Origin of the sequence: Rhizobium sp. BG4 (assembly GCF_016864575.1) — a bacterium.
Taxonomy (GTDB): Bacteria; Pseudomonadota; Alphaproteobacteria; order Rhizobiales; family Rhizobiaceae; genus Rhizobium.
Map to the genome: position 1 here is coordinate 672001 of NZ_CP044125.1, position 55483 is coordinate 727483.

The following is a 55483-nucleotide window of genomic DNA, read 5'->3' on the forward strand; positions in this document are numbered from 1 at the left end:
GGCCCCAATACTTGAAGCGCGCGGCCATTCCAACTGGCAAAGCCGGAATGACGAAGATTTGAGGCGTTTCGCCGCAATATTCGCTGCGGCTTACGACACACGACATTCAGTGCAGGCTAAGCCGAAAATGGTGATTTTCCACGACCCGGAGCGAGCGCAGCGTACTAAAGGTACGTGAGCACCGGAAGCGTGGAGAAGCGCAATTTACAGCCCGGCATGGGCTGAATACCGATTGGCTAGCCAAGCGGCGACCAGCTGCCATCATCGTTGCGACAGGCCGAACCGCGCGCCACGGTCTCCTTGCCGTCGACGGTCAGCGTGTGCGTGTACTGGCGGCAGTTCTGCGAGCCGACCTGATAGGGCGCCGCGGCGATAACCTTGCCGCTGACATTGCGTCCACTCCAGACGACCGGCTGGCCAACGGCGGCCCCTTCCAGCGCCCGGTATTCGGCTTCGAGCGCGCGCTGCTTGTCGCTGTCGCTGAGTTCGATGCCGGTACGGCCGACGATGCCGCCCTGAAGCGCGGTGATGAACTGTGCCGAGGCCGAAGGCTTGCGGGAGAAAACGCCGGTCGAGCTGGCGCTCTTCGTCGTCGTGCAGCCGCTCAGGGCAACGGCAACGAAAAGCGAGGAAACGATCATGGCATTCGCGCGTGATATCATTCGGTCGAACCAGCAGAAAGAAACAAATCAATGCCGGCAGATGCGCACAGGCACTTGTCGGCTTTAAGGCAAAGCATGCTATGCAAATGCCTATGTCTTTGTGACATCAAGCAATTGGTCACGCAACATCCTTTGTGAGACCGGGCAAAATTAGCTTTGCTTTGAGCCCGCCGGCAGCACCGCGGGAAAGCTCCAGGCGGCCCTGATATTCATTGGCGATCTCGGTGACGATCGAAAGACCGAGCCCGGTTCCGGGCTTGCTTTCGTCCAGACGCTTGCCGCGCTTCAGCGCTTCCTTGATCTGATCGGGCTCCAGCCCCGGCCCATCGTCCTCGACGATGAGCTCGACCCAATGCCGGCGGCCGCTGGTCTCGGCACCCTTCACGTCCTCGGCGGCTTCCGATGCGCTCACCTTCACCTTGTGAACGGCAAAGCGCGCCGCATTCTCCAGGAGGTTGCCGACCGTCTCCTCGAGATCCTGCTGCTCCATGGCAACGGCCAGATGCGGCTGCGTGACGGAAAGCTCGAATTCCTTGTCGACGTTCAGGCGGCGCATGACGCGCACCAGCCGTTCCAGCGCCGGTTCCGCATCGGTGCGGGCAAGCACGGATTCGCGCTGCGCGGCAATGCGGGCGCGGTTGAGATAGGATTGCACCTGCCCCTGCATCGCTTCCGCCTGGTTCCTGACGAGCTCACCATGCGAACGCTCCAGCACCCGCGCCTCGTTCAAGAGCACGGCAATCGGCGTCTTCAGCGAATGCGCCAGATTACCGACCTGCATGCGGGCGCGCTCGACGATGCGGCGGTTGCTGTCGATCAGCGCATTGACCTCATTGGCCAGCGGCAGGATCTCGCGCGGGAAATCGCCCTTCAGCTGCTCGCTCTCGCCGGCGCGAATGCGCTCCAGCGCAGCACGCGCCTTGTCGAGCGGCTTCAGGCCGAAGAGAATGGCGAGCGCATTGACGATCAGACTGCCGACACCGAAGCCGGCGAGCGCCAGATAGAGACTGTGGGAAAAGTTGCTGACGTCGGATTCGACGACCTCGACATTGCCGGTGACGCGAACGCGCGCCGCGCGGCCGTCGGTATCGAGCACCACCTCGGTCTCGGCCACCTGCACCCGGTTCCCGCTGGCATCCGTCACCTGGTAGTAGCGTTCGTAATTCTTGTCGAAGGGCGCTTCGAGAACGGAGGGAACGGGAATGGTCGCCGAGCCCAGCGAGGGCGAGACCAGCGGCGCCGTCGTATAGGTCCCGAGCGGCTCCACCACCCAGTACCAGCCGGTGCGCGGCTGCGCGAAACGCAGGTCGCCGAGCTGCGGGCTGCCGGCCAGCGCGCCCTGGTCGCCGATGGTGACGGAATTGATGACGTTATAGAGCTGAGCGCGCAACAGGTCCTGGAACCCACGCTCGGCGCTGCGGCGATAGAGCGTCGAGATCAACAGGCCGATCACCACAAGCGCCACCGTCGACCATACGGTCGTCAGCAGTAGAACGCGTGCGGTGAGCGATTTTATTCGCATCAGGCCGGCGCTTGAATGCGGTATCCGAGACCGCGCACCGTTTCGATCAGATCGACGCCCATCTTCTTGCGCAGGCGTCCGACGAAGACTTCGATCGTATTGGAATCACGGTCGAAATCCTGGTCGTACATATGCTCGACAAGCTCCGAGCGCGAGACGACCTCGCCCATGTGGTGCATGAGATAGGAAAGCAGCCGGTATTCGTGCGAGGTGAGCTTCAGCGCCACGCCGTTGACGACAGCCTTGGAGGTCTTGGTATCGAGCCTGACAGGACCGCAGACGATCTCGGAGGATGAATGACCGGCAGCTCGGCGGATCAGCGCGCGGATGCGGGCGAGCACTTCTTCGACATGGAACGGCTTGGTCACATAGTCGTCGGCGCCGGCATCGATGCCCGCTACCTTGTCGCTCCAGCGGTCGCGTGCCGTCAGGATCAGAACCGGCATGCCGCGACCCGCCCCGCGCCACTTTTCGAGCACGGTCACGCCGTCCATCTCAGGGAGGCCGATGTCGAGGATGATCGCGTCATAGGGTTCGGTATCGCCGAGGAAGTGTCCTTCCTCGCCGTCGAAGGCCTGATCGACGACATAGCCGGCTTCCTTCAGCGTATCGCTCAGCTGACGGTTCAGATTGACGTCGTCTTCGACTACCAGAATGCGCATCGGTCCGCTTTCACCTTGTTTCAGTCAGTGCTTTATAGGCCGATTCCGCCTACATCGGAACCTTGACGGTTACCTTGCGGGGGCGTTGGCCATTGCCCTGAACGAGCACGGTGATGATGCATGAATCGCCCGAAGGCTGCACGGAAAGAAGCTGGCCGCCCGTCTGCTCGACGACCTGCTGCGCGGCGGCGCTGCAATCGCCAGCGACGCGCACCACAAGCGTGCGCGAGTCGTCCGGTGAGGGCGCCGATACAGCCAGCCCTGCGGCCAAGGCTACGACGCTCAGAGGAGAGGCCATGTGCAATGCTTCCAACGTAATTCCAACCTGGGCCGACTATGTACTCACGTGACCTGAATGGCAAATGAATGCACTGTAATGACGGTGGTTTAGAACAATTCTCGACTGTATTGCCGCAACGATATTCACAGCCAAAAGACGAGGCGGCAGAAGCTCTTGATATCGCTGCCGCCGCCCTCCCGAAATGCTCGATCAGCGGATCGCCGTGCTCGCCGTCAGCCGTCCATAGACGGCCAGAAGCCCGCCGATCGCGCCGGCGATATTGACGAGAGAATCGACGATCTGGCTCTGGTCGCCGGCGTCGATATCGATGCCCGCCGCGTGCAGAACGGAAGCGCCGATCGCAATCAGCGCACCCCAGATCGTCTTCGAATGATACCAGTCTTTCAAATCACCCATGACCATTCCTTTCGTTGAAAGTCACATCGTCATCGTTGCGACTGCGGGAATGCCGAGCGGCAGCCGCTGCCCCATCTGCCTCACCCGTATCGTCAGCGCGCTCTGCACACTGCCGAAGTCGGCAAGCTCGTCTGTCAGCGGATAGGTCCATCGCGGCACGCCGATCTCCACCTGCCGCCGCACCACACCATCAGCCATCACCTCGATCCGGTAGCGCTCGGAGGGTTCGTCGAGCGGAATATCGGCCGCGATCCAGTTGTCGGCATCGACCCGTCCGCGCCGAACCCACGAAAACGTCACCGCCCCCGCCTCGCCCCGCGCCGCCCTCAGATGAACCGGCGAAAGCGGTGTCTCCGCCCGCACCCCGCCCTCGAAGGCGAACGGACCCGCCTTGCCGCTCACACCGGCCGCCTCGGCGATCCAATTGAGCCGCAACCCCATCTCATCGGCCGTGAGGCCGAGCGGCACAACGGCATCGTCGAGCATCACCACGGACGTCTCTGAAACGGCACCCGCCGCCATCGCATCGTCGGTTCCCGCCAGCGCCCGCAGCAATCCGCCAAGCCGCCAGCGCCCGGCGCCGATCTCCTCGGCCTGCCGGAACCCGATCACCTCCCAGCCGCCGTCGGACGAAGCCACCGCGATCAGGTTGTCACCATTCAGCACCGAGACTGCCGCCGCCGAGGACAGTGCACCGAACGGCAGCTCGATCTCCAGCACCTGCGACCAGTCGAACCGCCCCCGCACACCCGCCGTCAGCGGCCCGGTAAGCGTCCCGATCCGCGCCGGGCGCTCGACCAGCGCCCGCCCGCGATACCCCTCCTCGCTCACCGAGGAGGACAGCCCGATCATCCGCCAGGGCCTGGCAAAAACCGCCGCCCGCGCAAAACTCGCCGCCTCGCCCGCCGCAAAGCGCGGCAGATCCATCAACTCCACCAGCGGTGCAAACAGGCTGGAAGGATCGCCGGCGCCATTCTTGCCGCCGGTCTCGCCTGGCGGCGCGGCACCCGCCGATGGCGCGAACTCGCGCGCCTCGACCTGCCTCACCGCACCGTCCTCGATCGAGCCGATCAGGAAGCGCCCCTCTGGCCCATCCGCGAAGGTCACGACATCCCCCGGCTGGAAACCGAGCTCGCCCGGCGCCAGCGAAAAGCGCACCGAGCGCCTGCCGATCCGGTTGTCGCGCAGCAGTGCTTCGGCCGCATTCAGCGCCGTCTCCTCGGCCAGCACCGCCGAAAGATCGCTCTTCAGCACCCGGCTCGTCGCCGATTGCGCCCGGTGCGATCGCACACCCGCCTGTTCGTAACTGAGATCGGGATTGTAGAAGGTGATGACGGCCTCGGCCGCATGGTCGCTGTCGTGCCCGCGCGTCTCCTGCCACAGCGGCCGGTCCTCGATATCGGCCAGCACCGCAACCTCCGTCGCCGGCAAGCTCGCCCGGCCGCGCGAGCGGAACCGCAGCAAGCCGCCGTCTTCCACCGCATCGATCTGGAAGGCCTCCAGCAGCGGCTCTATCAGCCCGCGCGCCGTTGTGATGTCGCCCTGAACATAGCCCGTCAGGTCGCCGGACACTTCCGAAACGTCGAAATCCTCGAAGCCGTGATCGTGAAGCACCGCCGCAATCACATCCGCCAGCGTCCCCGCCCCCAGCCTTCCATTCAGCCAGTGGCCCGTTCGCCAGTTCCCGCCATCGCTCCAGACGCCGCCATCCAGCGGAAAGGCCGGATAGGGCCGCGCATCCCACGACCAGACGAAGATACGGCCTGGATCGACCATGGCATCGGGCGCCTCATCACCCTGCCACCAGAGATGATGGGCCTCCAGAAACCGCCGCTGCATCGTGTCGGAGCGCATGCGGTTGGAGAAATACGGAACCGCGCTCTCGGCCGATTTCGGATCGGCAAACACATTCGGCTGATTGCCGCCCTTGTCGATTGCCGCGCAGCCGAGCTCGGTGAACCACACCGGCTTCATCCGCGCCTGCCAGGCCGTCGCATCAGCCTTCTCGACGCCACCGATCCGCTCGCAATGCCGGTTCGCCCACCAGCCCTCGATGTCCTTGTAGCGATAGACCCAATGCTTGCCCGCAAGCCCGTCGCTGATGGGCGCCCGCGTCCGGCTCGACCGCTCCGCATCGTCGGCATAGTACCATTCGAAGCCCTCGCCAGCGGTGATACCGGCGATCAGCCCATCGCGATCATCCGCCGTCCGCATACCCTCCGGGTTCGCCTGCGCCAGATCGGCATCCCGCCAGTCGGAGAGCGGCATGTAGTTGTCGATCCCCACGGCATCGATGGCGCTCGATGCCCAGAGCAGATCGAGATTGAAATAGACGTCGCCGCTGCCGTCGTCCGGCCGGTAGCCGAAATACTCGCTCCAGTCGGCCGCATAGGTCAGCTTCGCCTGCGGCAGCAACGCTTTCACATCCGTCGCCAGAGCCGTCAGCGCCGTGACAAACGGAAAAGCCCCTGCCTCATCGCGCACCTGAGTCAGCCCGCGCATCTCGGAGCCGATAATGAAACCCGAGACGCCGCCCGCGGCCTTCGCCAGCTGCGCATAATGCAGGATGAAGCGCCGGTAGCTCTCCTCGCTGCCATTATAGCTCACTCGCTGGCCGGAAATGCTGAAATGCCCCGCCTGCGCCGCCCCGCGAAAAACCTGGATCTGCGCCCGCGCCGCCGCCGTCCGGTCCACCGATCCCGGCTCTCCGATCGCCGGATGGCAGGTCACCCGCCCGCGCCAGGGATAGGCCGCCTGCCCTGTCCCGCCATAGGGATCGGGCAGCGCATTCCCCTCGGCAATATCCATCATCACGAAAGGATAGAGATAGACCTCCAGCCCCCTCGCCTTCAGATCGGCAATCGCCGAAACGACGCTCGCATCATCCGGCGTACCGCCATAGGCCGGCCCGCCGTCGCGGCGACTGACGAGATACGCCTCGTTGCGCGATACACCGGAGACAGACCACGGGCTGCTTTCGCCATTCCTCGCGCTAACCTCGACACCCGGAACGATCCGGCAATTGCCGGCCCTGAGGTCGGTGCCAAACCAGGAGACGACAAGCGCCACACGGTCCAGCTTCGGGCAGACCGCCATCAGCTCGTCGATCGAGACGTCCCAATCCGTCAGCCCCTGCAGGCTGTTGCGGTTAACCACCCGGGCGCTCCCAGCCCCCGTCTTCTCCGATACCGCCACCGTCCGGTAGCCATGCTCTGTCGCACCGGGAATGATGCACACCGCCCGCACCTGCTCCTCCAGCGCGCCGATGGCCCGCACCACCTCGAACTGCAGCAGCGGAATGCGATTGCCGTAGTTGTCGAGTGGCAGCCGCTCGAAGACGGCATAGGCAAGCCCGCGATAGGCCGGCGCCATGCCCGCCCCCTGCTTCGCCTCGATCAGCGGATCGGGCAGCTGCGTCGCATCACCCCTGTAAACCCGCATCTCGATCTTCGTCAGATCGAGCTCCTTGCCATCCGCCCAGACGCGCCTGACACAGGCGATCGGCCCCTCGCAGAGCCCGACGGCGAAATTCGCGAAATAGCGGAAACTCTCGACCGTCGGCCCGGAGGAAGACTTGCCGCCGGTGCGCTCGCGCGTCACCTCCTCCTCGAAGCGCGTCGCCCAGATCATCGTCCCGCCGATCCGCGCCGCGCCATAGACGCGGTTGATCGACGTGCCCTCATCGGCACCCGGAATGCGTGCCGTCGAAAGCCGCGAGCCGCGCACCGTCTGCCCGCCGCCGATCAGCGCCCGGTCGAGCGCATTGCCCGCCAGCGCGCCCGCCGCCCGGCCGATAATCGCGCCGACCGGCCCGAGAACGCTGCCCAGCGCAGCACCCGCCGCCTGCAAAAGGAGAGTGGCCATAAAAACCTCGCAGCGAGCCACCAGCGCCGTTCACACGGCACTTGATTTTTCCCGCAATGATTGTGTTAGATTGCTGCAGTCGTGAGCAGAAGCAGAAGCGCCGAGACCAGCCGGTGCACTGGGGAGGATAGGCCTCTCCGGCCTCGGCAAGGGCCTTGCTCTCGATCAAGGAGGTGATGCGATGTGGTTCTTGCCACTCAGTATCACGCTTAGTGCGAGGAAGACCCGGACGGGCTGGTCTATAGCCATCCGGGTCCAATTCGTAACATAAGCAAACGGTGGGCGGAGCTGTAACTCCGCTCACCACTCCCGAAACATACCCTCAGATGCCCCGATTTTCAAGCACGGCCACAACCTCAGGGAACCGGAATACCGCCGTTACCCGCCGCCGCCAGCTCGGCACCAAGGCGGAGCGGATCACCGCCGCCTGCTCATAGGCATGGATGAAACTTTTCTCTCCGGCAAAGATGCCCGCATGCTTGGCCGCCACATCCGGCCGCCAGCGAAACAGCATCAGATCGCCTGGCAGCATCGCCTCGACGGACAATGGCTCCCCGAAATGCCTGAGGGCGGCGTCGAGCAAGCGATCCTGCCCACTGCGTTCGGCCCAGTCCCGCGCATAGGGCGGCGGCATTTCCGGCTCAATGCCGTAGAGCTCCCGCCAGATGCCGCGGATCAGCCCCAGGCAATCGCAGCCGATCCCCCTGGCCGAAGCCTGGTGCCGGTAGGGCGTGCCGATCCAGCCTTCGGCCGCGGCGAGCACCCTTTCGTGGATAGCAGTCATCTGAACAGCGCGCCTCCGTCATGGATGCTTTCGCCATCCGCATAGGTGTAGGCAAAGTCGGCGCCCGGCATATGCGGGAAGCCGCGGAAATTCTGCTGGTTGGAGAATTTCGTCCGGCAGGTGGCAAAGGCCTTGTCGCAACCGGCTGTCATCCGCACGGCATCGCCCACGTCGGGCGCCCGAGCCAACGGAAGCCACAGCGTCACCTCGACATCCGCACCGGCTGAAGAATGCGCCTCGATATCCAGCCGGTCTCCAGCAGTTGGCCCGCCGAGAAATTCAAGGCTGCCATAGCGAAACAGCCCGTCGGCAAAAGGCTCCAGTCCCGACACCACAATCCGCGTCGCATCGATCACCCCGGCCACGATCCCCTGCCGCCGGAATGCGCCCTGCCCCCGATCGACGCCGCATCGCGCATCCCCCAACGCCGCATCGCAGCGGCGGCCATAGAGGCGCCCCTGCGGCTGGTTCAGCCGGTGGGCGAAGCTGCGCAGCTCGGCGCGAAATTCGCCCTCGCTGCGCGTCACCTCGCCGATCTCCTGTACCTTCAACAGCAGATGCTGCTCGGGTGCCGCCCAGTTGACCAGGAACACCTCGACCCGCGCCCCATCATAGAGCCCGCGCTGCAGATCGGTCTCGCGGATCGCCTCGCTCGAAAAGCCCCCCATCACCTCGCTGGTCGCCGCAGGCAGACCGGCGCCCTCCTCCGTGCCGCTCGCGGAAAAGCCGCTCGCCGCCAGAAAGTCCGTCCCGGCAAAGGCGAGATCGCCATCATGCTCGGTAAAGCCCAGCACCACCCCATCGCGGCGGGTCACCCGCCAGGCATGGCACGTCGTCGTCGCATCGCCTTTCAGATGCGCCGCAAACCCGGCCTCGATCTCTCTCATGGCAGGATCTCCATCAGCGGAATGGCCGGGATGCGCCCGGCATTGAAAGCCGTCAGGTTGACGTCGATCCGCCCGGTCGCGAAGCGCACGGGAACATCGAACTCAAAACCCGCCGTCACACTCGCCCCCGCGGCCGCACATGCCCGGACGCGAAGCTGACGACGCCGGTAGCCACATCGCAGGAAAAAGTCCCAGCTGCTTTCGTCACACCATCGACCGCGACCACCACCGTCCCGGCCACCGGCTTGGCGATGACGCGCGTACTGCTCCCGCCCGCGTCCCCATAGGTCTTCGCCAACTGAAAATCCGCCTTCGCCCCATCCCCAATCCCGAGCGCCTGATCAAGCGCCGTCACCGGCTGGTCCGGCCGCCCGGAACGGCAGTCGAGCGGATCGCGGAAACGGAAGCCGTAAAGCTCGCCGCCGCGCGCCTCGAAGAATTCCAGCACCTCGTAGAGATCGCCGATCGAGCGGATGCCCGAGCCCGCATCGTAAGCGCGCCTGGCATTGCGCCAGCGGCTGTTGCGGCTCTCGCGCCCGTTGGAAAGATTGACGATATCGGTCCGCCGCACCGGCCCGCCGCTCGTCGACAGCGCCAGCCGCAGCGGAAACCGCACCTCATGGAAACCGGCCATCTCAGCCTCACAGGTTGCGCTGGCCGCGCATCGCCGTGCGCGCCAGCATCGCCGAAATCTGCGCCTCGCTCTTCTGAAAGCTCTGCGCATCCGTCGCCGTGACGTTGAAAACGATCTGCGGCCCGCCACCGTTGCCGGAAGCCGCTACCCCAAGCGCCCCATCCGGCCCGCGCTTCAGCGGCAGGATCGCCTCGCTGCCCGCCTCGCCCATCAGCCCGATATTGCCGCCCATCGGAAAATAGCTCGGCGCCGAAACCACACCGCCATCGGCAAAGGGCAGAACCTTGCCGATCCCACCCGCGATCCCCGACATCGCCCCGCCGATCAGCCCCTCGAGCGGCTTCATCCCCGCCGAAAGCGCGATATCGGCCAGACGGTTGCCAAGCGAGCGCAACACGTCATCAAGCCCCTTGCCGCCGCTGACGGCGCTCCTCAAAGCGCCGCTCAGCGCCGACCCGAAGGAGCGCGACCGTCCCTCCAGATCCTCCAGCGCCCGGCGCAGTTCATCGGCCTGCCCCGCCATCTCGGCGAGCCCGGTGTCATCGTCTTCCATCGATGTCTCCTGAATGTGTGGGCCGTCAGCCCTTGTCCGGCATTGCCGAAAGCGCCAGCCGCAGGATCTCTCCCATCCTGACATGGCTGACGCCCGGACCGACCCTGAGCGCCGTCGCCGACCGGTGGACGACGACGAGATCGAGATCCGGCAGCACGATCAGATACTGGCCGCCCCAGCCGCTGGCGTAAAACATCGGCACATGCACGGCCATGGCATCGTCAGGCGCATTCGCCTGCGTGATCCACCACAGCAGGCCGTAAGCCCGCCCCTCGCCAACCGCCGAATGCGGGCGCACGCTGTCGCGCACCCAGCTCTGCGGCACCAGCTGCGTTGCGCCCCAGCGTCCGTGCCTGAGATAGAGAAGCCCGACCCGCGCCAGATCGCGCGCCGACAGCTGGATCTTGTAGACCGGATGCATGGATTCCGGCCCATGCTGAAACCAGCCGTCGCCGGCAACGCAATCCTGCATCCTGAGCGGCCGGGCCACGCGCGACGCCAGCGCATCCAGCACGGTCTCGCCGGTCGCCCGCTCGACGATCGTGCCAAGCACGTTGAAATCCCAGTTGTTGTAGAACCAGTGTTCCCCCGGCGGATGGCTGCCCCTGTCAGGCCTGCCATTCGCCGTATCGTAAACCGACGGCAGATAGACGCCGGAGCGCGCCCGCAGCAGATCCATCACCGTCGCGCTGCGCTCGCCTGCCGTGAGCGGCGTCATGTCGTCGATGTTGAAATCGGCCAGCGTCTGCAGCGGATCGATCCGCCCCGCGGCGATCAGCATGCCGTAGAGCACATTGACCAGGCTCTTGCGCACCGAAGCGATGCTCGACTTCAAGGCGATATCGCCCCAGCGGTAGATCATGCGTCCGCCCTGGACGATCATGAACGCGCTGCTCTCGCCCTTTTCCAGTTCGGCGGAAAGCGTCGCCAGCCGCGCCTCGGTCCAGCCGAACAGCGAAGCCGGCCGCTCGTCCCAGTCACCGAAGGGAAGACGACCATTCCCTTCGCAAACATGTTGTCCGACTGCGCCATCGCCGCTCCGAATCCCGGTGCCGAGCATAGCACGGGCAGAGATCACCTCACCCATCCGGAAACCGCGCCATCATCTCGCTCAGCCCCGCTCGCGACAGAACCGGTGCGCGCGGCGCCAGCCCGCCGGCGGCGGCATGCAGCTCCACCGGCGTCATCGCCCAGAATGTCTCGGGAGGAAGCCGCAGCAGGCAGAGGCCGGTATGCAGCGCTCCGGTCCATGGGAACGGGCCGGGGCGCCCGGCCCCTATGCCTGCTGCGGCTCCAGAGGGCGGAGGGAGGTCTTTTCCGCCCCTGAAGGGTCCGCGAATGTCGCCATCAGGAGGTCGCCGACGATACCGGCGAAACCGGCAATGCCGCCCTCGACGCTGGCTTCGGCGACATCCTGGTCCGAATAGAGATTGCCGCCGCCGCGCAGCCCGGCGCCGATGATGCGGATCATGTCGCCCGCCTTCAGCCGCCCGGCCGAAAAGCGCCCGGCAAGATCGGTCAGGTCATCGGCGGCAAATGCGGTCTCGAGCTCGGCCAGCGCCCCGAGCGTCAGGCACAGAATGCGCCTTTCGCCATCGACGACCGCCTCGATCTCGCCGCGCCTGCGGTTCGCCCTCGCCCCCGCGCCGCCCATCAGAGCGCCCCGAAGCTGAGTTCATCGAAGCTAAGCGCACCGGCCGATTCCAGCGCCAGCTCGAACGTCACCTCGCCGTCATGCTCGCCGGAATATTCCAGCGCCGTCACCTGGAAGGGACCGCTCACCGTGCCGAAATCCGGCACCGCGATCAGCCAGCTGAGGATCGCCCCGTTGAAGAACGCCGCTCTCACCAGCCCGTCCGAAGCCGCATCCTTGAAGATGCCCGCCCCCGAAACCGAAGCCCGCTGCACGCCTGCGCCGCCCAGCAACTCCCGCCAGCGCCCGGCGCTCTCCGCATCGGTGATATCCACCGTCTCCGCATTGAAGGCGAGCCGCTTCGACCTGAGCCCCGCCACCGTCTCGAACGCCGCCCCGTTATGGACCTTCAACAGCAGATCCTTACCCTTCTGCGCCACCATGTTTTTGCCCTCCTGAAACCCCGACCGCCACTCAATCCACCCTCATTCCTGTGCCCGTCACAGGAATCCAGCCGCCGCGCGTCTGCGCGGCGAGAGGAGTCCTTGTCCCTAAGTGATCGCGGGGCGCCTCACCCGGAGCCCCCTCATCCGCCCTTCGGGCACCTTCTCCCGAGGGGAGAAGGGAAGACCGGAGCCCACCGCGAGTCCCCTTCTCCCCAGCGGGGAGAAGGTGGCGGCAGCCGGATGAGGGGGCCACGGGCGACACCTTCTCGATAGGGAGCGAAAGGACATGCAACCCCTAAACTCACGCCCCAGGCACCCACCTTCCCCCACCCCACCAAACCTGCTAAGCCACCCGCATTTCCAGCACCCAAAACACTTCCGGCACCAATGCCCAAACTCCCGCTCCGCTCGGCGCAGACGATCGCCGTCCTCGCCGTCACCCAGCTGATCGGCTGGGGCACGACCTTCGACATGCTCGGCGTCATGGGCCGCGTCATCGCGCCCGATCTTGATATCGCCAACGAGATCGCATTTGCCGGGCTCACCCTGATGATGGTCGTCAGCGCGCTTGCGGGTCCGGCAACCGGCCGCTGGCTGGCGCGCTATGGTGCTGCCCGCGTGCTCGCCGCCTCGTCGATCTGCTTTGCCATCGGCCTCCTGCTGCTCGCCGCCGCAAACGGCATCGTTCTCTATGCCGCCGCCTGGACCGTCATCGGCCTTGCCGGCGCGCTCGGGCTTTCGGCGCCCGCCTATACCGCCGTCGTCGAGCGCGAGGGCCTGAACGGCAAGCGCATCATCGCCATCCTCATGCTGTTCACCGGCCTGTCGGCCACGATCTTCTGGCCGATCCTGACGGAGCTGACGCATGCCTATGGCTGGCGCATCACCTTCGTCATTTCGGCCGCGCTCCATATTCTGATCTGCCTGCCGCTGCATCTCTTCGCGCTGCCGAAGCCCGCCGCCGAACACACGCAGGGTGCCGCCGCCGAGACGCCGCCGATCCATCTCACCGAAGAGCAGCGCCGCAAGGCCTTCCTGCTGCTCGCCATCTCCACGACGCTCTGCACCTTCATCAGCTTCGGCCTGTCGCCGTCGCTGATCGAGGTCTTCCATCAGGCCGGCGCCTCGCCGGCGCTCGCCCTGCAGCTCGGCTCGGCGCGCGGCATCATCGCGATTTCCGCCCGCGGGCTCGACATGCTCCTCGGCAAGCGCGGCAACCCGATCCTGACATCGATCACCGGCATCGCCCTGATGGCCGCAAGCTTCCTGCTGATGCTACTGGCGCCGGGCTCCACACCCGTCCTCGTCGCCTTCATCCTGATGTACGGCTTCGGCACCGGCGTGCTGACCGTCGCCCGGGCGCTATTGCCGCTCACCTTCTTCTCGGCGAAGGAATACGGCCTGCAGTCGGCCCGCCTCTCGACCCCGCAGAACCTTGCGAACGCCGTCGCACCCGTAGTCTTCACCGCCACGCTCGATCGCGGCGGAACGGGGCTGACGATCGGCATCTGCCTCGTGCTCGCTGCCATCGCCCTCATCCTGATCTTCCGCCTTGCCGCCATGGTCAGGCAGGCTGAGCCGGTTCCGTCACTGCCCTGAAGCGCATCTCGGCCACATGCATCTTCGTCTTCGCCTCCCGCCGCGAGCGCGTCAGCCTGTGCTGCAGCGTCACCAGATGATGCCCGGCAATCGATAGCGCGACGCCATCGAGCAAGCCCGCAACGATCCCCGCGATCTCGCCCGCCACCCTGCGTCCGCCATCCTCGACACAGATCTCCAGCGAAAACAGGTGCTCCTCCCCAGCCTCGCCTGAAATCACCGCCCCGCTCGTCATCTCGCCGATGACGATGCACGGCATCTTCCTGCCCGCGATCAACCGGTCGCGCACCCCATCGGCGCCGATCAGCGCCAAAAGCCCGGCATCGCCGGAAAGCCGCGCATGAACAGCCGTCAAAAGCTCATTTGCCGCGCTCATCCGCAGCCTCCTTCCGCCGCTCCTCCAAAACCCGGGAAAGAAAGGCCGCGAGATCGCCAAGCGTCACCGCCAGAACCGCCGTCATCGACCCTCCTCCGCGCAGAGGCAGACGAGATAGCGCCCGCCCTCATCGGGATCCCGCAGGCTGCGGATCACGAAAACCCGCTCCCCCTTGCGCAGCCGCATGCCGCTCCTGATGTCGGTGCGAAACCGCACCCATACCCGGTGCGTCAGCGTGACGATCTCAGACCCCGCCTGCTCCTCACCGGTCTCACCGACTGGCTCGATCCGCGCCCAAAGCGAAGCTACCGCTTCGAACGAGACACTCGCCCCGCCCTGCCCATCCGCCAGCTCGACCGGCCGCTCCAGCACCAGCCGCGCGCTCAGCGCACCGGCATCGAGAACCACCGCCCGCATCAGAGCCGCCTCATCAGGAAGGGCGCAATCAGCCGGTCATAACCGTCAGGAATATCCGCCGGCTGATCGGCCGTTGCGACGGCACCGCGAAACCCAAACATCTGCGCCACATGCATCAGCATCGCCCGTTTCAGCACATCCGGCACCTCGGCCCCGCTCTCGCCGAACCCCGCCGAAAAATCGATCTCGATCCCGTTGATGGCGCGCGCCACACCCTCGCCCCGCTTCAACAGCAACCGCGCCGGCCGGGCCTGACGATCGAGCACATGCCCCTCCACCGGCCAGGAAACCTCCTCGCCAGCGGCATCGTAAAGCGTCACGCTTTCAATCGCTTGCACCGGCCCCCTGGCAATCTGAATCACCCCGTCTTCAGGAACTGAATCAAGATAAAGCCGCCATGTCTGCGTCATCAGGCAAAGCCCGCTCACCCGCTCCAGATGCTCCCGCGCCACCGAGATCAGCGAGGCAAGCAGCCCATCCTCCTCCCCTCCATCCAACCGCAAATGCGCCTTCACCTCCCCAAGCGTCAGCGCCTCCACCGAGGGCGGAGTGATCAATGCATAGGTCATCGGAAATTCCTTTTTGAAAGACGGTGGGTGGAGGTGGGAAACACAAGTCGGCATCCTCACCTGCAGCCCCCTCATCCGACCCTTCGGGCCACCTTCTCCCCGCTGGGGAGAAGGGAAGTCGGAGGGTACGGCAAAGTCCCTTCTCCCCTCGGGAGAAGGTGCCCGGCAGGGCGGATGAGGGGGCCACACCCACCAAGCCGAACCGACTATTCGCTATTCGCTACTCACTATTCGCTACAAACTACCCCCTACTCACCCACCTCAACTCACCCCAAACTTCACCACCTTGATCGCCTCGAAATTCTGCACCCCACCGCCGACCCTCTTGGTCGTGTAGAACAGCACGTACGGCTTCGCCGAATACGGATCCCGCAACACCCGCACCCCGGTGCGATCCACCACCAGATACCCCGCCCGGAAATCCCCGAAGGCGATCGACAGCGAACCGGCGGCAATATCCGGCATGTCCTCGGCCTCGGCGACCGGGAAGCCCATCAGCGTTGCCGCCTGGCCTGCCGCTGCCGGCGGCTGCCAGATGTAGCGGCCGTCGGCATCCTTCAGCTTGCGCACCGCCGCCTGCGTCTTCCGGTTCATGACGAAATTGGCGTTGCGGCGGTATCCGGCCTTCAGCGCGTAGATGGCGTCGACCAGCACGTCGGACGCGCCGCTCGCGGCAAAGGCGCCGGCCGCCCCGGTCGGGATATAGCCGAGATTGCCCCAGCTCCAGCTGCTTTCGGCCACCGCGCTATAGGCGAGGAACCCCTTCGGCTTGTTCGTCCCGTCGCCGGAGACGAAGGCCGTGCCCTCCTGCTCGGCAAAGACGGTATCGACCTCGCCCGAGATCCAGGCCTCGATATCGACGGCGGCATCGTCGAGCAGCGCCTGCGTCGCCGCCGGCATCGCATAGAGTTCCATGGTCGGAAAGGTCAGTTCGGCGAGCTGGGCATTGCCGGTCTGCGGCCGCGCCGCCGTCTCGGCCACCCAGCCGGAGGCCATGCCCGAGGTCGAGAACGGCTTCTTCAGCACCGCGCCGGACACCTGCCGCACGGTCGCCAGCGACCGGATCGGCGAGACGACGGAAAGACGCCGCCCGATCTCGGTATCCGTCTCCGGCGGCACCAGATAGCCGCCGTCGGCCCCTGTCCCCACCGACATCGCCTTCGCCTCGATCTCGCGCAGCCCCGCCTCATCGCCGCGGCGGATATAGTTTTCGAAGGCCGCCTTGTGCTCGGCGGTGTCAGGTCCGCCGGCGCCCGAACGCCCCAGCGGCGGACGCGCCTTCTTCAGCACCAGCTGGTCGAGCAGTTTCTTCTGCTCGTCCATGGCGCGGTTGATGCGGTCCATCTTGTCGCGCGTCACGACATCGTCGGAAAACTTCGCCTCGATCTCGCCGAGGCGCCGGTCGTTGGTCTCCTTGAAGGCCTCGAAGGCCTCCATGAAGTCGTCGAAGGCAGCCGTCATCGTCTCCGGCACCGCCTTGATCTCAGGTGCCGTCTTCGCAGTCATGTCGCTCATATGTCGATCCTATCTGAAGGTTTCGGTCAGCATCTGCCGCGCCGCCCGGCGCATGGCGCGGACGAGCTCGGTCTCCTTGTCGCGGAACCACCGCGCATTCTTGATGTTCTGCACGCGCGCGGACGGCAGCATCGGAAAGGTCACGACCGAGATCTCCCATAGATCCGCCTCGATGATCCGCCTGACGCCGCTCTTGGCGTCAGTCCGTGCCTTGACGGTCCGAAAGCCGATCGACAGCCCGTCCAGCGCCCCGCTCTTGATCAGCTGATGCACCTCGCGGGCCCGCGCCACGCCATCGGCCAGCACGCCCTCGACATAAAGCCCCCGCCCATCCTCGCGGATCGTCTTCCAGGCGCCGATCGGCTCGGAAGGGTCGTGCTGGAACAGCATCCTGACGCCCTCCGCCCCGCGCTCCGACAAGGACTTGCGAAACGCCCCGCGCTCCACCTGATCCTTGCCGAGATCGACCTCGCCGAAGACGCTCGCATAACCCGAAAACGTCCCGTCGCGCCTGACCCCGCGCAGCTCCAGATTGGCAAACTTGCGCGTCTCAGCGCCCATGAGCGATGCGGCCATGGTTGGTGCTCCTGATTGTGGATGTGAAATGTCTGGCGGGAGCGGTGGGCGAATAGCGAATAGCGAATAGCGAATAGAAGAGGCCCCCTAAGCACCCGCTCCAATCAAGTCACCCACCCAACTATTCGCTATTCGCCACTCGCTATTCGCTCTCTACTTCCACTGCCGCGCCACCCGCGCCAAAACCCCCAGCACCCACCAGGCGCAGAGGCTCGCTGCAGCCGAACCCGACAGCATGACTTCCGAAGCCGAGAGCCGGTCGGCAATCCCCAGCCGCTCCGCCAGCCAGATGCCCGTCGGCCCGCCAAAGATCAGCCCGCAGGAGAGCCCGGAGAAAAACCGGCTCGCCGCCTCGCGCCCGCTCTTCGGCAAGAGATAGATCAGCGACACCGCCGCCCCGGCCGAAGCCCCGAACGCCCGGCTGGCCCAGAGCCCGCCATCATTGGAAAAGTCAGCCATTGCCAGGCCTCCAGGGTAAAACGCCCGCCACGATGGCGAGACCAGCGCCCCGAAACAGACGCCCAAAGCCCGCCCGGCGCATCACGTGCATCCCGGCAGGCCCAAATTCCCCGAATTGTTTGAATCGCTTACGCCCGAGACTTCGAAGATTGAGTCAGGCGCTTGAGAGGGTGATTCAACGGCGCGCCTCAGCTGTCGCCAGGAACCTCGAAATCGTCGTCTTCGTCGAAGTCCATGTCCGGATCCTGTTGCCGTCCGTGACGGATGGAAACGATGATCACGCTGTCCTTCTCGATGATGTAGTCGATGTGATACGGGGCCGCGGTATACCGCCTGACGCCCGAAACAGCGGTAACGAGTGCACCCGCATGCGGATAGTCGCCAAGCATGGCTGCCGCCTTGCGGATCGAGGCGATCGCAGCACGCGCTGCGGGCTTGTTGAAGCGCGCAATATAGGATTGCTCGGATCGCAGGAAGAGGATCGCGCGAAGAGCAAAGTGAACTTTCATCAGGCGGCATCGTCCTTCGACAACCGCTCAAGCTCGCTGAAGACCGTATCCGCATCGACAATCCGCCCCGCCCGGACATCGTCCAGCCCGGCGGCGATATCGAGCACGTCCTTACCCTCCTGCTGCAAATAATATTTCAGCGCCCGCACGATCACCCAACTGCGCGTCCGCTCGGTCGCCTTGGCGATCGTCTCGATATCCCTGAGCATATCTTCAGGGAGGCGCAGCGCGATCGGGTCGGAAAGAACAGGCTTGGACATGGCACCATCTCCATTTTGTAATACGACGTATAACAAAATCGCCACCCAGCCTCAATCGCCTATGACAGCACCACGGTCCTGAACGTCAGCGAAGCCCGCCGCCCGCGCATCCGCTTCACACCATCGACGATGTCGGAAGCCCGCGCCGGTATCTCATGCGTCCACTCGTACCGCGCCGCTCCCTGCATCACCAACAGCGACCCGGGCTCCAGCGCCACGCTGCGCCGCGCCTCATTACCGCGATGCCGAAACACCATCTCGCAAGCCGAGAGCAAACTCAGCGACGCAATCACGCCGCCGAAGCACGGCTCGCAATCGACATGCGCACTGATCCCCTGCCCCGGCAGGTACTCATTGGCGATCACCTGATCCGGCAGCGCGCCGAAATGACCATCCTCCACCAGTCGCCGCGCCAGATCCCCAAGCCAGTCCGGCAACGGCCCCAGCCGCGCGTCATCAGGCACCGTGCGCGCCCGATAGTCATAGCGATACCCGAAATGCTGCACCCGCCGCTTCAGCGTCGTATCCCAATCGCCGGCATCGAGCGCCCGGCAAACCTCGTCAGCCGATTGCCCGGTCAGAAAGCCAGGCACATAGCTCAGCCCCTTAATCCCCTCGAAATCCACAGCGCCCCCCAGCCTGCAAAATCGCCATAGGCTTCACAGGCTGGCAGCCGTCGGTCAATACCCCACAGCCTCCCGCTTCTCCTCATCCGTCAGAAACGCCGCAGCCCCCACCCGCGCCCACAACTCCCCGCGCTCGGCCGAAAGACCGGCCACCTTGTCCAGATCCGGCTCCAGCCGCAGGCCGTCGCCATAGGCCCCGGCGAGCCAGGCCGAGAGCGAGGCCGCCGTCCGCGTCAGCATCGGCAGCACGGTGAGGCGGTAGAAGGCGCGGTTGGCCTCCTGATAATTCGCAAACGTGTTGTCGCCGGGAATGCCGAGCAGCATCGGCGGCACGCCGAAGGCGAGCGCGATGTCGCGGGCGGCGCCATTTCGCGCCTCGACGAAATCCATGTCCTTCGGCGAAAGCCCCATCGCCTTCCAGTCGAGGCCGCCCTCGAGCAACAGCGGCCGCCCGGCGCGCATCGGCCCGGAATAGCCGTCGTCGAGTTCCTGGCGCAGCCGCTCATATTGATCGGGCGAAAGATTGCCGCCCTCCTTCGGCTGATAGACCAGCGCGCCGGAGGGACGGGCGGAATTGTCAAGCAGCGCCTTGTTCCAGGTCGCCGCCGCATTCGAGAGATCAAGCGCCACCTGCGCCGCCGCCAGCGGCGGAAAACCGAGATGATCGTCGAGCGGATGAAAGAGTTTCAGGTGCAGCAGCGCCATCCCCTCGGCCTCCGCCGCAAAACGCCTCACCGAGCCGCCGGCTCTATAGTCATAAGCCTCCGGCCACCCGTCCCGCCCCTCGACGACGCTCACCCTATCGGGCCGCAGCAGATGCAGTTCGCGCAGCGCGGCGCCGACCATAAGCGGCTCGACGAAAGCATTGCCGGATAGCAGCAGATGCCCATAGAGCGCCTCGAAAAAGTCCGGCCCGCCCATCCGCAAGTTCGGCTGGCGCAGCAGCACGGCCGCCGGATGCTCCGGCTGCTCCCGCTCGCCCTCGTAGATCAGCCACGGCACGGCCGCCGCCGCTTCCGACACCAGCCTGACACAGCGATGCGCCACCGGGTTCTTCATGAACCCTTCGCGTGACAGCGCCGCATAAGACCGCCCCGTCCAGCTCGCCTGCCCCTGCGCCGCCAGCGACAACAAAGACCCCGCCGCCTTCTTCTCGGCCACGGCACTACGCCCCGCCCACGGCAGGAAAGACCGGATATTCATGATGATGTCCTTTGTTGAAAGGTCAGCGCGCCCGACGTTTCCCCTTCTCCCCGGCGGGGGTCCGAAGGACGGGTCGAGACAGGTGTCTCGACCCCGGTCAGATGCCCGTCAGGGCAGATGAGGGGGACGATGAGCGCAGCGAAACGTGCCTTGAGCGGCAAGCGAAAGGCCTTACCGCCCGGAGTAGAAGGGAAAGCGCGCCCTATGCCGCGATATCGATCGCCATTTCAGCCGTGATCTTTTCCCAGGGCACGGAGACGAGCCCCTTGCCGTCGCGCGCAATCAACCCGGCATCGATCAGTGCATGAACATCGGCGTGAACGCCGCGGTAATCCCGCCCCAGCGCCACCGCCAGCTGGCGGATCGAGCTTTCGCCGCTCTGCTTCAGCCTGCGCAGCAACTGCCAGCGATTGGCCGTCAGCACCTTGAGCAGCAGTTCCATGCTCTCGAACCCGATCGCCGCGGGGCGCTCGCGCAAATCCCCGGCATCAATCTCGCGCGCCACGTCCCGCGCCTGCGAAAAGAAATCGTCGAGGCCAGCGATATGCAGCTTCACTTCACTCATGCCCGGTCTCCCTTCTCACATCCGCCTGAAAATCGGCGATCAATTTGTCCATCGTCTCGAAGACATAGGGTTCCTCGCGGTCGCGATAATGCCGGTGGTCGCCTTTGCCCGCTTCATTGTCATAACCAACGATGCGCTCGCCGGGCCACCCGTAGAACAAAGAATATTTCAGCCCATGCGGCCGCTCGGCATTTGCCTGCGGCAATCGCCAGATCCTGATCTGCAAAATCATGCCGTCAGGCAGAAGCAGCTTTCGATCGTAGATCAATGTCGCAGGCGGCATATGCTCTTTATAGCATATGGCATCGAATGCATCAACGTCGCCTCAGGAGACCTATTAGCCGTCAACCGGCACCTTCACCGCCAGCCCGCTGTCGAAATCCGCCGCCACCCGCGTCTCGCGCAACGGCTTCACCGTCCGGGTCGAAAGCTCGTAATCCGGATGCGCCTTGTAGGCCGCCAGCGCCGCCTCGTCGGCGAACTCGCCGTAGACGATGAAGTCGACGGCATTGCCCCACTGGTCGGATTTGAGGTTTTCGCCGATTTCCAGCGTCAGCGCGTGCGGAATGCCCGTCAGCCGCGACAGGCCGTTGCGCACCGCCTCGCGATTTTCTTCCGGCGCGGTGAAGAAAACGATGTGGCGGATCACGCGGGCTCTCCCTAGCTTATCTCAAGTGCGCCGCGCGATAGCATGCGAAAGCCAGGCCATCAACCGCTGCCACAGCCCGCAGACGCCGTCGCGGCGCAAGACCGCATGGAAGGTCCGGCCGTAATCCGCGAGCTTTTCCGCCCTGTCGGTCCCGTTGACGATGCGCCTGGCGTTCACCCAGTCCGCCTTTTCGGCATTCAGGTGATCGGCCAGCTTGTGCGGCGCGAAGCTGCCTGAGATCATCCCCTCGACGAGAATGGTCACTGCCGTCTGCATTTCCATGGCGCGCGCCGGATCGGCCACCAGGTCGATCCCCGTCAGCCTGCTCATCGCCTCGTAATTGCGCTTGTGCGTCAGCTGCACCAAGCCGCGCCCCAGCCAGCTCTTGCCGTCCTCGTCGGGCAGCCAATAGACTGTCTTCACCCAGGAAAGCTTGCCCGCGGCATAGGCCCGGTCGAGGATCTCCACCGCCTTTTCGTCGCTCGCCGCCAGCGTCTCGCGCACCGGCTGCATCGTGTAGGCGGTCTCGTGAAAGGCGGTCGCCAGGATATAGGCGAGCCAGCGCGGATCGGCGCGGTCGTGATGCCGCTCCCAATAGTCGAGGATGGCATTGATGCCCTCCACCTGCTGTTGCTGCAGGCTGCCCTTGAAGAGCGTGCCGCGCACCTGATCGAAGAAGTATCGGCGGTCGATGTGGATAACCATGAAAATCGTCCCGGCCTTAATCGATTAAAATAATTTCAATCGTTTAAAGCGTTTAAGCCCCTGATTTACAGCATATTTAAGCTGTGTCATGCGTTTCCTATCGCCGCAGCGCCACAAGCTTTCAAAAGCCTTGGCCCAGCCGATTGGCCGTCAAGCCGGAGAGGAGACCGATGCAAACGACCGATACCCAACAGCAGCCCATCATTCCCCAGCACCTCGTCGACCAGATGGAAAACGAGTGGCGCCAGGTCCGCCCGGTTCGCGAAGCACCGCGCCCTGCAGAACCGCCGAAGCAGCGATAAACTGCCAAGGCGCAAAAGGCGAGCGGCGAACCGTCATATACCTCTCACCCGCGGCTCGCCGCCGCCATCAAGCACCAGTGCCGTCAGCGCCCAGACCAGCGCATCCAGCCGGTCCGGCGAGCGGCCGTTCGAGAGCCCGTCCGGGCCGAAATCGCACATCTGGTCCTCCAGCGCCGTGAAGCGCCCGGCATGGACCACCCGTCCCTGCTCGTAGAGCGCGGCCACCGGCTCGGCCCTTAGAAATTTCCCCCGCGTCGCCCTCACGCTCGAGACCGGCAGCGTCGCATCGATGCTCTTCAGCATGGCCGAAACCATGTCGCCGCCCTGGTTGATCTCGGCGATCACCCGGTCGGCGCCGAAACGCTGATAGGTGCGCACCACGGCCCCCGCCCAGCCAGCCGGGCTCAAGCCCTCGACCGAGCAATCCGCCAGCACCACCGCCCGCCCGGAAACCTCGATCCCCGCCACGACGATCCCGCAGCAGGATTGCGCGCCGGCCGCCGCCGGCGGATCGACCGCCACGACGATGCGCCTCAGGGCACCGGTCACCCGCGTCACCAGCGCCTCGATCTGGCCGCGCTTCCACAGCCCGTCCTCGCGATCCTCGATCAGCTCGCCATCGAGCTCCTGCCGCCCCAGCCGCGTGCCGCCATAGCGCGCCGAGAGCGCATCGATGAAACCCGGCGCCAGATTGGCGCGGTTGGCAAGCGTGCTGATCCGCACGACGCGGGTCCCCTCATCCGCGATCAGCGCCTTCAGCAACGGCACCGGCCGCGGAGTCGTCGTCACCAGCTGCTGCGGCGCAGCGCCGAGCCGCAGGCCGAATTGCAGCATGTCCCAGGTCTCCTGCCCATGCTTCCATTTCGCCAGCTCGTCGCACCAGGCCAGATGAAACTGCGGCCCGCGCAAACTCTCGGGATCTTCGGAGGAAAACACCTGCGCCACCGCGCCATTCGGCCAGACCAGCCTGCGGCGCGAAATCTCGAAGTCCGGCCGGTTGCGCCGCGCGATCCGGCAGATCCCGGAAATGCCGTCGATCATCACCTCACGCGCATCCCCCAGCGTCTCCGCCACCAGCGCGATCCTCAGATCCGAGCGCTGCCCGGCGCTCGCCAGACCATGCACCCATTCCGCCCCCGCCCGCGTCTTGCCGGACCCGCGCCCGCCGAGCAGCAGCCATGTCCGCCAATCGCCAACAGGCGCCATCTGCTCCAGCCGCCCGGCCAGCGCCCAATCCCTGAGCGCCGCGGGAAAGCCCTCCAGCAACGGCCCGCCGATCCGCTCCAGCCTCTCAAGCGCCGAAAGCCCCGGCTCAAGCCGCATCGGCCAGACCTCCGTTGGTGGGTGAGCGGGTGGAGTTGATTGGAAAGGAGCAGTAGCCGATGCAGGCTCCGAGCCTGAGACGCCGCCACCGGCAACGCCGTGAACAGGCAGTGCCTCCGCAGCAATCGCGGCCGGAACGTTCATAGTGCCAGATACGGCCACCGTAGAGCTGTCGTCTCCGGTGGACACGACGGACAAAGCTATGTCTGCCGGAAGCATTGCATCAGCCAAGCCGGCATCCGTCCTTTCTCTCCTCGCAGACTCTTCAGAACCTGTAGTCCCATCCGTCGCAATACGACGAGCCGCAGGCTCCGCTCTGCCACCCGCCGCCTCCAACTCATCCGCCCGGCCCGCACCGATCGCCTCCAGCCCCTGCCGCAATAGTCCCGCCGCCGACAGCGCCTGCGCCATCGCCGAGCGCACCTTCGCCGCCTCGCCCCGCCGCTTCTGGCGCGCCGATCGCGGCCGCATCGTCCGTCCCGGTGAAGGAAATCCCGTCACGTCCGCCCGCCTCCGTCTGCCAAGCCCTGATCCGCTCGTCGACGATCAGCGCCGCCTTCTCTTCGGCGCGCTGCTCAATGATCGCAAAGAGCTGCCCCTTGGCCGCGGCATAGCCTTCGGCCTGTTCGCGGCTTTCGATCTCCATCTCGCGGTCGCGGGCAAGCTGGCGCTGCAGCTGGTCGATCTTCTCGAGCGTGCGGACGATCAGCCCCATGGCATCGGCCGCCGCCTTCAGGTCCGCCCGCGCCAGCTTCTCCGCCGCCTCGTCACCGCTCAGCGCCGCAATCTCGGCACCCTTGCGCAGCTCGACGAAAGCCGCAAACTGCTCCCGCATCTCCGCCGTCATCTGGTTCAGCAACACCCGGAGCTCATCCCCCGGCAAGCCTTCCGACTTGGTCTCCAGCAGCAGCTCCCCGCCATAGACGGGCCGCTCCGGCCAGAAGCCGCAAAGCTCGGGTCTGAATTCACCAGTGCTCATGGAGGGTCCTTTTTCGGCAAGGTGCCGTAAAGTGCGAGGCTCAGGGCGTCAGTCGGCCGCCGAGCCCGGCCTCACCCTGCCCACCGGGGTCGAGCCGACGGTCTCGACCCGTCCTTCGGACCCCCGAGGGGAGAGGGGATGTTGGTGCCAGAGGCATCCGTAGTGTCCCTTCTCCCCAGTGGGGAGAAGGTGCCCGAAGGGCGGATGAGGGGGCCAAGACCACAGTTCTCCCTCATCCCTGTGCCCTTAGGGCTGCGCCCACGGGATGTCACAGGGATCCAGCCACGGCGCGTCCGCGCCGTGAATGACTCATGCCCTTAATAAGAAGGTATTCCGCACCCCAGGACTGGGGTGCACTGGATTCCCGTGACATCCCGTGGGCGCAGCCCTAAGGGCACAGGAATGAGGGAGCGTGATGTGGCTCTACCCGCCAAACGGCAACCGCTCAGCGCCACCAGCCGCAACTTTCCGACTATGCCATGACCCTACCAAACCACCGTCACGCCGTCAAGGATTATTTTCCTACAATCTGCAATTATCCTTCCCCGCACCATCCCGCACAAGCTTCATTCCATCATTCTAATATGTTGAAATTCAACTGAAATCCGCGATCTTAACCAATCCCCTGAACCCTTCCGCAACCACCCCTGCCCCAACACTCCTCACATCCAGGAACGGCAGGACATCATGAGCGGCATCCAGATCCGGCTTGCGGAAATCATCGAAGCGCTCAGCAAGGCGCTCGATCTAACGGAAGGGCAGCCGCCCGGCCATTGCATCCGCGCCTGCTATATCGGCACCCATATCGGCCGCGAGCTCGGCCTGCCGGATGGCGAGCTGCAGGATCTCTATTACACGCTGCTGCTGAAAGACCTCGGCTGCAGCAGCAATGCCGCCCGCATCTGCGAGATCTATCTGGCCGATGATCTCGCCTTCAAGCGCGATTTCAAGCTGGTCGATGGCAGCCTCGGCCAGGTGCTGCGCTTCGTCATCGGCCATACCGGCATGCAGGCCGGCCTTGCCGAGCGCTTTCGCGGCATTCTCAACATCCTGCAGAATGGCGGCGAGATCGTCACCGACCTGATCCAGACGCGCTGCCAGCGCGGCGCCGAGATCGCCCGGATGATGCGTTTTTCCGAAGCGGTGGCAAACGGCATTCTCGGCCTCGACGAACACTGGAATGGCGGCGGCCGGCCGATCGGCCTGTCGGGCACCGAAATCCCGCTGTTCTCGCGCATCGCGCTCCTGTCGCAGATCGCCGATATCTTTCAGGCGAGCGGCGGCCCCGAGGCGTCGAAGGCCGAGATCGCCAAGCGATCCGGCACATGGTTCGATCCCGATCTCACGGCTGCCTTTGCCCGCGTCGCCGCGCGCCCCGATTTCTGGGAAATCCTGCGTTCCGAAGCGCTGGAGGAGGTCGTTCTGAGCAGCGAGCCCGGCCAGCAGGCAATCATGGCCGATGACGACTACCTCGACGATATCGCCGCCGCCTTCGCCAAGGTGATCGACGCCAAGAGCCCCTATACATCGGGCCATAGCGATCGCGTCGCGCTGTTTACCGATCTGATCGCCGAGGAAATGGGCATCGATGCCGAGGGCCGCCGCTTCCTGAAGCGCGCCGCCCTCCTCCACGATATCGGCAAGCTCGGCGTCTCCAACTCAGTTCTCGACAAGCCCGGCAAGCTCGAAGGCGAGGAATGGGAGCAGATGAAGCGCCATTCGGAATTTTCCGAGCTCATCCTGTCGCGCATCCATGCCTTCTCCGAAGCCGCCGTCATTGGCGGCGCCCATCACGAAAGGCTTGATGGCAAAGGCTATCCGCGCGGCCTGACCGCCGAAGCCATCCCTATGGAGGTCCGCATCGTCTCGACCGCCGACGTCTTCGATGCGCTGACCGCCGACCGCCCCTACCGCGCCGCCATGCCGATCGCCAAGGCGCTCGCCATCCTCTGGGAGGGTGCGGGCCAAAGCCACGATCCGGTCTGCATCACCGCACTCGAACGCGCGCTCGACCGCACCGCCATCGAAAAGAAGGCGGCGGCGTAAAGCGCCCGGACGCGCCAAAACCGTCGTCGACATTTGTCCGCCACCCCATCCGTGCTATAATCCGCCATGGACCGGGAACAGCTTGCAGCCTTTGCGCTCTCACTGCCGGAAGCGGTCGAAAGCGCCCATATGGGCACACGTGATTTTCGCGTGCGCAGCAAAATCTTTCTGACCTTTCCGGACCAGGATTACTGCGTCGTCCGCCTCACCCCCGACCAGCAGAAACTCACCCTCGAAATCGCCCCGAAGGAAACCCTCCCCGTCCCCGGCGGCTGGGGCCTGCGCGGCTCCACCCGCCTCTATCACACGCTCGCCGAGGACACGCTGACCCGCGACCTCGTGCGCAAGGCCTGGCTGAATGTGGCGCCGAAGGGGTTGCATGGGCTTCTCGGAAGCTAGCGCTTGCTTATGCAGAAACGACCAATCAAACTTCGCCTAAACCGGCTCGGGAGTGATGAGATGAAAACTGTCGAACTGGATGATGCCAAACGTACCCTTGCCCAGCACGTCGAGGCAGCCCGCTCCGGCGACTTTGTGACAATCACTAGCGCGGGCAAGCCTCTTGCGGTTCTCGTCAGCGTAGAAGCCGTCACAGCGGCTTGCAGGCAGGAACGACCAAGCTTCTCCGCCTTTCTCAAGACTTTTCCCGGCGGCGATATCCCGCTCGAGCGTAATACATCCGGGTCCCGATAACGGGACTCGCTGTAGCTCAGCTACCTCCCTAGAAGTCCAAAGAGACCCGATGCAACAGCGGTATCTTGGCGGTTAAGCGGAGCGTGATGACCATTGCGGAGATCGGTCTCAATCGCGAACCGCTCCCATTCCCTTTCGGCGAGGAAGTGGAGATGAAGCTCGCTCCCTCCTAGCACGGTCGCCTGCCGAATTTTGTCGCTCTGGTGCTCGTTCATTCGCCTCGCTGTATTTGACGTCTGGCCTATATACAGCGGATGCGCGAGGCCATTTACGTCTCGCCGGACCATCAAATACACTGCAGGCAGATCAATGTGAGATGCCAACAAGGGATAAACAGTCGTTATCCACCATCGCCCAGAGGCGCCTTGCCAGTGGTGAAAGCAAGGCTTAGCAGCTGCCAAATAGTTGGCCTGCGGAGGAAGTCCTGCGATACCTGTTAACATGCCCTTACTCCTCAAAGGAATCAAAGCCCCCAAGTCAGATAATGGCAGAACATTTCAGAAACTCAATAGATGCCAATTCTCGCTCAAATATACCGTATATTGATTTTCGGCCACGACCCGCTGGAAATTGCCCTCACCGATACCCCACCGCATCCGCCTCCCTCCCCGTCTCCACCACCTCGTCCATATACCGCCAGCAATCCGGCCTCGACCCGTCCACATCGTCGAACCCATAGACCTTCGCCAGCCCGCCGCTCGAGAGCGACTGTCCGTTGAAACGCCGCATCTCCGCATCCCCCGCCAGCGCCGCCACGGCGCGGCCGACGAAGCGCGGCGTCTCCGAGATGACGAAATGCGCCGGGGCGATGGTGCTGTCGCGCCAGGTCGCCTCGGTCACCCCATAGATCTCCAGCATCATTTCCGAGCGCATCCAGCCGGGCGTCATGGAAACCGCCGTGCAGCCGTGCTTTTCCAGGTCCCTGCCATGCGCCCAGGCCATGCGGGTCACGCCGGTCTTGACGAGGTCGTAATACGGGTTCAGCCGGTAATGCGTGGCGTTATACTCGGCCGTGCCGTCGGTCATTTCGACAAGCAGCCCGCCCGGCCGTTCGATCAGCAGCGGCAGGGCGTAGCGGGCGGTGATGAAATGCGTGTCGATCGCCAGCCGCAGCATTTTCAGGCCGTTTTCCAGCGAATGTTCCCAGACAGGCTTTTCCCATTCGGTCAGGTGCTCGCCGCCCCAGATGTCGTTGACGAGAATATCGAGTCTACCCTCCTCGCCGCGGATGCGCGCCACCAGCGCCTCCACTTCATGGGGCACGAGATGATCGACTCTCAGCGCCACCGCCCGGCCGCCGGCCGCCTCGACCAATTCGGCGGTCTCCTCGATCGTCTCCGGCCGGTCGTATTCGGAGCGCTGGCCGCGCGTCGAGCGGCCCGTCACATAGACGGTCGCGCCTGCTGCCCCCAGCTCGATCGCGATCCCGCGTCCCGCGCCGCGCGTGCCGCCCGCCACCAGTGCCACCTTTCCCCTGAGCTCCGCTGTCATAATCCGATCCTCCACGCTAGAAGCATTTTCGGCCGCCTCGCGACGGGCCATTGAATATAAACGAACGTTCGTTCATAATCGATGCGAACGCAAGAGGAAATTTCATGCCGCGCACCCGCACCCTGCCGGACGAGCAGCTTCTGGAGATGGTTCTGGCCCTCATTCATGCCGAGGGGCCGGATGCCGCAAGCTTCGGCGCGGTGGCGAAGGTCAGCGGCCTCTCAGGCTCTACCCTCGTCCAGCGTTTCGGCACGAAATCCGCCATGCTGCGATCGGCGCTGCTCCATGCCTGGGACGCGTTGGACGCCCTGACTGCAAGACTTGCGACGGTCTGCGAAAAGACCCCCGAAGGCGCCGTCGCCCTTCTCACCGGCCTCTCGCAGGATTACGGCGAGGATGCAGCCGCCTATGCCCAGGGCCTCCTGGTTCTGCGCGAGGACTTCCGCGATCCGGTGCTCCGCGCGCGCGGCGCTGCCTGGGCGGATGCGCTGACCGCAGCCCTCACCGCCTGCCTCTCCGCCGTACGTGATCCAGCCATCTGCGCCCGCCTCATGCTCTCGCAATGGCAGGGCTCCCTCCTCTGGTGGGGCTTCACATCGGAAGGCCGTGTCGCCGATTACGTCGAGCGGGAATTGCAGCTGTTCCTCAAGGCGATCGCGGAACGCTGAAACGCGGCGACCTGCACAGTTTACGACGGGATTTACCGTTGCGTACTTCAATTTACGGCGCGACAGGAGGATGACTTCCGCCTTGTGGATGAAGCGGAGCTGTCAGTCATGTTCAAGCGCGTACTCGTTTCCGGTGCCCTCGCCCTCACACTGGCGTCTTCACCCCTTGCCACAGCGGACGAGATTTCGAAACAGGAAGCCTATCGCATCGCCAAGGACGCCTATGTCTATGCCTATCCTCTGGTGCTGACCTACCTGACCGCCGTGCAGACCACGAACTATGCCGAACCGACGGGCATCCCGACACAAGCGCCGTTCAATCAGTTCAGCCACGCGCGCGAGTTCACACCGGTGGATTTCAAAAGCGTCGTGCGGCCGAACATGGACACGCTCTATTCGCCGGCCGTGCTCGATCTGGGGCCTGAGCCGATGGTGCTGTCGGTTCCGGCAACGGACCGCTATTTCATGCTGCCGCTGATGAGCCTGTGGACGGATGTGTTCGCGGTTCCGGGAACCCGGACGACCGGGGCAAACACTGCCCGCGATTTCCTGCTGGTCAGCCCTTCCTGGCAGGGAACGGTTCCCAGCGGCCTGGAAATGATCCGCAGCCCCACGCGCTACACCGACATCGTCGGCAGGACAAAAGCCGATGGTCCGGCCGATTACGATGCCGTTCACAAGGTGCAGGCCGGATACAGGCTCGTGCCGCTCTCGGCCTGGGGCAAGGGCGAATACGTGCCGCCGAAAGGCAAGGTGGACCCGGCCATCGACATGAAGACGCCGGCACCGGTCCAGGTCGACCAGATGACAGCCGCCTCTTATCTCGGCCAGTTCTCCGATCTGCTGAAAGACAATCCGCCCGGCCCCTTCGACTATCCTATCATCCATCGCCTGGAACGCGTCGGCTTCAAGCCGGGGCAGCACTTCGATCTCGCTGCGCAATCGTCCCAGGTGCAGAAGGCTTTCGAGCGTGGAACGGCGGATGGCAAAGCCCTCGTGCTTTCGGAAGGAAAGAAGGCAGGTGGCGAAGGAAAGAACGTCAAGGGATGGGTCTACACCCTCCAAAGCGGTGCCTATGGCGTCGATTACCTCTATCGCGCGGCCATCGCGCAATGCTGCCTGGGGGAAAACCTGGCGCAGGATGCGGTCTATCCCTCGCTTGCGACCGACAGCGACGGCAAACCACTCGATGGCAGCGGCAAATACGTCCTTCATTTCGAGAAAGGGAAACTCCCGCCCGTCGACGGCTTCTGGTCCGTCACCGTCTACGACAAGGACGGCTACTTCATCCCGAACGCGATCAAGCGGCAGGCACTCGGCGACCGCAGCAACCTCGCCGTGAACACAGACGGCTCCGTGGATATCCTTATCCAGCCGGCATCGCCCGGGAAGCAAAGGGAGAGCAACTGGCTTCCGGTCGCGGCCGGCCAGCCCTTCAACCTGCTGATGCGCCTCTACTGGTCGCGTGACGAGGTCCTCGACGGCGATTGGGCTCCGCCGCCCGTCCGGAAGGCGATGTAACCTGCAAGCCCCAATTTATCTAAGGTCTCCCGCGAGTTCTTATCGTTTGTGGCCGCGGCGCGCTGAGCGCTATCCACGTCTCGCATGATGCGAAACGCAAAGGAGCCGCCGCCCATGAAACTGAGACACTGCCTCGCCGCCCTCGCCCTTTCCGCCAGCCCGCTTCACGCTGGCGAACTGACGGACAAGGCCTTCCAGCAGATCGCGGATGAGATCTTTCAGCCGGTCGTCAAGCAATACGATATCCCGGGCATCGCCATCGGCGTCTCGATCAAGGGCCAGGAATTCTTCTACACCCACGGCGAGGCATCGCGCGAGGCGAAGACGCCGGTGACCCCGGATACGATCTTCGAGCTAGGCTCGGTCAGCAAGGTCTTCAACGTGACGCTCGCAGCGCTTGCCGCCGAGCGCGGCCTGATCTCGCTCAAGGACCCCGCCTCGACCTATCTGCCGGAGCTGAAGGGCAGCGCCTTCGACGATATCACCCTCGTCAATCTCGCCACCCATACGTCCGGCGGCCTGCCGCTGCAGGTGCCCGACAGCGTCACCAATGATGCCGAACTGACGGCCTATCTGAAAAACTGGAAGCCGCCCTACAAGCCGGGCACGATGCGCTCCTATTCGAATGTCAGCATCGGCCTGCTCGGCCGCATCGCCGGCCAGCGCCTTGCCGGCAGCTACCGCGAGGCGGCGGAGAAACAGCTCTTCCCGGCGCTCGGCCTGAAGAGCACCTTCATCAGCGTGCCCGACGCCGAAAAGGACCGCTATGCCTTCGGCTATTCCAAGGACAACCGCCCGATCCGCGTCAATCCCGGCGTCCTCGACGACGAGGCCTATGGCGTCAAGACGACGATCCGCGACATGACGCATCTGATGGCGCTCAACCTTGATCAGCAGGGCCTGGCACCCGATCTCGCCGCCGCCATCCGCCAGACCCATACCGGCTATTTCACCACCGCACAGTACACGCAGGACATGGTCTGGGAGCAGTATCCCTGGCCGGTGAAGGCGAAGCAGTTGATGGACGGCAATTCCAGCAAGATGAGCCTGGAGAGCCAGCCGGTCAAAGCACTCAAGACGCCGCTTGCCCCGCAGAAATCCGTGCTGATGAACAAGACCGGCGCCACCGGCGGCTTCGGCGCCTATATCGTCCTAGCCCCCAAGTCAGGCATCGGTCTGACGGTGCTCGCCAATCGCAACTACCCGAACACGGCGCGCGCCGAAGCCGGGCTGAAGCTCATCGAAGCGCTGGAAAAATATACGAAGTAAGTCAGGCTGCGGCCGGTTTATTCCGGCCGCTCCTTCGCGTCGTTACCCACCGTCAGCGGCCAATCCACCACGTAATCCTCGAGCGCCTCCGGATCGATCTCCGTCTCGCTGATCGTCCGCCCGCGGGCGGAAATGCCGGCCTGGTGCACGGTCTCGGGGTCGCCTGAGACCAGCGGGTGCCACCAGTAGAGGTCCTCGCCCTCGTTGATCAGCCGGTAGCCGCAGGTCGGCGGCAGCCAGGCGATCTCAGGGACGTTTTCCTTGGTCAGCTGCACGCAATCGGGCACGAAATCCCAGCGCTTCTCGTAGTTGGAACAGCGACAGCTCTCGCCGTCGAGCAGCTTGCAGGCGACCGACGTGAAATAGATATCGCCCGAGTCCCATTCCTCGAGCTTGTTGAGGCAACAGAGCCCGCATCCGTCGCAGATGCTCTCCCATTCCTCTTTGGTCATCTCCGGCAGCGTCTTGCGCTTCCAGAAGGGCGTATCTTCCATCATTTCGTTTCTGCAACAGCCGTTCCGCAAATTCGCGTGAGGCCGGCTGCGTCTCTTGTTATCGTCGGGCAAATCAATCAAAGATTCAGCATGCTTCGTTTATCGAAGAGCGCAATGCCAAATCAGGCTGTTGCTCTGACGCCTGGGGGCCAGCCGTCAAGCGCGATCGGGCGGGAAGAACAACGTGCAGGATCCTGAAACTCCGGAAAAGCAGCCGAAGAAGAGCAAACATCTTCTGCTGAAGATCGATTCCTGGATCGATTCCACGGTCTGGAATGCCGGCTTCCGCTCTGCCGAAATCTGGGAAGACATCACCATCTTCTTCCGCCGCTTCCGCGTTCGCGGCTGGAAGCGCATCGTCTTCGAACTTGGCGGCGAAGGCCTGACGCTCGGCTCGGTCGGCGCCGTCTTGATGCTGGCGCTTGCCCAGCCTGCTTTCGAGGCGACCAAGGAAGACTGGCGCAATCGCGGCGATTTCGCCGTCACCTTCACCGACCGCTACGGCAATGTCATCGGCCATCGCGGCGTCATCCACCAGAACTCGGTGCCGATCGACGAGCTGCCCGACAGCCTGATCAAGTCGGTGCTCGCCACCGAAGACCGCCGCTTCTTCGACCATTTCGGCATCGATGTCATCGGCCTGTTCCGCGCGCTGGTCACCAATGCCCAGGCCGGCGAAGTCGTCCAGGGCGGCTCGACGCTGACGCAGCAGCTGGCAAAGAACCTGTTCCTTTCCAACGAACGCTCGATCGACCGAAAGATCACCGAAGCCTTCCTGGCGCTGTGGCTGGAGGCCAATCTTTCGAAGAAGGAAATCCTCTCCACCTATCTCGACCGCGCCTATATGGGCGGCGGCACGTTCGGGGCGGCGGCAGCCTCGCAGTTCTATTTCGGCAAGAGCATCACCGACGTCAATCTGGCCGAAAGCGCCATGCTTGCCGGTCTCTTCAAGGCGCCGGCGAAATATGCGCCGCATGTCAATCTTCCCGCCGCGCGTGCCCGCGCTAACGAGGTTCTCACCAATCTCGTGCAGAGCGGGCTGATGACCGAGGGCCAGGTGATCGCGGCGCGGCGCAATCCGGCGACCGCGATCGACCGCAACGAGCAGGAAGCCCCCGATTTCTTCCTCGACTGGGCCTTCGACGAAGTGCAGCGGCTCGCCTCGCGCTTCCACCAGCATTCGCTGGTCGTGCGCACCACCATCGACATGGGCATCCAGCAGGCGGCCGAGGATTCGGTCGAGACGTCGCTGCGCGAATATGGCGAGAGCTATCACGCCAAGCAGGGCGCGATGGTGATGATCGAAAACGGCGGCGCCGTGCGCGCCATGGTCGGCGGCCGGGATTACGGCGAAAGCCAGTTCAACCGCGCCACCAAGGCGCTGCGCCAGCCGGGCTCCTCCTTCAAGGTCTACACCTATTCGGTGGCCATGGAGAGCGGCATGACGCCGAAGACGACGATCATCGACGCGCCGATCTCCTGGGGCAACTGGAGCCCGCACAATTACGAAAACCGCTATGCCGGACGCGTGACGCTTGAGACGGCGATCGCCCAGTCGATCAACACCATTCCGGTGCGTCTCGCCAAGGAAAAGCTCGGCATCCAGCCGATCCGCGCCATGGCGAAAGCGATGGGCGTCGAATCGCCGGTGCGCGATGACGTGACGATCCCGATCGGCACATCTGAGGTCACCGTCCTCGACCAGGCGACGGCCTATGCCGTCTTCCCGGCCGGCGGCTACCAGTCCCGCCGCCACGGCATCACACAGATCCTCGATTACGACGGCGACGTGCTCTACGATTTCGACCGCGACGAGCCGCCGGCAAAGCGGGTGCTGTCGGAAAAGGCCGACGACGAGATGAACCAGATGCTGAGCCGCATCCCCTATGTCGGCACCGCCCGCAAGGCAGCACTCGACAACGGCATCGTCACCGCCGGCAAGACCGGCACGACGCAGGCCTATCGCGACGCCTGGTTCGTCGGCTTCACCGGCAATTACACGACCGCCGTCTGGTTCGGCAACGACGACTATACCTCGACCAACAACATGACCGGGGGATCGCTGCCCGCCATGACCTTCAAGCGCGCCATGGACTACGCCCACCAGGGCGTCGTGCTGCGCCCGATCCCCGGCATCGAAAACCCGCTGCCCTCCCCCAAGGACGCCGCCAAGACCGCCGCCGCCAAACCCGCCGATGGCACGCCGCAGCTGGTGCGCCCGCGGATGCTCTCGGTGGAGAGCACGAAGATCTTGAAGGATCTCGGCGAGAAACTGAAGGATGCGGCGCCGCTCGAGGCGCAGAAGGTTGCGAGTGTGGAGTGAGAGGTGGGGCCTGGCACCCGTAGGTGACACCCTGCAGCGCCCACCCAACACTCCCTTACTCCTGTGGCCTTAGGGCTGCGCCCACGGGATGTCACAGGCAACCAGCAGCCGCGCGTCTGCGCGGCGAAGGACTCTTTTCAGCACAAGAACGCAGCCCGCCTCGACAGTGTAACCCCTACCGCCCATTCCACCGCCGGATCACCGGCTCCGTCAGATCATGCTCATAGCCGAGCACACTGACACTTGCCGTGTCCAGCACGAACTTCTCGCCACCCTCCGGCGGCAGGCCGAGCCAGCGGGCGGCCAGCACGCGGAGGAAGTGGGAGCTGGAGAAGATCAGAACCGGGGCGTCGAGGGTGCGCAGTTCGGTGATGATGCGGTCGGCGCGGGCGCCGGTGGCGGCGGCAGTTTCGCCGTTGGGGCAGCCGTCGCGGAAGAGTTGCCAGCCGGGGCGGGTCTTGAGGATTTCCTTTGTGGTGATGCCTTCGTAGTCGCCGTAGTCCCATTCGGCGAGGTCGTCCTTGATGACGGCGCTGGCGCCGAAACCCGAGAGGGCGCAGGTGTTGCGGGCACGGGCTGACGGGCTCGACCAGACGGCGGCGGGAGTGATCCCGGCAAGGCGGGACGCGAGGCCGCGGGCGGCCTCCTCGCCTTTTGCGGTCAGCGGGATGTCGCTGCGGCCGGTGTGGCGGCCGGAAAGGCTCCACTCGGTTTCGCCGTGGCGCACAAGGGTAATCTCGGGATAGGCCATGACTGCACCTTAATATGCGAAAGCGCGGCCTTGAAGCCGCGCCTGATGGTCAGAACGTGATCTTTTCGAGCGGCGGGCGGACCGCCTCGAATTCCTTGAGCTTGTTTTCGGCCGCCGGAATATAGTTGCGGTTATCGGGCGTCGAATACTGGTTCTTGGTGATCTGGATCTGCATGATGAAGAGCTCGTCCCAGCGGAAGCCGATCTCGGAGCCGGCGAGATAGAATTCCCACATGCGGAAGAAGCGTTCGTCGTAGAGTGCGACCGCTTCGGCCTTGCGCGCCACGAAGCGCTCGCGCCAGGCACGCAGCGTATAGGCGTAGTGCAGCGGCAACACCTCGACGTCGCGCACCAAAAGCCCGGCCTTTTCGATCGCCGGGATGGTTTCGCCGATCGAGGGAATATAGCCCTGCGGGAAGATATATTTCTCGATGAAGGCGTTGGTGGCGAAGCTCGGCTTCGGGCGGGCGATCGAGTGCAGGACCATGACGCCGTCATCGGCGAGCAGCTCGTGCACCTTCTTGAAATAACCGGGGAAATTGCCGATGCCGACATGTTCGAACATGCCGACCGAGACGATGCGGTCGAAGGGCTCGGCCTTCATCGTCCGGTAGTCCTGCAGCTCGAAGCGGACGCGATCGGCGATACCGCGCTTTTCGGCCCGGTCGCGCGAGATCTTCAGCTGCTCTTCGCTGAGCGTGATGCCGGTATGGTCGAGGCCCGGCGTCGCCTCGGCGATATAGAGGCCCATTCCGCCCCAGCCGGAGCCGATCTCGAGCACGCGCTGGTTCGGCTCAAGCAGCATCTTGGCGGCGATATGGCGCTTCTTGGCGACCTGGGCCTCCTCCAGGCTGATGCCCGGCGGATCGAAATAGGCGCAGGAATACTGCCAGTCCTCATCGAGGAAGAGCTCGAACAGGCGCTCGGACAGATCGTAATGATGGGCGACGTTGCGCTTGTTGTGATTGACGGGAAGCCGGCTCTTCAGCTGCTGCAGGGCAATGCGGCCGATGAGGAGCGCCGCCATCGGGATATCGAATATCTCGTTGGTGGTGTTCTGCTTCACCATGGCGAGGAAGTCGTAGATGTTGCCGTGTTCAAGAATGAACCGGCCATCCATATACATTTCGCCAAGCTTGAGGGTGGGGTCGCGGCGGATCAGCTTTTCCGCCTCCTCGTCGGCGATGCGCACAGCGACGAAATCGCCGCTGCCATCCCCGACCGTATGTGTCTCGCCGTTGGCGAGTGTAAGCTTCAGATTACCCTTGCGGATGATTTTCTGGACAATCGATAGAAATCCCGACGCCATGATAAGGCCTCGCAATGTGACAGGACGGTCACATCAACTTAATGCGTCCCTTTCGTCTGACAAGCGCACAGTTTAGCACTCCGGCAACAACGCTGCCAAAGTGTGACATTTTTGCAAATTCTAGTCCTAAGTGCTTATTTTCGCTTCATGGCTTCGGCCAGGGCAGCGCCGAATGCGCCCTGACTTTCCTGTTTTGACGGTGCGGAGCGCGAAGAATTTTGCGACCGGGGCGCGTTGTTTGCCCGCGACTCGCCCCGCGGCGGGGGTGCGCCGGCATCGTCCTTGCGCATCGAAAGAGCGATGCGCTTGCGCTTGGCATCGACCTCGACGACGCGAACCTTGACGACATCGCCGGCTTTGACGACCTCATGCGGATCCTTCACGAAACGGTCGGCGAGCTGGGAGACGTGAACCAGACCATCCTGATGGACGCCGATATCGACGAAGGCGCCGAAAGCCGCGACATTGGTGACGGTGCCTTCCAGCGTCATGCCGGGCTTCAGGTCGGAGATCTCGTTGATGCCTTCGGCGAAGGTCGCGGTCTTGAAGCTCGGGCGCGGGTCGCGGCCGGGCTTGTCGAGCTCGGCGATGATGTCCTTGACGGTCGGCAGGCCGAACTGCTCGTCGATGAACTTGCGCGGATCGAGGCCCTTCAACAGCACGCTGTCGCCCATCAGCGAGCGCAGGTCGCGTCCGCAGGCGGCGACGATCTTCTTGGCTACACCATAGGCTTCCGGGTGCACGGAGGAAGCATCGAGCGGCTCCTTACCGTTCGGGATGCGCAGGAAGCCGGCGGCCTGTTCGAAGGTGCGATTGCCGAGGCGGGCGACCTTCAGGAGGTCCTTGCGGCTTTCGAAGGGGCCGTTCTGATCGCGGTGGACGACGATGGAATCGGCAATCGAGCGGCTGAGACCGGACACGCGGGCGAGCAGCGGCGCCGATGCCGTGTTCAGATCGACACCGACGGCATTGACGGCGTCTTCGACGACGGCATCGAGCGAGCGGGAGAGCTTGCCCTGGTCGACATCGTGCTGGTACTGGCCGACGCCGATCGACTTCGGCTCGATCTTGACGAGCTCGGCCAGCGGATCCTGCAGGCGGCGCGCGATGGAGACGGCACCGCGCAGCGAAACGTCGAGATCGGGGAACTCGGCGGCGGCTGTCGCCGAAGCCGAGTAAACGGAGGCGCCGGCTTCGGAGACGATGACCTTGGTGGGCTTGGCGCCCGGAAGCTCGGCCAGCATGTCGGCCACCAGCTTTTCGGTCTCGCGGCTGCCGGTGCCGTTGCCGATCGAGATCAGCTCGACATTGTGCTTGCGGATCAGCGAGGCGAGCTCGACCTGGGCGCCGCGCACGTCGTTTCTCGGCTGGAACGGATAGACGGTGGAGGTGGCGACGACCTTGCCGGTGCCATCGACGACGGCGACCTTGACGCCGGTGCGGATGCCCGGATCGAGGCCCATCGTGGCGCGCGAACCGGCCGGGGCCGCCAGCAGCAAGTCCTTGAGATTGCGGGCGAAGACGTGGATCGCCTCTTCCTCGGCGCGCTCACGCAGCTCGCGCATCAGGTCGAGCGACAGCGACATGGAGAGCTTGACGCGCCAGGTCCAGGTGGCGACATCCATCAGCCAGCGGTCGCCGGGGCGGCTTGAGCCGATTTCGTAGGCGCTAGCGATCATCCGCTCCACCGGCTTGTTCGGCGATGCGGTCTCGGCATCGGCCTCGATCGTCAGCGTCAGGATTTCCTCGTTCCAGCCGCGCAGCATGGCGAGCGCGCGGTGGCCCGGCGCCGTCGCCCAGCGTTCGGAATGGTCGAAATAGTCGGAGAACTTCTCGCCGGCCGCCTGCTTGCCATCGACGACCTTGGCCTTCAAGAGGGCAGCACTGCGCATATGGGCGCGCAGCTTGCCGAGCAGATCAGCATTTTCGGCGATGCCTTCGGCGACGATATCGCGGGCGCCTTCGAGCGCCGTCTTCACATCGGGAACATCGGCGGTGATATAGGCCTCGGCGAGCGTTGCGGGTTCCTTCGAGCGGTCAGCGAGGATGGCTTCGGCGAGCGGGCCGAGGCCGCGTTCGCGGGCGATCTCGGCGCGAGTGCGGCGCTTCGGCTTGTAGGGCAGATAGAGATCTTCGAGCTCGGCCTTGGTGGCGGCGCCCGAAAGCTTGCCCATCAGTTCGTCGGTCATCTTGCCCTGTTCGGAGACGGACGAGATGATCGCCGCGCGGCGCGCTTCGAGTTCGCGCAGGTAGACCAGCCGCTCGGCCAGGTTTCTGAGCTGCGTATCGTCGAGCCCGCCGGTCACTTCCTTGCGGTAGCGGGCGATGAACGGAACGGTCGCGCCCTCATCCAGCAACTCGATCGCCGCCTTGGCCTGATCCGGCCGGGCATTGATTTCCGAGGCGATGACTGCGGCAAGCGAACGAAGATCGGCGGCCATGGGTTTTCCTGCGCGTTGACGAAAGTTGCGGGACCATAGCGGCGAAAAACGGCAAGGCAATGCCCGAGGGCGGTTTCCACAGAGGAAGGTGAGCGTATGGGGATGTAGGTGAGCTCCGAGCGTGGCCGCCCCCCTCTGCCCTGCCGGGCATCTCCCCCACAGGTGGGGAGATTGGCTGGGCGCAACCGCTCGCTCCAACATTGATTGTTTGGGGACATGCGCGCAACGAGTCGATCTCCCCACCTGTGGGGGAGATGCCCGGCAGGGCAGAGGGGGGTATCACGGGCAAAGACCTCTCATTTGAAACACCACCGACGAAATGCCCTACCCTCCCCACCACGCGGCGTTTTTGCGGTTGTGCAGATGCGGCATTCTTTGGTAGCAGAGGCGACCGTTTTGGACCGTCCCGAACCCGGTGACGCAAGGAAAAGTGACATGCCTGATCTGCTTCTAGAACTCCGCTCCGAGGAAATTCCGGCCCGTCTGCAGCGCAAGGCTGCCGGCGACCTGAAGAAGCTCGTTACCGATGCGCTTGTCGAAGCCGGTCTTTCCTATGAAGGTGCGCGCGAATACTGGACGCCGCGGCGCCTGACGCTCGATATTCGCGGCCTGACGGCGCGCTCCGCCGATGTGCGCGAGGAGAAGAAGGGCCCGCGCACCGACGCCAACGAAAAGGCGATCGAAGGCTTTCTGCGCAGCGCCGGGCTTTCCTCCATTTCCGAAGCGCAGGTTCAGAGCGATCCGAAGAAGGGTGATTTCTACATTGCCGTCATTTCGCGCGCCGGCCGTGCGGCGGACGAGATCATTGCGGGCGTGATGCCCGGCATCATTCGCGATTTCCCGTGGCCGAAGCCGATGCGCTGGGGCAAGGCCTCCGCCAAGCCCGGCTCGCTGCGCTGGGTGCGCCCGCTGCAGTCGATCGTCTGCACCTTCGGCACCGAGCACGAAGAAACGACCGTCATCCCCTTCGAGATCGAAGGCATCGTCGCGTCGAACGTCACCTACGGCCACCGCTTCCATGCGCCTGATGCCATCACCGTCAAGCGCTTCGACGACTATGCGGCCAATCTGGAGAAGGCCAAGGTCATTCTCGATGCCGAGCGCCGCAAGGAGATCATCGCTTCCGACGCCGCCAATCTGGCTTTTGCCAGCGGCCTTGAGCTGGTCGAGGACGAAGGCCTGCTCGAAGAGGTCTCCGGCCTCGTCGAATGGCCGCAGGTGCTGATGGGCGCCTTCGAGGAAGACTATCTGTCGATTCCCTCCGAGATCATCCGCCTGACGATCAAGACCAACCAGAAGTGCTTCGTCACCCGCAAACAGGGTGAGGAGACGCTTTCGAACAAGTTCATCCTGGTTTCCAACATCCAGGCGACCGATGGCGGCAAGGAAATCATCCACGGCAACGGCAAGGTCGTGCGCGCCCGCCTTTCCGACGCGCTGCATTTCTGGAAGCGCGACCAGGGCAACCTGCCGGACCTCGAAACGCTGGAAGCTTCGGCAAAGGCGTTCGATCTCGACCTGAAGAAGCCGCTCGACCAGCGCATGGCGAAGCTCGATGCGCTGAACGTGACCTTCCAGGCGAAGCTCGGGACGCAGGGCGAGCGGGTGCAGCGCATGCGGGCCATGGCCGCGAAGATCGCCTTCCCGCTTAGCGCCGACCACAAGCTGGTCGACCGGGCCGTCGTGCTGGCCAAGGCGGATCTGCGCACCGAAGCCGTCGGCGAGTTCCCGGAACTGCAGGGTGTCATGGGCCGCAAATACGCGGCGCTGCAGGGTGAAGATACCGCCGTTTCGACGGCGATCGAGGACCACTACAAGCCGCAGGGCCCGTCCGATCGCGTACCTGACGACAAGATCGCCATCAGCGTTGCGCTCGCCGACAAGCTCGACACGCTGATCGGCTTCTGGGCCGTCGATGAAAAGCCGACCGGCTCCAAGGACCCGTTTGCGCTGCGCCGCGCCGCGCTCGGCGTCATCCGCATCATTCTGGAGCGCAACGTTCGCCTGACGCTCTTGCCGCGCATCGTCAGCCATATGGGCCGGATCGATGACGACATCGCCGACAAGGCCGGAGTGCCGAAGGCGGAGCAAGGCGCAGACCTGTCGCGCCAGCTCGACCTTCTGTCGTTCTTCCACGACCGCCTCAAGGTCTACCTGCGCGATCAGGGCGCCCGCCACGACCTGATCGATGCCGTGCTGACGCCCGAGACGGACGATCTCCTGATGATCGCCCGCCGCGTCGAGGCGCTGACGGCCTTCATCACCTCCGAGGACGGCAAGAACCTGCTCGCCGGCACCAAGCGCGCCACGCAGCTGCTCGCCGCCGAAGAGAAGAAGGGCACCGTGGTTGCCGACGGTGTTTCCGAACCGCTCTTGAAACTCGATGCCGAGAAGGAGCTGTTTGCGGCCGTCGCCCACGCCTCCGCCGAAGCCTCGGAGGCGATCGTCAACGAAGACTTCCGCTCGGCGATGGCTGCGCTGTCCAAGCTGCGGGCGCCCGTCGACCGCTTCTTCGAGGACGTGCTCGTCAATGACGAGGACGCTGCGATCCGCGCCAACCGCCTGGCGCTGCTGCGGCTGATCCGCGAAGCGACGGGTACGGTTGCCGACTTCTCGAAGATCGCCGGGTAATCCACATTCTGCCGTCATCCTCGGGCTTGTCCCGAGGATCTACCGGCCGAACCGTATCATGAAACTGCAGATCCTCGGGATAAGCCCGAGGATGACGTTGGGAGAGACGGGTGAAGGCCTATAATATCGAAGTCCTTGCACAACCCGTTTCCGAGGAAGGGCCGCGTGGCGGTGGCTGGTGTTTCGGCCTGCCGCCGGGCATCAAGGAAGAACAGTGGCCGCTGGATGCCAACACCGGCTATCCGCTGCAGCACGGCTTCACGCTGCTGCTGCCGCCGGAATACCGGGGCTTCGGGCCTGATATCGTCGCCCTCTCCTTCTTCGGCAGCGCGCATGACGAAGACGAAGGCCGTGTGGCCGAAATTGCGGCGCTGATTGCCGATCCCGATGCCAGCGAACCGCGCGACAGCGATCTCTATCCCTTCTGGATGAGCGAGCGGCTGAGCCATCCGCGGCTTTACCGGATTGCGGATTTTCTCGGGCGCTCGCATGCGGTGATCCTGCTCACCGAAGCGGAGTTCAACGCGCCGTTCTGCCAGCCGCCGCGGCTGAGGCCGAACAAGTATCGCGACCGCATCCGCCGCCCCGAATGGCTGGCGCGCGGCGCGGCCGCCGTCTATCTCGACGATCAGAGCGAGAATTACGGCCTGCTGCAGATGCTCGGCGACACAGATCATGCCGACCTCTTCTATAACCGCGCTCTCGACGTCACGCCGCGCGCCGAAGACCCGAACGCCGGCATTGCGCCGCGCGACGAATGGGCGGCGGCGGAAACGGGCTACCAGGCCTTCTATTACTGGGAAGGCGACGAGGTGGAGGAAGAGAACTACCGCGAGCATGCCTGGGCGGCCGATCACCTCCCTGATCATATCGGCGGCTCGATGCGCCCGGCGCAGAACATTCCCGATATCAGCCCGTACTATATCGAGTTCGAGGAATATCTGGGGGATTCAATTTCGGCGGCGGCAATGCCTGGCTGGATTTGCAGACGATGAGCTTCGACTGGGCACAGTAGGCGCGGCACAAACGTTCAAGACCGCGCCACCGCCCTGATCTACCACTGCCCGGCAAGATGGAGATCAAAATGGCTGAGACCAAGACGTATAGCGCGATCAATTTCGCCGAGAAGCTCGCGAAATTCAGCGACCAGTGGCAGCCGCGGGTGATCGCGGAGCTGAACGACTACCAGTTCAAGATCGTCCGCATCGAGGGCGATTTCATCTGGCACGATCATCCGACGACCGACGAGGCATTCCTGGTGCTCGAGGGCGTGCTGCGGATCGATCTGCCTGACGGCGCCGTCTCGATCGGGCCGGGCGAGATGTATGTCGTGCCGAAGGGCATCAAGCATAAGCCCTATGCCGCCTCCGAGGTGAAGATGCTGCTGATCGAGCCGCGCGGCACGCTGAACACCGGCGAGGAAGGCGGAGAGCGCACGGCAAAGAGCGATCTCTGGATTTGAGGAAAGCGGCTGGCGGAGAAGACCGCCAGCCTGCTGTTGCGGCTGATATCACCGCTCCTTCTGCATCTTGGCGATGGTGAGCGTTTCGTCGGCGCGGCCATAGCCGCCGTCGGCCACTTCGTCGACGAGGACCATCGTATAGGGGCGCACGCCCTCGCCGAAATAGCCGACGAAGATGGCGGTGGTCTTGTGGATGAGGTCTTCCTTCTGCTCGGCGCTCATCGTTCCCTGCGGGACCTTGAAATTGGCGAATGGCATGGTCGTCTCCTTGGTTGGACCAGTTGATGACCAGAGGCTACGCCGCCGCTAGACATACTTGAAATCGATAGTCGATATATGCATTCATCCACGCCATGGATTTACACGGTATCGATCTCAACCTTCTCGTCGCCTTCGATGCGCTGATGCAGGAGCGCAGCGTCACCAAGGCAGGCATCCGCATCGGCCGGACGCAGCCGGCGATGAGCGCCGCGCTCTCGCGTCTGAGGGCGCTGTTTCAGGACGAGCTCTTCGTGCGCGGCGTGGATGGATTGCAGCCGACGCCGCGGGCGGTGGATCTGGCGGGGCCGCTGCAGCAGGCGCTCACGGAAATCCAGAGGACGCTCTCTTTCACGCAGAGCTTCGAGCCCGGGACGGCACGGCTCACCTTCACGCTCGGGCTTTCCGATCATCCGGCCTTCGTGCTCTTGCCGCAGCTCGTCCAGCGCCTGCAGGAGATCGCGCCCGGCATCACGCTGCAGGTCCGCAATTTCAGCGCCCGCGACGATGCCGTAGACATGCTCGATTCAGGTGCGGCGGATGTGACGATCGGCGTGCCCCCGGCATCGGCGGGGCGCATCCTCAGCCAGCCGCTGTTCGAGGAGCGCTTCGTCTGCATCCTGCGCAAGGGGCATCCGGCAGCCGAAGGGACACTCGATCTCGATACATTCCTCACGCTCGGACATCTGCTGGTCTCGCCAGAGAATGACCGGTTCGGGCATGTCGATGCGGCGCTTGCGAAACAGGGCCTGAAGCGCCGGCTGGCGCTGACGCTGCCGCATATGTATGCGGCCCCTCTCCTCGTTGCGCAGTCCGACATGATCGCGACGCTGATGGCGGGTGTCGTCAAGGCATCCGGGCGGGAGAGCGAATTGCGGCTGCTGGAGCCGCCGGTCGAGCTGGCGCCCGTGCCCTTCGTCATGTCCTGGCACCGGCGCAACGACGCCCATCCGGCACAGCGCTGGTTTCGCGAGACGATTGCGGCACTGCCGGTTGCGGACGCTTCTCCAAAATGACACGGCCGCCGGATTGCTCCGGCGGCCGCTAATGCTGGTCTTGATGAAAATGTCTGTAATAAAAACTCAGGCTGCGCGGCGGTGCTGGACGGCCGGTGCGGCATGGGCAGCATTGCCTATGCGGAACCCGCGGATCAGGCCGAGCAGTTCGTCGGTATCGGCAGCCAGCGTTTCGGCCGAAGCGGTGGTTTCTTCCGCCATCGCCGCGTTCTGCTGGGTTGCCGCATCGAGCTGGTTCATCGAGGACGAGATCGAGCGCAGCGTGGTGTCCTGTTCGGAGGCGCTGTGGGCGATCTTGGCAACGATTTCGTTGGCCGACTTGATCTGATCCGAGATGCGCTTCAGGGCTTCGCCTGCTTCACCGACCAGACGGACGCCGTGGTCGACCTGGCTGGAGGAACGGGCGATCTGATCCTTGATTTCCTTGGCGGCAGCGGCCGAGCGCTGGGCCAGTTCGCGGACTTCCTGGGCGACAACAGCAAAGCCCTTGCCGGATTCACCGGCACGCGCTGCTTCGACACCTGCGTTCAGAGCGAGCAGGTTGGTCTGGAAGGCAATCTCATCGATGACGCCGATGATCTTGCTGATCTCTTCGGAGGACTTCTCGATGCCGCTCATCGCGGTGATCGCTTCGGTGACGACTGCATCGCTGCGCGAGGCTTCGGTGCTGACTTCGCGAACGCGCTGGCTGGCCTCGTGTGCACCTTCCGCGGTCTGGCGGACGGCGACGGTGAGCTCGTCGAGAGCGGCCGAGGTTTCTTCCAGGCTGGCGGCCTGGCGCTCTGTGCGCTGCGACAGTTCGTTCGAGGCGCGGCGGATTTCTTCCTTGGCGACGCCGATGTCACCGCCCTTGGCGCTGACCTTGGCCATCGCAGCTTCGAGATGCTGGAGAGCATCGTTGAAGTTGTGGCGGAGCGCTGCATACTTCTGGCCGATATCGGCGCAACGGACGGTCAGGTCGCCGCGAGCGATCTGCTCGAGGGCTTCGCCGATCGTGGAGACGACGCGGGCCTGGGCCGAGGCTTCGTCCTGCTGACCGCGCAGGTTGGTCTCGCGCTCGGTTTCCAGCGCCAGGGCCTGAACCGCTTCGCGCTCAGCCATCGCATGACGCTCGCGGATCTTTTCCTGCAGCGACTGGGTGGCCTTGGCCATCATGCCGATCTCGTTGTTCATGCCGGTATGCGGAATGACGACCGAGACATTCTCGTCGGCAACGGCCTGCAACGTCTTGTGGACGTCCTTGAGCGGGCCGGAAATGCCGCGGATGACGGCATAGGCAGCGATGACGGCCAGAACGAAGAGGATGAGGCTGGCAGTCAGGGCCTCAAAGACCTTGCCGCGGATCTGCGCGTCGAGATCGTCCATATAGACGCCTGTTACAACCACGACCTTCCAGGGGTCGAAGGCGAGCGCATAGGCGGTCTTGCGGAAATCGCCGGCCGGCTGGCCGGGCTTGGCGGTCGAGTAATATTCGACGAGGCCGCCGCCCTGCTGGCCGAGCTTGACGAGTTCTTCGCGGTAAAGCTTGCCCTTGCTGTCCGGCTGGCCCTTGTTGAACTGGCCGACCTTCGAGGCGTCGTAGTGGAACATCATCTGGATGTCGTAGCTATAGCCGAAGAAATAGCCATCCGGATCGTATTTCATGGCGTTCAGCGTGGTGTAGGCCTGTTTCTGGGCGTCTTCCAGCTTCAGCTCACCGGAATCGACCTTCGCCTGGTACTGCTTGAGAACGGAGACAGCCGACTGGACCTCCGAACGGAGCATGTCGTAGCGCTCCTTATAGATCGCGTTGACCGAGGACCGGACCTGCAGCGAGGTGGCGATCGCAAAGGCGAGCATCAGGCCGGTAACCAGCAAAATCAGTTGTTTTGAAATCTGCAATTTTTTCATAATGCCCCGCAGCGGAAAGGACGAAAAGGACTCCGGCGCGGTGTGATACCGCCTGTGTCAGCAGGTCTGGACGACCGCTTAAACCGCTGCTCAAGAACATGCAGCGGCCGGCAGGTGGACAATGGCATGCGAACGGCTAAAAAATCCTTAAAAATCAGTAGGCGTTCGCAGAAAAATCATTATAAATCATGAGCTTAACTCGATTCACCGGGCAAATGCCCGGTGATGTCAGGTCAGCGGATTTCGGATGCTTCGGCGGCCTGAAATCAGGCCGCGCGGCGTGCCGTTACCGGGGCGGCATGGGCAGCATTGCCGATGCGGAAGCCGCGGATCAGGCCGAGCAGTTCGTCGGTATCGGCCGCCAGCGTTTCGGCCGAAGCGGTGGTTTCTTCCGCCATCGCCGCGTTCTGCTGGGTTGCCGCATCGAGCTGGTTCATCGAGGACGAGATCGAGCGCAGCGTGGTGTCTTGTTCGGAGGCGCTGTGGGCGATCTTGGCGACGATTTCGTTGGCCGACTTGATCTGGTCGGAGATGCGCTTCAGGGCCTCGCCTGCTTCACCAACCAGACGGACACCCTGGTCGACCTGGCTGGAGGAACGGGCGATCTGATCCTTGATTTCCTTGGCGGCAGCGGCCGAGCGCTGGGCCAATTCGCGAACTTCCTGAGCGACGACGGCGAAGCCCTTGCCGGATTCACCGGCACGCGCTGCTTCGACACCTGCGTTCAGAGCGAGCAGGTTGGTCTGGAAGGCGATCTCGTCGATGACGCCGATGATCTTGCTGATCTCTTCCGAGGACTTCTCGATGCCGCTCATCGCGGTGATCGCTTCGGTGACGACTGCATCGCTGCGGCTGGCTTCGGTGCTGACTTCGCGAACGCGCTGGCTGGCTTCGTGTGCACCTTCCGCCGTCTGGCGGACGGCGACGGTGAGCTCGTCGAGAGCGGCCGAGGTTTCTTCCAGGCTTGCGGCCTGGCGCTCGGTGCGCTGCGACAGTTCGTTGGAGGCGCGGCGGATTTCTTCCTTGGCGACACCGATGTCACCGCCCTTGGCGCTGACCTTGGCCATCGCAGCTTCGAGATGCTGCAGGGCGTCGTTGAAATTGTCGCGGAGTGCAGCGTATTTCTGGCCAATATCGCCACAGCGGACCGTCAGGTCGCCGCGGGCAATCAGTTCGAGCGCCTGGCCGATGGTGGTGACGACGCGCGTCTGGGCCATGGCCTCGTCGCGCTGACCGCGCTGGTTGGCTTCACGCTCATTGTCGAGCGCCATCTGCTGGGCGGCTTCGCGCTCCGACATGGCGTGGCGTTCGCGCACCTTCTCCTGCAGTGAGCGAGTGGCGCGGGCCATCATGCCGACTTCGTTGTTGAGACCGGTATGCGGGATCGCGGCATCGACGCGCTCGTCGGCAACGGCTTCGAGAGCCTGATGCACATCCTTGAGCGGGCTGGAAATGCCGCGGATGAAGTAGAAGGCAGCGCCGATGCCGGCGAGGAAGACGATGCCGCAGGCAATCAGGGCCTTCCACATCGTTGCGTTGATCTGCGCCTGCAGGTCATCGAAATACACACCGCAACCGACGACGAGCTGCCAGGGGGCGAAGGCCTTGGAATAGGCGCCCTTGAGGAAGACGTCGCTGTCGGGCTGGCCAGGCTTGTTCCAGAAGTAGATCGTCTGGCCGCCGCCTGCCTTGCCCTTGTCGACCATTTCCTGGCTGAAATGGGTGCCGCGCTTATCGACCTGGCCGCTCATGTCCTTGCCGATATTGACCGGGCTCGGATGGAAGCGCTGGACGACGTCGTAATCGAAGCCGAAGACATAACCGGCCGGCTCGAACTTGACCTTGGAGAGAACCTTGAAGGCTTCGGCCTGGGCGGCCTCATGCGTCATCTCGCCGGACTGTTCGCGCTCGTAATAGGTATTGAGCACCGAAATGGCGCTTTCGACCTGCGTGCGCAGCAGATCGAAGCGGTCGTCATAGATCGACTGAGACGTGGTGCGGATCTGAAAATAGGTGGCAACGGCGAAGGCCGCCATGAGCACACCGACAAGAGCGAAAAGCTGGTGGGCAATCTTGAGCTTTTTCATAATTGTCTCGTGAAAGTGGTGAATTCGCAAAAACACCGGATCGGGTAAACTCCCGTCCTTTGCGCGTGTCACCACGCACTTTCAGCAAGCGCAATCATGCTCGCTCCGGTCCTCCGGTGGCTAGAATTATGGTCAATGGTTAAACGATGAATTAACGATATCGGGGCCGGGAACGGTCAATTATGAGTCCCGTTTTTTCGCATAAGCGCATGCGTTGCATGAGTAATTTATCATTCAATCAAAATAAAGAATGCGCCCCTGCTTCTCTCAGGAGCGCATTCAATCCGCGCTAAGCGGACCCCAGCGATCAAACCTTGACCGGATCAGGGGCAGGGAACTTGTGGCTGCTCAATCACGCAGCTTGAAATCAGAAATGTCTAACGGCGCGATTTGTTCCGCCGGAGCCGCCATGCCTGCCATCGCCGGCTTGGCGTCGAGGCCGATCACCGAGGTGGTGGAAGTCGGGTCGATGCCATCTGCGGGCGTTCCGGTCTTGTTGAAGGCCTGGACGACATCAGGCGTCGCCTTGGTGACGAAGACGACGGGCGAGCCGCCCATCCAGCCTTCGGTGCGGTAGAGCTTCTTCTGGCCGTCGATATCGCGCAGTTCGCTCGCCTGCAGCGCGCCCGGCGCCAGCGTCGGGACGGTGTAATCCTTCTTGCGCTCGGAAACGGCGAGCGGCGGGCAGCTGGTGCAGGTTTCCTTGAGGATGCTGCCATTGCCTTCCGGCGCGGAAGGAGCAACGACATCGATGGACGATGCCATGGCCGAACCGGCGATAAGGGCGATTGCCGCACCGAGGATGAACTGACGCATGAACGCTACTCCGTCTGACTATGAACAGGAGAATAGCGCGTCTTTATTTCCATCCGGTCAGGGGAAAGGGTAAAAATTTAGCGAACTGACCCGATTTCGGGCCAGCCCTACGCCTTTTCGCGCTCGACCGCGCGCCAGCCGATATCGCGGCGGCAGAAACCGTTGTCCCACTCGACCTGATCGAGCAGCGCATAGGCATGGCGCTTGGCATCGCTGACGCTTTCGCCCGTCGCCGTGACGTTCAGCACGCGGCCGCCGGTGGCGACCAGCTGGCCGTCCTTCAGCGCCGTACCGGCATGGAAGACCTTTGCCCCCTCGCCTGCTGCCGGCAGAGAGCCGATCGGCGTGTTCTTGTCGTAGGCGCCCGGATAGCCCTTGGAGGCCATGACGACGGTGAGAGCCGGATCATCGCTCCATTCGGCGGAGACCTGATCGAGCGTGCCGTCGGCGCAGGCGAGCAGCAGCGGCAGCAGATCGCTCTTCAGGCGCATCATCAGCACCTGGCATTCCGGATCGCCGAAGCGGACATTGTATTCGATGAGCTCGGGGCCCTTGGCGGTGATCATCAGACCGGCGAAGAACACGCCCTGGAACGGATAGCCGCTCTCGGCCATGCCGCGCATCGTCGGCTCGATGATTTCCTTCATCGTGCGCTCGACCATTTCCGACGTCATGACCGGGGCCGGGGAATAGGCGCCCATGCCGCCAGTATTGACGCCGGTATCACCCTCGCCGACGCGCTTGTGATCCTGAGCGGTGGCAAGCGCCAGCGCATGCTTGCCATCCGACAGGCAGAAGAAGCTTGCTTCCTCGCCATCGAGATAGGCCTCGACCACGACTTCGGCACCGGCAGCGCCGAATGCGCCTTCGAAACAGTCGTCGACGGCGGCGAGCGCCTCATCGACGGTCATCGCCACGGTGACGCCCTTACCGGCTGCCAGGCCATCGGCTTTGACGACGATCGGGGCGCCCTGCTCGCGGATATAGGCCTTGGCCTTCGGGGCATTGTTGAAGCGCTGATAGGCGCCGGTCGGGATGTCGTAGCGGGCGCAGATATCCTTGGTGAAACCCTTGGAGCCCTCGAGCTGGGCGGCAGCGGCGGACGGACCGAAGACCTTGAAACCGGCAGCGCGGAGCGTATCGGAGAGACCGGCGACGAGCGGCGCTTCGGGACCGACGACGACGAAATCGATCGCCTTTTCGCGGCAGAAGGCGACGACGGCATCCTGGTCTTCGGTGTTGACGGCAGCGAGCGTCGCATGCTCGGCGATACCGGGATTGCCGGGCGCGGCATAGAATTCCGTCAGCAGCGGCGACTGCGCCAGCTTCCAGGCGAGAGCGTGCTCGCGGCCACCCGAACCGATCAACAGAACCTTCATGCCCGATCCTTTCCGTTTTCCGCTTGGCGGTTAAGGGGCGGGAGGCGAAAGGTCAAGTGTTGGAGGGCTGATCGATGGCGTAATCGCCGAGGTTCTGCCGTGTGGCCCCTCATCCGCCCTTCGGGCACCTTCTCCCCCAGGGGAGAAGGGGAAAGCCGCAGTGTCTCCGTCCCTTCTCCCCTGGGGGAGAAGGTGGCCCGTTAGGGCCGGATGAGGGGGCTGCCCGGTAGGACGCGCACTACCACCCCCGCCACCGCCGCCGCCTCCGCCGCCGCCCGAGGAGCCGCCGCCGCCGGAGAAGCCGGAGGACGAGCTCGATGGCGGTGGGCTTGGTATCGTCGAGGCGATGGTGGAGGCCATCGAGGAGGAGAAGCCGCCGATGCGATCGGAGAAGCTGCCGCTGTTGAAATTGCCGGAATACCAGGCCGGGCTATAGGCGACCGCGCCGGCTGCGGCGGCCGCCAGCCAGGTTTCGAAGGTCTGGCTCCAGGGCTTTTCGACGCCGAGCGCCACGGCATAGGGCAAGAGCTTTTCGAAATGCTGCGGCGACATCTCCGGCGCGCCCGCCATGTTCATGCGGTCCTTCTCGGCGAGCGTCAGATACTGCCTGAGGCCATCGATGCCATCCATCATCTTGGCGCCGAGCATCGTCGGCGCGCCCATGATGAAAACGTAGAGCATGTTGAGGAAGACGATGCCGCCGACGGCAAAGAGCATCGGCGTTTCATGAAACTCCATCAGCGACGAGAACAGCGCCAGCGCCAGTGAGGAGACGATCGAGAAGCCGATGAAACCGGCAATGCCGATCGCCACGACCGACATGATCTTGGCGCCGAGCGAATGGCCGCGCCTGAACGACTTGGCAAAACCGGCGACGAAAAGCGAAAGGAAGGCGACGACGGCGATCGGGACGATCATCAGCGCGATCGTATCGGGCTGCAGCGAGCCGAAGACGAAGAGGATGATCAGCACCGCGACGCTGAGCACGACGCCACCGATCACATAGCCGGTATTGGCGTTGTAATATTTGCCGCGATGCTCGCGCTCGATCGCCGAGCGGAAATTCTGGCCGACGGATTTGACCCGCTCGCCATTGGCCTTGTCGATGGTCAGCGATCCGCGGCTGCCGACGGCGTTCAGCAGGCTCGCCTCGCCCGCCTCGAACTTCTGGCCGACATTGGGTTTGTCGGTGCGGCGGATGACGATCGACTGCTTGAGATCCTCAAGCACGACGAAGCCGCGCACGGCAAGGTTCAGCGCGCTCGCCGACAGCGCCGTCCAGCCCTGGCCGGAGAAGCCCTTGTTATCGATGTAATTGACGAGCGCCGGCGAGATGCCGTCAGGCGCATCCCAGCGCGGCACGACGACGCCACGGGCCGGATCGCGCCCGACCTTCAGCCAGGAGCGGGTGTAGTAGAGGAAGACCAGCAGCAGACCGCCGAAGCCGATGAAATAATCGCGGTTATCCTTCAGCCACCACATGTTCTGATCGGATGAGCTCGGCGGATCAATGGCGCCCTTGGGAAACTTGACGGCGATCGTCAGTCCCTCTTCAGCGTTCAGAGGCTGTGTCGTGGAAAAGACCGGGCGGGTGTTGCTGCCGGAGACGCGGGCGTTCCTGTCCGTCGCGCCAAGCGGGCCGGTGAAGAAATTGGTATCGGTGGCGGCCACACCATCGGGCAGATTGACGGTCGCCGTCGCCGCCATGATCGGGAAGATCCAGCCGTTGCCGGTGACGTTCCAATAGAGTTCGTCGTGATCGGGGAAATAGCGTATCTGCCGGTTGGTGCGGTAGGTGAAGACATATTGATGGCGGCCGGGCGAGAGCATTACGTCTTCCGAACCGGCATAGATGCGGATGCCGCCGGAGATCGATTCCGTCTTCCAGGGTTCGTCATTCCCGTCGCGGGTGACCGAGACGACATCGAAATCGACGCTCCGCAGACGGCCGTTCTCATCGGTGAAGGTCAGCGGGAAATCGCGGAAGATGCCGCGGCGGATGCGGTTACCCTCGGCATTGACGGTGATGGTCTCGGCCACCGTCATCGCCCCGCTCTTTTCCAGCCGGATATCCGAATTGAAGGAGGAGATGATCTCGGCGCCAAGTGCCGTGCGCACCGTCAGCGTCATGAAGAGCGCCAGGCACACACCGAAAGACCGCAGGATCATTCCACCCCTCCCCGATCGCGGCAGCTGCCGCTTTGCTATCTCAACTTTCGTTGGCGTAGGTGACGCCGAGCGCGGCGAGCATGCGCCAATAGGCGGGAACCGTCTTGCCGACGCAATCCGGATCCAGAATGGTGATGCCGTCGATCTTCAGGCCCGCCAGCGCAAAGCTCATGGCGATGCGGTGATCGGCGAAGGTATCGATCGACGCCGGCAGATGCTGGCCGGCGAGATCAGGATCGGCATTGACGATCAGGTCGTCGCCTTCCTCGCGGGCGAGATCGGCACGGATCTGCGTCAGGCCGGTCGACAGCGCGCGGATGCGGTCGCATTCCTTGACGCGCAGATTGGCGATGCCGACGAAGCGGACGGGCGTGTTGTTGAAGGCTGCAAGAACGGCGAGCGTCGGCACGGCATCCTGCATCTGCGAGCCGTCGATTTCGGCCGGCAGGTTCGGGAACTTGGCGATGACGTCGTAGGCCTTGGCATCCGGCTGGGTGAAGGCAGCGTTGGGCACGCCGAGATCGATCTTTCCGCCGGTCAGCACTTCGGCCGCCCAGAAATAGGTGGCGGCGGAGGCATCGGGCTCGATGACGAAATCGACGGCGGTATAGCCTGTTGGTTCGACCTGCCAGGTGACGGGGCTGGTCTTTTCGACCTTGGCGCCGAACGCGCGCATCGCCGCCGTCGTCAGGTCGATATAGCCGAGCGCGCCGATATCCTCGCCGAGAAGCTCGATGGTGACAGGCTTGCTGCCACCGGCGGCCATCATCAGAAGCGCGGAGACATACTGGCTGGAAAGGCCGCCATCGATCTCGATGCGGGTGGCATCGAAAGTGCCGGTGCCGTTGATCTTGACGGGCGGGCAGCCGGCTTCGGTGCTGGCATCGATGCCGAGCGTGCGCAGCGCATCGACGAGCGGGCCGATCGGGCGCTTGCGCATATGCTGGTCGCCATCGACGATGACGGTGCCATCGACGAGTGCGGCAGCGGCCGTCAGGAAGCGGGTGGCGGTGCCGGCATTGCCGAGGAACAGCGGCTCCTTCGGCGGCAGAAGCTTGCCGCTGCCTGTTACCACGAAGCTCGTATCATCGGGCTCTTCGATCTTGACGCCCATGGCGCGCAGGGCGTCGGCCATATAGCGCGTGTCGTCGCTCTTCAGCGCGCCGGTCAGGCGGCTGGTGCCCTTGGCGAGACCGGCAAGCAGTAGCGCCCGGTTGGTGATCGACTTCGAACCCGGCGCCACGGCGCGCCCTTCGAGCGGAGCCTTGACCGGGATGATCGTGAGTTTCTTGTCTGTACCCATTACGCTGTATTCCATCCATTGCGCTGCCGTGACCGGCCCTGCTCATAGCAGCTTTTGCGCAAAGACAAACGTCAGAATTTGACCTGTGGGACGGCGCGATCCGCCTCGTTGGTGATCTCGAAATAGTCCTTCTTCTGGAAACCGAACTGACCGGCAACCAGATTGGACGGGAAGCTCTCGACCTTGACGTTCAGATCGCGGGCGGCACCGTTATAATAACGGCGGGCCATCTGGATTTCACTTTCCATGGTTTCCAGCGAGCTCTGCAGCTCAGCAAAATTCGCGTTCGCCTTCAGATCCGGATAGGCTTCGGCAAGCGCGATGACACGCCCAAGTGCGGCACCGAGCAGACCTTCGGCCTGCGCCCTGCCGGCCACATCGCCAGAAGGCACGGCCTGCGCCTTATTGCGCAAGGCCACGACCTCTTCCAGCGTGGTCTTCTCGTGGGTGGCGTATCCCTTCACCGTCTCGATCAGGTTCGGGATCAAAT

At 64.0% G+C, this 55483-nt stretch carries 54 protein-coding genes and 2 pseudogenes (1 of these 56 cut by a window edge); 13 read left to right on the plus strand and 43 right to left on the minus strand.

Annotated elements, in window-relative coordinates; all coding sequences use genetic code 11:
- Window positions 1-236: 236 nt before the first annotated feature.
- The 14 genes and pseudogenes from F2982_RS03555 to F2982_RS03620 all read right to left on the minus strand — a co-directional run bounded on the left by F2982_RS03555 (window position 237) and on the right by F2982_RS03620 (window position 12341).
- Window positions 237-662, minus strand: coding sequence for a membrane protein (locus F2982_RS03555; RefSeq protein ID WP_025555380.1), 426 nt, complete (start codon window positions 660-662; stop codon window positions 237-239).
- Window positions 663-780: 118 nt separating this feature from the next.
- Window positions 781-2184 carry a HAMP domain-containing sensor histidine kinase gene (locus tag F2982_RS03560; RefSeq protein WP_203429249.1) on the minus strand — a complete coding sequence of 468 codons (1404 nt, stop codon included), beginning with the start codon at window positions 2182-2184 and terminating at the stop codon, window positions 781-783.
- Window positions 2184-2846, minus strand: a complete 663-nt coding sequence (locus F2982_RS03565; RefSeq protein ID WP_025555382.1) for a response regulator transcription factor — start codon at window positions 2844-2846, stop codon at window positions 2184-2186. The genes F2982_RS03560 and F2982_RS03565 overlap by 1 nt, the downstream gene beginning before the upstream one ends.
- A 49-nt stretch (window positions 2847-2895) precedes the next feature.
- Complete coding sequence (locus tag F2982_RS03570) at window positions 2896-3144, minus strand: hypothetical protein (protein ID WP_025555383.1); 249 nt, start codon at window positions 3142-3144, stop codon at window positions 2896-2898.
- A 192-nt stretch (window positions 3145-3336) separates the two neighbouring features.
- Complete coding sequence (locus F2982_RS03575) at window positions 3337-3543, minus strand: hypothetical protein (protein ID WP_025555384.1); 207 nt, start codon at window positions 3541-3543, stop codon at window positions 3337-3339.
- Between the two features lie 21 nt (window positions 3544-3564).
- Window positions 3565-7407 carry a glycoside hydrolase/phage tail family protein gene (locus F2982_RS03580; RefSeq protein WP_203429250.1) on the minus strand — a complete coding sequence of 1281 codons (3843 nt, stop codon included), beginning with the start codon at window positions 7405-7407 and terminating at the stop codon, window positions 3565-3567.
- A gap of 322 nt (window positions 7408-7729) precedes the next feature.
- Window positions 7730-8191 carry an NlpC/P60 family protein gene (locus F2982_RS03585; RefSeq protein WP_203429251.1) on the minus strand — a complete coding sequence of 154 codons (462 nt, stop codon included), beginning with the start codon at window positions 8189-8191 and terminating at the stop codon, window positions 7730-7732.
- The gene (locus tag F2982_RS03590) at window positions 8188-9078 is read right to left on the minus strand and encodes a DUF2163 domain-containing protein (RefSeq protein ID WP_203429252.1); all 891 of its coding nucleotides are present in this window, start codon (window positions 9076-9078) and stop codon (window positions 8188-8190) included. The genes F2982_RS03585 and F2982_RS03590 overlap by 4 nt, the downstream gene beginning before the upstream one ends.
- Window positions 9075-9712: pseudogene (locus tag F2982_RS03595) on the minus strand (TIGR02217 family protein). Before F2982_RS03595 ends, F2982_RS03590 begins: the two are co-directional and overlap by 4 nt.
- A 7-nt stretch (window positions 9713-9719) precedes the next feature.
- Complete coding sequence (locus tag F2982_RS03600) at window positions 9720-10265, minus strand: phage tail tape measure protein (RefSeq protein ID WP_203429253.1); 546 nt, start codon at window positions 10263-10265, stop codon at window positions 9720-9722.
- A gap of 25 nt (window positions 10266-10290) precedes the next feature.
- On the minus strand, window positions 10291-11343 hold the full coding sequence (locus tag F2982_RS03605; RefSeq protein WP_246777502.1) for a serine hydrolase: 1053 nt from the start codon (window positions 11341-11343) through the stop codon (window positions 10291-10293).
- A 1-nt stretch (window position 11344) separates the two neighbouring features.
- On the minus strand, window positions 11345-11545 hold the full coding sequence (locus F2982_RS03610) for a rcc01693 family protein (RefSeq protein WP_203430005.1): 201 nt from the start codon (window positions 11543-11545) through the stop codon (window positions 11345-11347).
- Window positions 11542-11919, minus strand: a complete 378-nt coding sequence (locus F2982_RS03615; protein WP_203429254.1) for a gene transfer agent family protein — start codon at window positions 11917-11919, stop codon at window positions 11542-11544. The genes F2982_RS03610 and F2982_RS03615 overlap by 4 nt, the downstream gene beginning before the upstream one ends.
- The gene (locus tag F2982_RS03620) at window positions 11919-12341 is read right to left on the minus strand and encodes a phage major tail protein, TP901-1 family (RefSeq protein ID WP_203429255.1); all 423 of its coding nucleotides are present in this window, start codon (window positions 12339-12341) and stop codon (window positions 11919-11921) included. Before F2982_RS03620 ends, F2982_RS03615 begins: the two co-directional genes overlap by 1 nt.
- A gap of 390 nt (window positions 12342-12731) precedes the next feature.
- Between F2982_RS03620 and F2982_RS03625 the strand changes: the two genes are divergently transcribed.
- Entirely contained in the window at window positions 12732-13943 is a 1212-nt protein-coding gene (locus F2982_RS03625) for an MFS transporter (RefSeq protein ID WP_203429256.1), read from the plus strand.
- On the opposite strand, the gene F2982_RS03630 is transcribed toward F2982_RS03625, so the two are convergent.
- The 14 genes from F2982_RS03630 to F2982_RS03695 all read right to left on the minus strand — a co-directional run bounded on the left by F2982_RS03630 (window position 13909) and on the right by F2982_RS03695 (window position 22372).
- Entirely contained in the window at window positions 13909-14319 is a 411-nt protein-coding gene (locus F2982_RS03630) for a DUF3168 domain-containing protein (protein ID WP_203429257.1), read from the minus strand. The genes F2982_RS03625 and F2982_RS03630 overlap by 35 nt on opposite strands.
- An 81-nt stretch (window positions 14320-14400) precedes the next feature.
- A complete protein-coding gene (locus tag F2982_RS03635; RefSeq protein ID WP_203429258.1) occupies window positions 14401-14736 on the minus strand; it encodes a phage head closure protein in 336 nt (111 codons plus the stop codon).
- A complete protein-coding gene (locus F2982_RS03640) occupies window positions 14736-15305 on the minus strand; it encodes a head-tail connector protein (protein WP_203429259.1) in 570 nt (189 codons plus the stop codon). The genes F2982_RS03635 and F2982_RS03640 overlap by 1 nt, the downstream gene beginning before the upstream one ends.
- Before the next feature lie 261 nt (window positions 15306-15566).
- Entirely contained in the window at window positions 15567-16820 is a 1254-nt protein-coding gene (locus tag F2982_RS03645; RefSeq protein WP_203429260.1) for a phage major capsid protein, read from the minus strand.
- A gap of 9 nt (window positions 16821-16829) precedes the next feature.
- Complete coding sequence (locus F2982_RS03650; protein WP_203429261.1) at window positions 16830-17396, minus strand: HK97 family phage prohead protease; 567 nt, start codon at window positions 17394-17396, stop codon at window positions 16830-16832.
- Between the two features lie 153 nt (window positions 17397-17549).
- Entirely contained in the window at window positions 17550-17855 is a 306-nt protein-coding gene (locus F2982_RS03655) for a DUF6107 family protein (RefSeq protein WP_203429262.1), read from the minus strand.
- Between the two features lie 188 nt (window positions 17856-18043).
- A complete protein-coding gene (locus F2982_RS03660; RefSeq protein ID WP_203429263.1) occupies window positions 18044-18364 on the minus strand; it encodes a type II toxin-antitoxin system RelE/ParE family toxin in 321 nt (106 codons plus the stop codon).
- A complete protein-coding gene (locus F2982_RS03665; protein ID WP_112719669.1) occupies window positions 18364-18624 on the minus strand; it encodes a ribbon-helix-helix domain-containing protein in 261 nt (86 codons plus the stop codon). Before F2982_RS03665 ends, F2982_RS03660 begins: the two co-directional genes overlap by 1 nt.
- Before the next feature lie 59 nt (window positions 18625-18683).
- Window positions 18684-19250 carry an alpha-ketoglutarate-dependent dioxygenase AlkB gene (locus F2982_RS03670; protein WP_246777503.1) on the minus strand — a complete coding sequence of 189 codons (567 nt, stop codon included), beginning with the start codon at window positions 19248-19250 and terminating at the stop codon, window positions 18684-18686.
- Between the two features lie 54 nt (window positions 19251-19304).
- Entirely contained in the window at window positions 19305-20453 is a 1149-nt protein-coding gene (locus F2982_RS03675) for a phage portal protein (RefSeq protein WP_203429264.1), read from the minus strand.
- A gap of 202 nt (window positions 20454-20655) precedes the next feature.
- Entirely contained in the window at window positions 20656-21018 is a 363-nt protein-coding gene (locus F2982_RS03680; protein ID WP_203429265.1) for a hypothetical protein, read from the minus strand.
- Window positions 21011-21250, minus strand: a complete 240-nt coding sequence (locus tag F2982_RS03685) for a DUF6516 family protein (RefSeq protein WP_246777504.1) — start codon at window positions 21248-21250, stop codon at window positions 21011-21013. The genes F2982_RS03680 and F2982_RS03685 overlap by 8 nt, the downstream gene beginning before the upstream one ends.
- A 105-nt stretch (window positions 21251-21355) precedes the next feature.
- Complete coding sequence (locus F2982_RS03690) at window positions 21356-21667, minus strand: Dabb family protein (protein WP_112719673.1); 312 nt, start codon at window positions 21665-21667, stop codon at window positions 21356-21358.
- 21 nt (window positions 21668-21688) lie between these two features.
- Complete coding sequence (locus tag F2982_RS03695) at window positions 21689-22372, minus strand: hypothetical protein (RefSeq protein WP_203429267.1); 684 nt, start codon at window positions 22370-22372, stop codon at window positions 21689-21691.
- Window positions 22373-22542: 170 nt separating this feature from the next.
- On the opposite strand from F2982_RS03695, the gene F2982_RS32010 reads away from it, so the two are divergent.
- A complete protein-coding gene (locus F2982_RS32010; protein ID WP_281438210.1) occupies window positions 22543-22674 on the plus strand; it encodes a hypothetical protein in 132 nt (43 codons plus the stop codon).
- Between the two features lie 33 nt (window positions 22675-22707).
- Here the strand turns inward: F2982_RS32010 and F2982_RS03700 are convergent, their stop codons facing one another.
- Window positions 22708-23997 carry a terminase family protein gene (locus tag F2982_RS03700; protein WP_203429268.1) on the minus strand — a complete coding sequence of 430 codons (1290 nt, stop codon included), beginning with the start codon at window positions 23995-23997 and terminating at the stop codon, window positions 22708-22710.
- A 337-nt stretch (window positions 23998-24334) separates the two neighbouring features.
- Window positions 24335-24976, minus strand: a complete 642-nt coding sequence (locus F2982_RS03705; protein ID WP_203429269.1) for a hypothetical protein — start codon at window positions 24974-24976, stop codon at window positions 24335-24337.
- A gap of 687 nt (window positions 24977-25663) precedes the next feature.
- Between F2982_RS03705 and F2982_RS03710 the strand changes: the two genes are divergently transcribed.
- From F2982_RS03710 to F2982_RS03720, 3 genes are all read left to right on the plus strand, one after another.
- Window positions 25664-27022 (plus strand): HD-GYP domain-containing protein, encoded by a 1359-nt coding sequence (locus F2982_RS03710; RefSeq protein ID WP_199626575.1) that lies wholly within the window; start codon window positions 25664-25666, stop codon window positions 27020-27022.
- A 66-nt stretch (window positions 27023-27088) separates the two neighbouring features.
- Entirely contained in the window at window positions 27089-27421 is a 333-nt protein-coding gene (locus F2982_RS03715; protein WP_203429270.1) for an MmcQ/YjbR family DNA-binding protein, read from the plus strand.
- Between the two features lie 60 nt (window positions 27422-27481).
- Complete coding sequence (locus F2982_RS03720; protein ID WP_203429271.1) at window positions 27482-27715, plus strand: type II toxin-antitoxin system prevent-host-death family antitoxin; 234 nt, start codon at window positions 27482-27484, stop codon at window positions 27713-27715.
- A 576-nt stretch (window positions 27716-28291) separates the two neighbouring features.
- Here F2982_RS03720 and F2982_RS03730 read toward each other — a convergent pair.
- Entirely contained in the window at window positions 28292-29206 is a 915-nt protein-coding gene (locus F2982_RS03730; RefSeq protein WP_203429273.1) for an SDR family oxidoreductase, read from the minus strand.
- A 104-nt stretch (window positions 29207-29310) separates the two neighbouring features.
- Between F2982_RS03730 and F2982_RS03735 the strand changes: the two genes are divergently transcribed.
- The 3 genes from F2982_RS03735 (at window position 29311) to ampC (ending at window position 32664) form a co-directional block, all read left to right on the plus strand.
- The gene (locus F2982_RS03735) at window positions 29311-29874 is read left to right on the plus strand and encodes a TetR family transcriptional regulator (protein ID WP_203429274.1); all 564 of its coding nucleotides are present in this window, start codon (window positions 29311-29313) and stop codon (window positions 29872-29874) included.
- Between the two features lie 108 nt (window positions 29875-29982).
- Window positions 29983-31395 (plus strand): DUF1254 domain-containing protein, encoded by a 1413-nt coding sequence (locus F2982_RS03740; RefSeq protein ID WP_203429275.1) that lies wholly within the window; start codon window positions 29983-29985, stop codon window positions 31393-31395.
- 114 nt (window positions 31396-31509) lie between these two features.
- The gene (gene ampC, locus F2982_RS03745) at window positions 31510-32664 is read left to right on the plus strand and encodes a class C beta-lactamase (protein WP_203429276.1); all 1155 of its coding nucleotides are present in this window, start codon (window positions 31510-31512) and stop codon (window positions 32662-32664) included.
- A 17-nt stretch (window positions 32665-32681) separates the two neighbouring features.
- On the opposite strand, the gene F2982_RS03750 is transcribed toward ampC, so the two are convergent.
- Window positions 32682-33158 carry a YcgN family cysteine cluster protein gene (locus F2982_RS03750; RefSeq protein WP_112719293.1) on the minus strand — a complete coding sequence of 159 codons (477 nt, stop codon included), beginning with the start codon at window positions 33156-33158 and terminating at the stop codon, window positions 32682-32684.
- A gap of 184 nt (window positions 33159-33342) precedes the next feature.
- Here F2982_RS03750 and F2982_RS03755 point away from each other — a divergent pair, with 184 nt between their 5' ends.
- Entirely contained in the window at window positions 33343-35481 is a 2139-nt protein-coding gene (locus tag F2982_RS03755) for a transglycosylase domain-containing protein (RefSeq protein ID WP_130278670.1), read from the plus strand.
- Window positions 35482-35656: 175 nt separating this feature from the next.
- On the opposite strand, the gene F2982_RS03760 is transcribed toward F2982_RS03755, so the two are convergent.
- The 3 genes from F2982_RS03760 to F2982_RS03770 all read right to left on the minus strand — a co-directional run bounded on the left by F2982_RS03760 (window position 35657) and on the right by F2982_RS03770 (window position 39982).
- Window positions 35657-36232 (minus strand): histidine phosphatase family protein, encoded by a 576-nt coding sequence (locus F2982_RS03760; RefSeq protein ID WP_203429277.1) that lies wholly within the window; start codon window positions 36230-36232, stop codon window positions 35657-35659.
- 49 nt (window positions 36233-36281) lie between these two features.
- Window positions 36282-37541 carry a cyclopropane-fatty-acyl-phospholipid synthase family protein gene (locus F2982_RS03765; protein ID WP_203429278.1) on the minus strand — a complete coding sequence of 420 codons (1260 nt, stop codon included), beginning with the start codon at window positions 37539-37541 and terminating at the stop codon, window positions 36282-36284.
- Between the two features lie 134 nt (window positions 37542-37675).
- Window positions 37676-39982 (minus strand): Tex family protein, encoded by a 2307-nt coding sequence (locus F2982_RS03770; RefSeq protein ID WP_203429279.1) that lies wholly within the window; start codon window positions 39980-39982, stop codon window positions 37676-37678.
- Between the two features lie 435 nt (window positions 39983-40417).
- Between F2982_RS03770 and glyS the strand changes: the two genes are divergently transcribed.
- The 3 genes from glyS to F2982_RS03785 all read left to right on the plus strand — a co-directional run bounded on the left by glyS (window position 40418) and on the right by F2982_RS03785 (window position 44075).
- Complete coding sequence (gene glyS / locus F2982_RS03775; RefSeq protein ID WP_203429280.1) at window positions 40418-42613, plus strand: glycine--tRNA ligase subunit beta; 2196 nt, start codon at window positions 40418-40420, stop codon at window positions 42611-42613.
- Between the two features lie 110 nt (window positions 42614-42723).
- Window positions 42724-43608, plus strand: a complete 885-nt coding sequence (locus F2982_RS03780) for a hypothetical protein (RefSeq protein WP_203429281.1) — start codon at window positions 42724-42726, stop codon at window positions 43606-43608.
- An 89-nt stretch (window positions 43609-43697) separates the two neighbouring features.
- Window positions 43698-44075 carry a cupin domain-containing protein gene (locus F2982_RS03785; RefSeq protein WP_203429282.1) on the plus strand — a complete coding sequence of 126 codons (378 nt, stop codon included), beginning with the start codon at window positions 43698-43700 and terminating at the stop codon, window positions 44073-44075.
- 48 nt (window positions 44076-44123) lie between these two features.
- Here F2982_RS03785 and F2982_RS03790 read toward each other — a convergent pair whose 3' ends face one another.
- Window positions 44124-44333 (minus strand): tautomerase family protein, encoded by a 210-nt coding sequence (locus F2982_RS03790; RefSeq protein WP_112719292.1) that lies wholly within the window; start codon window positions 44331-44333, stop codon window positions 44124-44126.
- Window positions 44334-44428: 95 nt separating this feature from the next.
- On the opposite strand from F2982_RS03790, the gene F2982_RS03795 reads away from it, so the two are divergent.
- Window positions 44429-45349, plus strand: coding sequence for a LysR family transcriptional regulator (locus F2982_RS03795; RefSeq protein WP_203429283.1), 921 nt, complete (start codon window positions 44429-44431; stop codon window positions 45347-45349).
- Window positions 45350-45415: 66 nt separating this feature from the next.
- Here F2982_RS03795 and F2982_RS03800 read toward each other — a convergent pair whose 3' ends face one another.
- The 7 genes and pseudogenes from F2982_RS03800 to F2982_RS03830 all read right to left on the minus strand — a co-directional run.
- A complete protein-coding gene (locus tag F2982_RS03800; protein ID WP_203429284.1) occupies window positions 45416-47239 on the minus strand; it encodes a methyl-accepting chemotaxis protein in 1824 nt (607 codons plus the stop codon).
- A gap of 266 nt (window positions 47240-47505) precedes the next feature.
- Window positions 47506-49326 (minus strand): methyl-accepting chemotaxis protein, encoded by a 1821-nt coding sequence (locus F2982_RS03805; RefSeq protein WP_203429285.1) that lies wholly within the window; start codon window positions 49324-49326, stop codon window positions 47506-47508.
- A 348-nt stretch (window positions 49327-49674) separates the two neighbouring features.
- Window positions 49675-50142, minus strand: coding sequence for a plant virulence effector HPE1-like domain-containing protein (locus F2982_RS03810; RefSeq protein ID WP_203429286.1), 468 nt, complete (start codon window positions 50140-50142; stop codon window positions 49675-49677).
- Between the two features lie 107 nt (window positions 50143-50249).
- A complete protein-coding gene (gene purD / locus F2982_RS03815) occupies window positions 50250-51521 on the minus strand; it encodes a phosphoribosylamine--glycine ligase (RefSeq protein ID WP_203429287.1) in 1272 nt (423 codons plus the stop codon).
- 246 nt (window positions 51522-51767) lie between these two features.
- A pseudogene (locus F2982_RS03820) lies at window positions 51768-53690 on the minus strand (DUF2207 domain-containing protein); the annotation flags it as partial.
- Window positions 53691-53730: 40 nt separating this feature from the next.
- Window positions 53731-54993 carry a 3-phosphoshikimate 1-carboxyvinyltransferase gene (locus tag F2982_RS03825; RefSeq protein ID WP_203429288.1) on the minus strand — a complete coding sequence of 421 codons (1263 nt, stop codon included), beginning with the start codon at window positions 54991-54993 and terminating at the stop codon, window positions 53731-53733.
- 71 nt (window positions 54994-55064) lie between these two features.
- Window positions 55065-55483, minus strand: the 3' portion of a protein-coding gene (locus F2982_RS03830) for a LemA family protein (RefSeq protein ID WP_199626520.1). It continues 133 nt past the right edge of the window; 419 of the gene's 552 nt are visible here — the last part of the coding sequence; the start codon falls outside the window, past its right edge; its stop codon occupies window positions 55065-55067.

What these genes read in the sequence shown, in the direction of transcription:
- F2982_RS03555 (WP_025555380.1), bottom strand. Translation starts at nt 662, where the DNA reads ATGATATCACGCGCGAATGCCATGATCGTTTCCTCGCTTTTCGTTGCC.
- F2982_RS03560 (WP_203429249.1), bottom strand. Translation starts at nt 2,184, where the DNA reads ATGCGAATAAAATCGCTCACCGCACGCGTTCTACTGCTGACGACCGTA.
- F2982_RS03565 (WP_025555382.1), bottom strand. Translation starts at nt 2,846, where the DNA reads ATGCGCATTCTGGTAGTCGAAGACGACGTCAATCTGAACCGTCAGCTG.
- F2982_RS03570 (WP_025555383.1), bottom strand. Translation starts at nt 3,144, where the DNA reads ATGGCCTCTCCTCTGAGCGTCGTAGCCTTGGCCGCAGGGCTGGCTGTA.
- F2982_RS03575 (WP_025555384.1), bottom strand. Translation starts at nt 3,543, where the DNA reads ATGGGTGATTTGAAAGACTGGTATCATTCGAAGACGATCTGGGGTGCG.
- F2982_RS03580 (WP_203429250.1), bottom strand. Translation starts at nt 7,407, where the DNA reads ATGGCCACTCTCCTTTTGCAGGCGGCGGGTGCTGCGCTGGGCAGCGTT.
- F2982_RS03585 (WP_203429251.1), bottom strand. Translation starts at nt 8,191, where the DNA reads ATGACTGCTATCCACGAAAGGGTGCTCGCCGCGGCCGAAGGCTGGATC.
- F2982_RS03590 (WP_203429252.1), bottom strand. Translation starts at nt 9,078, where the DNA reads ATGAGAGAGATCGAGGCCGGGTTTGCGGCGCATCTGAAAGGCGATGCG.
- F2982_RS03600 (WP_203429253.1), bottom strand. Translation starts at nt 10,265, where the DNA reads ATGGAAGACGATGACACCGGGCTCGCCGAGATGGCGGGGCAGGCCGAT.
- F2982_RS03615 (WP_203429254.1), bottom strand. Translation starts at nt 11,919, where the DNA reads ATGGGCGGCGCGGGGGCGAGGGCGAACCGCAGGCGCGGCGAGATCGAG.
- F2982_RS03620 (WP_203429255.1), bottom strand. Translation starts at nt 12,341, where the DNA reads ATGGTGGCGCAGAAGGGTAAGGATCTGCTGTTGAAGGTCCATAACGGG.
- F2982_RS03625 (WP_203429256.1), top strand. Translation starts at nt 12,732, where the DNA reads ATGCCCAAACTCCCGCTCCGCTCGGCGCAGACGATCGCCGTCCTCGCC.
- F2982_RS03630 (WP_203429257.1), bottom strand. Translation starts at nt 14,319, where the DNA reads ATGAGCGCGGCAAATGAGCTTTTGACGGCTGTTCATGCGCGGCTTTCC.
- F2982_RS03635 (WP_203429258.1), bottom strand. Translation starts at nt 14,736, where the DNA reads ATGCGGGCGGTGGTTCTCGATGCCGGTGCGCTGAGCGCGCGGCTGGTG.
- F2982_RS03640 (WP_203429259.1), bottom strand. Translation starts at nt 15,305, where the DNA reads ATGACCTATGCATTGATCACTCCGCCCTCGGTGGAGGCGCTGACGCTT.
- F2982_RS03645 (WP_203429260.1), bottom strand. Translation starts at nt 16,820, where the DNA reads ATGAGCGACATGACTGCGAAGACGGCACCTGAGATCAAGGCGGTGCCG.
- F2982_RS03650 (WP_203429261.1), bottom strand. Translation starts at nt 17,396, where the DNA reads ATGGCCGCATCGCTCATGGGCGCTGAGACGCGCAAGTTTGCCAATCTG.
- F2982_RS03655 (WP_203429262.1), bottom strand. Translation starts at nt 17,855, where the DNA reads ATGGCTGACTTTTCCAATGATGGCGGGCTCTGGGCCAGCCGGGCGTTC.
- F2982_RS03660 (WP_203429263.1), bottom strand. Translation starts at nt 18,364, where the DNA reads ATGAAAGTTCACTTTGCTCTTCGCGCGATCCTCTTCCTGCGATCCGAG.
- F2982_RS03665 (WP_112719669.1), bottom strand. Translation starts at nt 18,624, where the DNA reads ATGTCCAAGCCTGTTCTTTCCGACCCGATCGCGCTGCGCCTCCCTGAA.
- F2982_RS03675 (WP_203429264.1), bottom strand. Translation starts at nt 20,453, where the DNA reads ATGAATATCCGGTCTTTCCTGCCGTGGGCGGGGCGTAGTGCCGTGGCC.
- F2982_RS03680 (WP_203429265.1), bottom strand. Translation starts at nt 21,018, where the DNA reads ATGAGTGAAGTGAAGCTGCATATCGCTGGCCTCGACGATTTCTTTTCG.
- F2982_RS03685 (WP_246777504.1), bottom strand. Translation starts at nt 21,250, where the DNA reads ATGATTTTGCAGATCAGGATCTGGCGATTGCCGCAGGCAAATGCCGAG.
- F2982_RS03695 (WP_203429267.1), bottom strand. Translation starts at nt 22,372, where the DNA reads ATGGTTATCCACATCGACCGCCGATACTTCTTCGATCAGGTGCGCGGC.
- F2982_RS32010 (WP_281438210.1), top strand. Translation starts at nt 22,543, where the DNA reads ATGCAAACGACCGATACCCAACAGCAGCCCATCATTCCCCAGCACCTC.
- F2982_RS03700 (WP_203429268.1), bottom strand. Translation starts at nt 23,997, where the DNA reads ATGCGGCTTGAGCCGGGGCTTTCGGCGCTTGAGAGGCTGGAGCGGATC.
- F2982_RS03705 (WP_203429269.1), bottom strand. Translation starts at nt 24,976, where the DNA reads ATGAGCACTGGTGAATTCAGACCCGAGCTTTGCGGCTTCTGGCCGGAG.
- F2982_RS03710 (WP_199626575.1), top strand. Translation starts at nt 25,664, where the DNA reads ATGAGCGGCATCCAGATCCGGCTTGCGGAAATCATCGAAGCGCTCAGC.
- F2982_RS03715 (WP_203429270.1), top strand. Translation starts at nt 27,089, where the DNA reads ATGGACCGGGAACAGCTTGCAGCCTTTGCGCTCTCACTGCCGGAAGCG.
- F2982_RS03720 (WP_203429271.1), top strand. Translation starts at nt 27,482, where the DNA reads ATGAAAACTGTCGAACTGGATGATGCCAAACGTACCCTTGCCCAGCAC.
- F2982_RS03730 (WP_203429273.1), bottom strand. Translation starts at nt 29,206, where the DNA reads ATGACAGCGGAGCTCAGGGGAAAGGTGGCACTGGTGGCGGGCGGCACG.
- F2982_RS03735 (WP_203429274.1), top strand. Translation starts at nt 29,311, where the DNA reads ATGCCGCGCACCCGCACCCTGCCGGACGAGCAGCTTCTGGAGATGGTT.
- F2982_RS03740 (WP_203429275.1), top strand. Translation starts at nt 29,983, where the DNA reads ATGTTCAAGCGCGTACTCGTTTCCGGTGCCCTCGCCCTCACACTGGCG.
- ampC (WP_203429276.1), top strand. Translation starts at nt 31,510, where the DNA reads ATGAAACTGAGACACTGCCTCGCCGCCCTCGCCCTTTCCGCCAGCCCG.
- F2982_RS03750 (WP_112719293.1), bottom strand. Translation starts at nt 33,158, where the DNA reads ATGGAAGATACGCCCTTCTGGAAGCGCAAGACGCTGCCGGAGATGACC.
- F2982_RS03760 (WP_203429277.1), bottom strand. Translation starts at nt 36,232, where the DNA reads ATGGCCTATCCCGAGATTACCCTTGTGCGCCACGGCGAAACCGAGTGG.
- F2982_RS03765 (WP_203429278.1), bottom strand. Translation starts at nt 37,541, where the DNA reads ATGGCGTCGGGATTTCTATCGATTGTCCAGAAAATCATCCGCAAGGGT.
- F2982_RS03770 (WP_203429279.1), bottom strand. Translation starts at nt 39,982, where the DNA reads ATGGCCGCCGATCTTCGTTCGCTTGCCGCAGTCATCGCCTCGGAAATC.
- glyS (WP_203429280.1), top strand. Translation starts at nt 40,418, where the DNA reads ATGCCTGATCTGCTTCTAGAACTCCGCTCCGAGGAAATTCCGGCCCGT.
- F2982_RS03785 (WP_203429282.1), top strand. Translation starts at nt 43,698, where the DNA reads ATGGCTGAGACCAAGACGTATAGCGCGATCAATTTCGCCGAGAAGCTC.
- F2982_RS03790 (WP_112719292.1), bottom strand. Translation starts at nt 44,333, where the DNA reads ATGCCATTCGCCAATTTCAAGGTCCCGCAGGGAACGATGAGCGCCGAG.
- F2982_RS03795 (WP_203429283.1), top strand. Translation starts at nt 44,429, where the DNA reads ATGGATTTACACGGTATCGATCTCAACCTTCTCGTCGCCTTCGATGCG.
- F2982_RS03800 (WP_203429284.1), bottom strand. Translation starts at nt 47,239, where the DNA reads ATGAAAAAATTGCAGATTTCAAAACAACTGATTTTGCTGGTTACCGGC.
- F2982_RS03805 (WP_203429285.1), bottom strand. Translation starts at nt 49,326, where the DNA reads ATGAAAAAGCTCAAGATTGCCCACCAGCTTTTCGCTCTTGTCGGTGTG.
- F2982_RS03810 (WP_203429286.1), bottom strand. Translation starts at nt 50,142, where the DNA reads ATGCGTCAGTTCATCCTCGGTGCGGCAATCGCCCTTATCGCCGGTTCG.
- purD (WP_203429287.1), bottom strand. Translation starts at nt 51,521, where the DNA reads ATGAAGGTTCTGTTGATCGGTTCGGGTGGCCGCGAGCACGCTCTCGCC.
- F2982_RS03825 (WP_203429288.1), bottom strand. Translation starts at nt 54,993, where the DNA reads ATGGGTACAGACAAGAAACTCACGATCATCCCGGTCAAGGCTCCGCTC.